The 55,418-nt window shown below is 66.1% G+C and carries 51 protein-coding genes and 2 pseudogenes (2 of these 53 only partly in view); 27 read left to right on the forward strand and 26 right to left on the reverse strand.

The window, feature by feature from the left end:
* The 3 genes from ACO2Q5_RS14920 to ACO2Q5_RS14930 all read right to left on the reverse strand — a co-directional run.
* Positions 1 to 593 carry the 5' portion of a TAXI family TRAP transporter solute-binding subunit gene (locus ACO2Q5_RS14920; protein ID WP_423292420.1) on the reverse strand. The gene continues 394 nt to the left of window position 1, outside the view, so only the first 593 of its 987 coding nucleotides appear in the window; it begins with the start codon at positions 591 to 593; its stop codon lies beyond the left edge, outside the window.
* A gap of 90 nt (positions 594 to 683) precedes the next feature.
* A complete protein-coding gene (gene metC / locus ACO2Q5_RS14925; RefSeq protein WP_423292422.1) occupies positions 684 to 1,865 on the reverse strand; it encodes a cystathionine beta-lyase in 1,182 nt (393 codons plus the stop codon).
* 240 nt (positions 1,866 to 2,105) lie between these two features.
* On the reverse strand, positions 2,106 to 3,080 hold the full coding sequence (locus ACO2Q5_RS14930; protein WP_423292424.1) for a quinone oxidoreductase family protein: 975 nt from the start codon (positions 3,078 to 3,080) through the stop codon (positions 2,106 to 2,108).
* 165 nt (positions 3,081 to 3,245) lie between these two features.
* Between ACO2Q5_RS14930 and ACO2Q5_RS14935 the strand changes: the two genes are divergently transcribed.
* The gene (locus ACO2Q5_RS14935; protein WP_423292426.1) at positions 3,246 to 3,638 is read left to right on the forward strand and encodes a carboxymuconolactone decarboxylase family protein; all 393 of its coding nucleotides are present in this window, start codon (positions 3,246 to 3,248) and stop codon (positions 3,636 to 3,638) included.
* A gap of 78 nt (positions 3,639 to 3,716) precedes the next feature.
* Here the strand turns inward: ACO2Q5_RS14935 and ACO2Q5_RS14940 are convergent, their stop codons facing one another.
* The 3 genes from ACO2Q5_RS14940 to ACO2Q5_RS14950 form a co-directional block, all read right to left on the reverse strand.
* Positions 3,717 to 6,854, reverse strand: coding sequence for an efflux RND transporter permease subunit (locus tag ACO2Q5_RS14940; RefSeq protein ID WP_423292428.1), 3,138 nt, complete (start codon positions 6,852 to 6,854; stop codon positions 3,717 to 3,719).
* A 1-nt stretch (position 6,855) separates the two neighbouring features.
* Positions 6,856 to 8,082 (reverse strand): efflux RND transporter periplasmic adaptor subunit, encoded by a 1,227-nt coding sequence (locus ACO2Q5_RS14945; protein ID WP_423292430.1) that lies wholly within the window; start codon positions 8,080 to 8,082, stop codon positions 6,856 to 6,858.
* Between the two features lie 131 nt (positions 8,083 to 8,213).
* On the reverse strand, positions 8,214 to 9,377 hold the full coding sequence (locus tag ACO2Q5_RS14950) for an RNA polymerase sigma-54 factor (RefSeq protein ID WP_423292432.1): 1,164 nt from the start codon (positions 9,375 to 9,377) through the stop codon (positions 8,214 to 8,216).
* A gap of 96 nt (positions 9,378 to 9,473) precedes the next feature.
* Here ACO2Q5_RS14950 and ACO2Q5_RS14955 point away from each other — a divergent pair, with 96 nt between their 5' ends.
* The 4 genes from ACO2Q5_RS14955 (at position 9,474) to ACO2Q5_RS14970 (ending at position 15,716) form a co-directional block, all read left to right on the forward strand.
* Positions 9,474 to 10,862, forward strand: coding sequence for a sigma-54-dependent transcriptional regulator (locus ACO2Q5_RS14955; RefSeq protein WP_423292434.1), 1,389 nt, complete (start codon positions 9,474 to 9,476; stop codon positions 10,860 to 10,862).
* The gene (locus ACO2Q5_RS14960) at positions 10,855 to 12,864 is read left to right on the forward strand and encodes a sensor histidine kinase (RefSeq protein ID WP_423292436.1); all 2,010 of its coding nucleotides are present in this window, start codon (positions 10,855 to 10,857) and stop codon (positions 12,862 to 12,864) included. The genes ACO2Q5_RS14955 and ACO2Q5_RS14960 overlap by 8 nt, the downstream gene beginning before the upstream one ends.
* Before the next feature lie 259 nt (positions 12,865 to 13,123).
* A complete protein-coding gene (locus ACO2Q5_RS14965) occupies positions 13,124 to 14,776 on the forward strand; it encodes an OFA family MFS transporter (protein ID WP_423292438.1) in 1,653 nt (550 codons plus the stop codon).
* Positions 14,777 to 14,834: 58 nt separating this feature from the next.
* Complete coding sequence (locus ACO2Q5_RS14970; RefSeq protein WP_423292440.1) at positions 14,835 to 15,716, forward strand: LysR family transcriptional regulator; 882 nt, start codon at positions 14,835 to 14,837, stop codon at positions 15,714 to 15,716.
* Positions 15,717 to 15,736: 20 nt separating this feature from the next.
* On the opposite strand, the gene ACO2Q5_RS14975 is transcribed toward ACO2Q5_RS14970, so the two are convergent.
* Positions 15,737 to 17,044 carry an NtaA/DmoA family FMN-dependent monooxygenase gene (locus ACO2Q5_RS14975; protein WP_423292442.1) on the reverse strand — a complete coding sequence of 436 codons (1,308 nt, stop codon included), beginning with the start codon at positions 17,042 to 17,044 and terminating at the stop codon, positions 15,737 to 15,739.
* A 71-nt stretch (positions 17,045 to 17,115) separates the two neighbouring features.
* Positions 17,116 to 19,197: a TonB-dependent receptor gene (locus ACO2Q5_RS14980; RefSeq protein ID WP_423292444.1), complete on the reverse strand. Its 2,082-nt coding sequence runs from the start codon at positions 19,195 to 19,197 to the stop codon at positions 17,116 to 17,118.
* A gap of 175 nt (positions 19,198 to 19,372) precedes the next feature.
* Between ACO2Q5_RS14980 and ACO2Q5_RS14985 the strand changes: the two genes are divergently transcribed.
* Positions 19,373 to 20,170 (forward strand): IclR family transcriptional regulator, encoded by a 798-nt coding sequence (locus ACO2Q5_RS14985; protein ID WP_423292446.1) that lies wholly within the window; start codon positions 19,373 to 19,375, stop codon positions 20,168 to 20,170.
* Here the strand turns inward: ACO2Q5_RS14985 and ACO2Q5_RS14990 are convergent.
* Positions 20,167 to 20,964, reverse strand: coding sequence for an ABC transporter ATP-binding protein (locus tag ACO2Q5_RS14990; protein ID WP_423292448.1), 798 nt, complete (start codon positions 20,962 to 20,964; stop codon positions 20,167 to 20,169). The genes ACO2Q5_RS14985 and ACO2Q5_RS14990 overlap by 4 nt on opposite strands.
* A 151-nt stretch (positions 20,965 to 21,115) precedes the next feature.
* On the opposite strand from ACO2Q5_RS14990, the gene ACO2Q5_RS14995 reads away from it, so the two are divergent.
* From ACO2Q5_RS14995 to scpB (ACO2Q5_RS15015), 5 genes are all read left to right on the forward strand, one after another.
* Entirely contained in the window at positions 21,116 to 21,982 is an 867-nt protein-coding gene (locus ACO2Q5_RS14995; RefSeq protein WP_423292450.1) for a siderophore-interacting protein, read from the forward strand.
* Positions 21,983 to 21,994: 12 nt separating this feature from the next.
* Entirely contained in the window at positions 21,995 to 22,930 is a 936-nt protein-coding gene (gene fepB / locus ACO2Q5_RS15000) for a Fe2+-enterobactin ABC transporter substrate-binding protein (protein WP_423292452.1), read from the forward strand.
* Entirely contained in the window at positions 22,927 to 23,925 is a 999-nt protein-coding gene (locus ACO2Q5_RS15005; protein ID WP_423292454.1) for a FecCD family ABC transporter permease, read from the forward strand. Before fepB ends, ACO2Q5_RS15005 begins: the two co-directional genes overlap by 4 nt.
* Positions 23,922 to 24,944 (forward strand): FecCD family ABC transporter permease, encoded by a 1,023-nt coding sequence (locus ACO2Q5_RS15010; RefSeq protein ID WP_423292456.1) that lies wholly within the window; start codon positions 23,922 to 23,924, stop codon positions 24,942 to 24,944. The genes ACO2Q5_RS15005 and ACO2Q5_RS15010 overlap by 4 nt, the downstream gene beginning before the upstream one ends.
* 156 nt (positions 24,945 to 25,100) lie before the next feature.
* Positions 25,101 to 25,733, forward strand: a complete 633-nt coding sequence (gene scpB / locus ACO2Q5_RS15015) for an SMC-Scp complex subunit ScpB (RefSeq protein WP_423292458.1) — start codon at positions 25,101 to 25,103, stop codon at positions 25,731 to 25,733.
* A gap of 39 nt (positions 25,734 to 25,772) precedes the next feature.
* On the opposite strand, the gene repC is transcribed toward scpB (ACO2Q5_RS15015), so the two are convergent.
* The 3 genes from repC to repA all read right to left on the reverse strand — a co-directional run bounded on the left by repC (position 25,773) and on the right by repA (position 29,235).
* Positions 25,773 to 26,957, reverse strand: a complete 1,185-nt coding sequence (gene repC, locus ACO2Q5_RS15020; protein WP_423292460.1) for a plasmid replication protein RepC — start codon at positions 26,955 to 26,957, stop codon at positions 25,773 to 25,775.
* Positions 26,958 to 27,137: 180 nt separating this feature from the next.
* A complete protein-coding gene (gene repB, locus ACO2Q5_RS15025; RefSeq protein WP_423292462.1) occupies positions 27,138 to 28,058 on the reverse strand; it encodes a plasmid partitioning protein RepB in 921 nt (306 codons plus the stop codon).
* 1 nt (position 28,059) lies between these two features.
* A complete protein-coding gene (gene repA, locus ACO2Q5_RS15030; protein WP_423292593.1) occupies positions 28,060 to 29,235 on the reverse strand; it encodes a plasmid partitioning protein RepA in 1,176 nt (391 codons plus the stop codon).
* 217 nt (positions 29,236 to 29,452) lie between these two features.
* On the opposite strand from repA, the gene ACO2Q5_RS15035 reads away from it, so the two are divergent.
* The gene (locus ACO2Q5_RS15035) at positions 29,453 to 29,695 is read left to right on the forward strand and encodes a type II toxin-antitoxin system Phd/YefM family antitoxin (protein WP_423292464.1); all 243 of its coding nucleotides are present in this window, start codon (positions 29,453 to 29,455) and stop codon (positions 29,693 to 29,695) included.
* Positions 29,696 to 30,100 (forward strand): type II toxin-antitoxin system VapC family toxin, encoded by a 405-nt coding sequence (locus ACO2Q5_RS15040; RefSeq protein WP_423292466.1) that lies wholly within the window; start codon positions 29,696 to 29,698, stop codon positions 30,098 to 30,100.
* On the opposite strand, the gene ACO2Q5_RS15045 is transcribed toward ACO2Q5_RS15040, so the two are convergent.
* From ACO2Q5_RS15045 to ACO2Q5_RS15055, 3 genes are read right to left on the reverse strand one after another with little or no spacing between them, the layout of a single operon-like run.
* A complete protein-coding gene (locus tag ACO2Q5_RS15045) occupies positions 30,097 to 31,140 on the reverse strand; it encodes a site-specific integrase (RefSeq protein WP_423292468.1) in 1,044 nt (347 codons plus the stop codon). The two genes, ACO2Q5_RS15040 and ACO2Q5_RS15045, sit on opposite strands and share 4 nt — an antisense overlap.
* On the reverse strand, positions 31,133 to 31,489 hold the full coding sequence (locus ACO2Q5_RS15050) for a type II toxin-antitoxin system RelE/ParE family toxin (RefSeq protein ID WP_423292470.1): 357 nt from the start codon (positions 31,487 to 31,489) through the stop codon (positions 31,133 to 31,135). The genes ACO2Q5_RS15045 and ACO2Q5_RS15050 overlap by 8 nt, the downstream gene beginning before the upstream one ends.
* On the reverse strand, positions 31,486 to 31,758 hold the full coding sequence (locus ACO2Q5_RS15055) for a ribbon-helix-helix domain-containing protein (RefSeq protein ID WP_423292472.1): 273 nt from the start codon (positions 31,756 to 31,758) through the stop codon (positions 31,486 to 31,488). The genes ACO2Q5_RS15050 and ACO2Q5_RS15055 overlap by 4 nt, the downstream gene beginning before the upstream one ends.
* A 263-nt stretch (positions 31,759 to 32,021) precedes the next feature.
* Between ACO2Q5_RS15055 and ACO2Q5_RS15060 the strand changes: the two genes are divergently transcribed.
* The 4 genes and pseudogenes from ACO2Q5_RS15060 (at position 32,022) to ACO2Q5_RS15075 (ending at position 34,911) form a co-directional block, all read left to right on the forward strand.
* Positions 32,022 to 32,939, forward strand: a complete 918-nt coding sequence (locus tag ACO2Q5_RS15060) for a DUF1403 family protein (RefSeq protein WP_423292474.1) — start codon at positions 32,022 to 32,024, stop codon at positions 32,937 to 32,939.
* A gap of 2 nt (positions 32,940 to 32,941) precedes the next feature.
* On the forward strand, positions 32,942 to 33,571 hold the full coding sequence (gene scpB, locus ACO2Q5_RS15065; protein ID WP_423292476.1) for an SMC-Scp complex subunit ScpB: 630 nt from the start codon (positions 32,942 to 32,944) through the stop codon (positions 33,569 to 33,571).
* Positions 33,572 to 34,148: 577 nt separating this feature from the next.
* Positions 34,149 to 34,781, forward strand: a pseudogene (locus tag ACO2Q5_RS15070) (IS5 family transposase); the annotation flags it as partial.
* A complete protein-coding gene (locus ACO2Q5_RS15075; protein WP_423292478.1) occupies positions 34,732 to 34,911 on the forward strand; it encodes a type II toxin-antitoxin system RelE/ParE family toxin in 180 nt (59 codons plus the stop codon). The pseudogene ACO2Q5_RS15070 and the gene ACO2Q5_RS15075, both read left to right, overlap by 50 nt.
* Before the next feature lie 100 nt (positions 34,912 to 35,011).
* On the opposite strand, the gene ACO2Q5_RS15080 is transcribed toward ACO2Q5_RS15075, so the two are convergent.
* From ACO2Q5_RS15080 to ACO2Q5_RS15090, 3 genes and pseudogenes are all read right to left on the reverse strand, one after another.
* On the reverse strand, positions 35,012 to 35,452 hold the full coding sequence (locus ACO2Q5_RS15080) for a type II toxin-antitoxin system VapC family toxin (RefSeq protein ID WP_423292480.1): 441 nt from the start codon (positions 35,450 to 35,452) through the stop codon (positions 35,012 to 35,014).
* Positions 35,452 to 35,706 (reverse strand): type II toxin-antitoxin system Phd/YefM family antitoxin, encoded by a 255-nt coding sequence (locus ACO2Q5_RS15085; RefSeq protein WP_423292482.1) that lies wholly within the window; start codon positions 35,704 to 35,706, stop codon positions 35,452 to 35,454. The genes ACO2Q5_RS15080 and ACO2Q5_RS15085 overlap by 1 nt, the downstream gene beginning before the upstream one ends.
* Positions 35,707 to 35,797: 91 nt before the next feature.
* Positions 35,798 to 36,253: pseudogene (locus tag ACO2Q5_RS15090) on the reverse strand (DUF2493 domain-containing protein); the annotation flags it as partial.
* A 103-nt stretch (positions 36,254 to 36,356) separates the two neighbouring features.
* Here ACO2Q5_RS15090 and ACO2Q5_RS15095 point away from each other — a divergent pair.
* The 9 genes from ACO2Q5_RS15095 (at position 36,357) to ACO2Q5_RS15135 (ending at position 46,387) form a co-directional block, all read left to right on the forward strand.
* Positions 36,357 to 37,076, forward strand: a complete 720-nt coding sequence (locus tag ACO2Q5_RS15095; protein WP_423292484.1) for a carbohydrate ABC transporter permease — start codon at positions 36,357 to 36,359, stop codon at positions 37,074 to 37,076.
* Positions 37,076 to 37,909, forward strand: a complete 834-nt coding sequence (locus ACO2Q5_RS15100) for a carbohydrate ABC transporter permease (protein WP_423292486.1) — start codon at positions 37,076 to 37,078, stop codon at positions 37,907 to 37,909. The genes ACO2Q5_RS15095 and ACO2Q5_RS15100 overlap by 1 nt, the downstream gene beginning before the upstream one ends.
* 52 nt (positions 37,910 to 37,961) lie before the next feature.
* Positions 37,962 to 38,849 (forward strand): sugar phosphate isomerase/epimerase family protein, encoded by an 888-nt coding sequence (locus ACO2Q5_RS15105; protein ID WP_423292488.1) that lies wholly within the window; start codon positions 37,962 to 37,964, stop codon positions 38,847 to 38,849.
* Positions 38,849 to 39,847 (forward strand): Gfo/Idh/MocA family protein, encoded by a 999-nt coding sequence (locus tag ACO2Q5_RS15110; RefSeq protein WP_423292490.1) that lies wholly within the window; start codon positions 38,849 to 38,851, stop codon positions 39,845 to 39,847. The genes ACO2Q5_RS15105 and ACO2Q5_RS15110 overlap by 1 nt, the downstream gene beginning before the upstream one ends.
* 59 nt (positions 39,848 to 39,906) lie before the next feature.
* Positions 39,907 to 41,013, forward strand: a complete 1,107-nt coding sequence (locus ACO2Q5_RS15115) for a mannitol dehydrogenase family protein (RefSeq protein WP_423292492.1) — start codon at positions 39,907 to 39,909, stop codon at positions 41,011 to 41,013.
* Entirely contained in the window at positions 41,010 to 42,512 is a 1,503-nt protein-coding gene (locus tag ACO2Q5_RS15120; RefSeq protein ID WP_423292494.1) for a UxaA family hydrolase, read from the forward strand. Before ACO2Q5_RS15115 ends, ACO2Q5_RS15120 begins: the two co-directional genes overlap by 4 nt.
* A 265-nt stretch (positions 42,513 to 42,777) precedes the next feature.
* Positions 42,778 to 43,254: an NUDIX hydrolase gene (locus ACO2Q5_RS15125; protein WP_423292496.1), complete on the forward strand. Its 477-nt coding sequence runs from the start codon at positions 42,778 to 42,780 to the stop codon at positions 43,252 to 43,254.
* 27 nt (positions 43,255 to 43,281) lie between these two features.
* Positions 43,282 to 44,793: an inorganic phosphate transporter gene (locus ACO2Q5_RS15130; protein ID WP_423292498.1), complete on the forward strand. Its 1,512-nt coding sequence runs from the start codon at positions 43,282 to 43,284 to the stop codon at positions 44,791 to 44,793.
* A gap of 172 nt (positions 44,794 to 44,965) precedes the next feature.
* Positions 44,966 to 46,387, forward strand: a complete 1,422-nt coding sequence (locus tag ACO2Q5_RS15135; protein WP_423292500.1) for an alanine/glycine:cation symporter family protein — start codon at positions 44,966 to 44,968, stop codon at positions 46,385 to 46,387.
* 131 nt (positions 46,388 to 46,518) lie between these two features.
* Here ACO2Q5_RS15135 and ACO2Q5_RS15140 read toward each other — a convergent pair whose 3' ends face one another.
* From ACO2Q5_RS15140 to ACO2Q5_RS15170, 7 genes are all read right to left on the reverse strand, one after another.
* Complete coding sequence (locus tag ACO2Q5_RS15140; protein ID WP_423292502.1) at positions 46,519 to 47,052, reverse strand: chromate transporter; 534 nt, start codon at positions 47,050 to 47,052, stop codon at positions 46,519 to 46,521.
* A complete protein-coding gene (locus ACO2Q5_RS15145) occupies positions 47,049 to 47,594 on the reverse strand; it encodes a chromate transporter (protein WP_423292504.1) in 546 nt (181 codons plus the stop codon). The genes ACO2Q5_RS15140 and ACO2Q5_RS15145 overlap by 4 nt, the downstream gene beginning before the upstream one ends.
* Positions 47,578 to 49,200, reverse strand: a complete 1,623-nt coding sequence (locus ACO2Q5_RS15150; RefSeq protein WP_423292506.1) for an ABC transporter ATP-binding protein — start codon at positions 49,198 to 49,200, stop codon at positions 47,578 to 47,580. Before ACO2Q5_RS15150 ends, ACO2Q5_RS15145 begins: the two co-directional genes overlap by 17 nt.
* 4 nt (positions 49,201 to 49,204) lie before the next feature.
* A complete protein-coding gene (locus ACO2Q5_RS15155) occupies positions 49,205 to 50,113 on the reverse strand; it encodes an ABC transporter permease (RefSeq protein WP_423292508.1) in 909 nt (302 codons plus the stop codon).
* Positions 50,106 to 51,023, reverse strand: a complete 918-nt coding sequence (locus ACO2Q5_RS15160; protein WP_423292510.1) for an ABC transporter permease — start codon at positions 51,021 to 51,023, stop codon at positions 50,106 to 50,108. Before ACO2Q5_RS15160 ends, ACO2Q5_RS15155 begins: the two co-directional genes overlap by 8 nt.
* A gap of 64 nt (positions 51,024 to 51,087) precedes the next feature.
* Entirely contained in the window at positions 51,088 to 52,605 is a 1,518-nt protein-coding gene (locus tag ACO2Q5_RS15165) for an ABC transporter substrate-binding protein (RefSeq protein WP_423292512.1), read from the reverse strand.
* 62 nt (positions 52,606 to 52,667) lie between these two features.
* Positions 52,668 to 53,303, reverse strand: a complete 636-nt coding sequence (locus ACO2Q5_RS15170; RefSeq protein ID WP_423292514.1) for an RraA family protein — start codon at positions 53,301 to 53,303, stop codon at positions 52,668 to 52,670.
* Positions 53,304 to 53,417: 114 nt separating this feature from the next.
* Here ACO2Q5_RS15170 and ACO2Q5_RS15175 point away from each other — a divergent pair, with 114 nt between their 5' ends.
* Positions 53,418 to 54,299, forward strand: a complete 882-nt coding sequence (locus tag ACO2Q5_RS15175) for a LysR family transcriptional regulator (RefSeq protein ID WP_423292516.1) — start codon at positions 53,418 to 53,420, stop codon at positions 54,297 to 54,299.
* A 173-nt stretch (positions 54,300 to 54,472) separates the two neighbouring features.
* On the opposite strand, the gene ACO2Q5_RS15180 is transcribed toward ACO2Q5_RS15175, so the two are convergent.
* Positions 54,473 to 55,418, reverse strand: the 3' portion of a protein-coding gene (locus tag ACO2Q5_RS15180) for a DUF4166 domain-containing protein (RefSeq protein WP_423292518.1). Its footprint extends 680 nt past the window's final position; the window shows 946 of its 1,626 coding nt (coding positions 681-1,626); the start codon falls outside the window, past its right edge — the gene reads right to left on this strand; the stop codon is at positions 54,473 to 54,475.

Consider the following 55,418-nt stretch of genomic DNA (forward strand, 5'->3'; position numbering starts at 1 on the left):
CCGAAGATCACGTTGATCTGGTTGTCGTCAAAGGCGGAAACCAGCTGCGTATAGGTGCCGTTGATCACGGCGCCGCCGCCGGCCGAAACCTTCTCGGCGCTGTTGTCATAGAAGGCCAGCGCGCGCTGCAGCGTCAGCTCTTCCGAGGTGGCCTTGGGCGAGGTGCCCACCTTCACCGCCGGATCGGCCAGAATCTCGCCCAGGGTGCGGGTCTCGGCAGCATCCACGATGATATGGAATTCGGCCGGCGCCCAGGTGCCGCCCATCGAGGTCAGGCCGACATGCGCCTTGGTATAGGGTTCCTCCCCCTTGGCCGCGGCGGCGGCCAGAAAGTCGATGCCCATGCCCATCTGGCTGATCCCGCCATCCAGCATGGTCGGGTTGTCACGCCCGCCGCCCGGCACCACGCGGATCGCGATATCGGGGTTCTTTTCCATGATGATGTTCGACAGGCCGGTCACGATGGTGAACCAGCTGCCCCCGGTCGAGCCCGAGGCCCATTCCAGGTTGGTCGTCTCTGCCATGGCGGCGGAACCCGCCATCACGCCAAGGCCAAGCGCAAGGCCCTGAAGGGATCTGGAGAAAAGCGTCATTCGTCTACCTTTCCTGTTGGCGTCCCGTCGGGCGGGTACGGTCGTATCGGTGAAGTCGTGAGTGGGGCAGTCTTGAAAAAACAGGTCGTCTCAGGCGCCGAAAGCCTGTGTCAGGGCCTGCGCCAGATCGGCGCGCAGGTCTTCGGGATCTTCCAGCCCGGCATGCAGCCGCACCAGCTGGCGCGGTTCGTCCCAGCGGGTGGCGGTGCGGGCATGGGCGGGGTCGCCGGGCAGGACAAGGCTTTCGAACCCGCCCCAGGAGAAACCCAGCCCGAACAGCCGCAGGCTGTCGGCAAAGCGGACGGCCACGGCGCGGTCCGTCGTGTCCAGAAGGACCGAGAACAGGCCCGAGGCACCACGGAAATCGCGGGCAAAGATCGCATGATCGGGATGTGACGGCAGGCCGGGGTGCAACACGCGGGCGATGCCCGCCTGCCCCTCCAGCCAGCGGGCAAGGTCAAGCCCGGTCGCATGGTGCTGCTTCAGCCGCGCCGCCAGCGTGCGCAGTCCGCGCGCGCCCAGATAGACTGCATCGGGCGACACGGCATAGCCCATCCAGTTCGCCGCCTCGCGCAGCGGCTGATGCAGGGCCGCATCAGCGACCGACACGGTGCCCAGCATCGCATCGGAATGGCCGACGATATATTTCGTCGCCGCCTGCACCACGATGTCGATCCCCAGCTCCAGCGGGCGGCAAAAATAGCCGGTGGCCCAGGTGTTGTCGCAGACGGTGATGATCCCCCTGCCCCGCGCCAGCGCGGCGATGGCCGGAAGGTCCTGCACCTCGAACGTCAGCGAGCCGGGGCTTTCCAGATAGATCATCCGGGTGGTGTCGCGGATCAGCGGCGCCAGATCGGCGCGCGGATCAACATATTCCACCTCAACCCCGTTCCGGCGGATAAAGGCGTTCAGGCTGGTCCGGGTGGGTTCATAGACCGTATCGGCCACCAGCACATGATCGCCCGGCTTGAGGAACGCCACCAGCGGCAGAACGCAGGCGGCCAGACCCGAAGGCGTGGCCACCGTGGCCACGGCCCCTTCCAGAGCAGAAACCGAATCCTCGAAGGCAAAGGTATCCGGCGTGCCGAAGCGGCCATAGAACACCGTGCCCTTGGCGAACCGTTTGCCCTTGGCGGCGTCCAGATCAGCCACCGTCTCGAACAGGATGGTCGAGGCGCGGTGCACCGGCACATTCACCGGGCCGGTTTCCCCCGCGCGGCCCGAATGGATCAGCACGGTGTCAACGGCAGTCTGGGAAGGATCAAGGGTCATGGCGATTTCCAACCGGTCGATGGAATTAGCATGCGATGATCATTTTTGGTATGCAATTTATATTTTTGTCATACACGAAGATCGAAGGCTTTGTGCTGGAATTCCGGGCAGCCGCAGCGCGGGCGTTCCAAATTCGCGGGCGCCGGGGGAATTCCCTCCGCATGATCCGGGCGAATCTGCCGGGCGGATGCGCGCCCGGACGGCCCGGCAGAGGGTTTCCGCCGGGCCGCAGCGATGGCCTCAGGCCAGAAGCACGATCTGACCGGTGGTGCGGCGCGCCTCAAGGTCCTCATGCGCGCGGGCTGCCTCGCGCAGCGGGTAGGTGTGGTTCACCTGCGCGGTGATGATTCCCTTGCGCATCGCCGCGAACAGATTTTCCGCCGTGGCCAGCAGATCGGCGCGGTCGGCGATATAGGGGAAGACCTGCGGCCGCGACAGCGCCACGCATTTCGGCGCCAGCACGGCGATGTTCACCGGCGGCACCGCGCCAGAGGCATTGCCGAAGCTGACCAGATGCCCGAACTTCGCCACCGCGGCCAGCGAGGCATCGAACGTGTCCTTGCCCACGCCGTCATAGATCTTCTGCGCGCCCTTGCCCCCGGTGATTTCCATCACACGGGCGGCAATGTCCTCGCTGCGGCTGTCGATGATATGATCCGCCCCGGCCGCGCGCGCCAGCTCCGCCTTCTCAGTCGATCCCACGGTGCCGATCACCGTGCAGCCCATGGCCTTGGCCCAGGCACACAGCAACAGCCCCACGCCCCCCGCCGCCGCATGAACCAGAATGGTATCTCCGGCCACCGCGGGGGCTGTCTTGTGCAGCAGCCGCTCGGCCGTCATGCCCTTCAGCATCAGCGCGGCGGCATCCTGATCGGCAATGTCATCGGGCAGCGGCACCAACCGTTCCGCCGGCATGTTGCGACGCTCGGCATAGGCGCCGGGGGCGGTGGTCACATAGGCCACGCGCTGGCCCACGGCCAGATCGGCGACGCCCGGGCCGATGGCCTCGACCACGCCCGCGGCCTCCATCCCCGGGGTGCCGGGCAGCGTCATCAGCGGATAGGCCCCCTTGCGCACGTAGATGTCGATGAAGTTCACTCCGATCGCGGTATGGCGCAGGGTCACCTGCCCTTCGGCCGGGGCGGGCAGATCGACCGCCGTCCATTCCATGACTTCGGGGCCGCCTGTGGTATGCTGGATGATGCTGTAGGACACGCAGGGCTCTCCTCTATGGCGCGCGCAGGGGATGGGGGCAGGATGCAGGCGCTGCGGCACCGATGCGGCAGCGGGTCAATATTGCATGCCATATTGACACATGGAATGCAATGAAACAGGCTCGCCCCCAAGCCTGCCACCGTGACAAGGTCAAAGGAGGACAATATGAGCCGACCCCAACCGATCGAATACAAGGACGCCTCGCCCGAGGTGAAGGCCGTCTTCGACGACATCATGCAGTCGCGCGGGCTGAAGGATGTGAACAACTTCTGGAAGCTTCTGGCCAATGACCCGAAGGGTCTGAAGCGGACCTGGGAAAGCGTCAAGGAGGTCATGGCCCCCGGCGCGCTGGATCCGGTGGTCAAGGAGATGGTCTATCTCGCCGTTTCGGTCACCAACAACTGCGGCTATTGCATCGCCAGCCATACGGCCGCGGCACAGAAGGCCGGCATGACGCCCGAGATGTTCGGAGAGCTGATGGGCGTCGTCGGCATGGCGAATGAGACGAACCGGCTGGTGAACGGCTACCGCGTCCAGATCGACCCGCAGTTCGAATAGGGGCCCGCGCGCCGGCGCAATCCGGCAGACCGCAGGTTTTCGCGCCGCCCCGGCTGCCACCGGGGCGGCGTCCGACATTCAGGGCGCCCGTCCGCCCGCCGCCTCAGCCGCCTCGTGATCCTCGGGCGACTTCGGCAGGAACCGCGCCACCCGGCGCGAAAATCCGTCCAGATAGGTCAGGATCACCGGCACCACCACCAGCGTCAGCAGCGTGGACGAGATCAGCCCCCCGATCACCGCATGAGCCATGGGCGCATTCTGGCTGCTGCCCTGATGCAGGTTCAGCGCCAGCGGCAGCATGCCCAGAATCATCGCCAGCGTGGTCATGATGATGGGGCGGAACCGCACCTCGCCCGCATGCAGCAGCGCGTCGTACAGGTTCGCCCCGTCACGCACCTGATGGTTCGCATTGTCCACCAAGAGGATCGCGTTCTTCACCACAAGGCCCATCAGCATGATGAAACCGATCATCGACATCATGTTCAGGGTGGACCCGCCCGCCAGCAGCCCCAGCACCACCCCCACCAGCGACAGGGGCAGCGACATCATGATCGCAAGAGGCTGCACGAAGCTGCCGAACTGCGAGGCCAGCACCAGATAGATGAAGATCACCGCCATCAGAAGCGCCGAGGCCGCCGCCGCGCCGGAATTGGCCAGTTCCTCGGCATCGCCGCCCAGCCCGAAGCGATAGCCTTCGGGCAGCACCATATCGGTGGTGATCCGGCTGACCTGGGCAAAGACATCGGCCGGGGCATCAGGCGACAGGTTCGCGTCGATGGTCACGCGGCGGTCCAGATCCTCGCGCAGGATTTCGGCCGGGCCGAAGATGCGCGTCACCTCGGCCACCTGATCCAGCCGCACCATCTCGCCCCCGTCGGGGCTGACGGCAATGGGCAGGTTGCCGATGGCGCTGATCTGGCTGCGTGCCGCCTTGTCCAGCCGCACCACCACATCATAGGTCTTGCTGTCCGGCGCGGTCCATTTCGCCACCGTGTCGCCGCTGGTCATCGCGGTCAGGGCCGCGCTGATCTGCCGGGCCGAAATGCCCATCTCGCTGGCGCGCTGGCTGTCCACCCGGATGCCCACCACCGGCTGCGCCGCCTTCAGGGACGAGGCGATATCCTCCAGCCCGCCGATCCGCGACAGCCGCTCGGCCACCTGATCGCCGATCCGCGACAGCGTGGTCACATCCTCGCCGAAGACCACCACCTGCACGGGCTTTGCCCCCGCGCCAAAGCCGTCATCGGCGCTGACCACCAGCTCCAGCCCGGGCAGGCCCTGCAGATCCTGCCGGGCCCGCGCGGCGAACCCCTCGGCCGAAAGGCTGCGCGCGTCCAGCGGCACCAGCGTCACCGTGACGGACGCCTCGTTCGACACGCCCGATCCGACACTGCCGCCGCCGATGGTGACATAGGTCGTGGCCACTTCGGGTCGGGCGCGCAGGATCGCCTCCACCTGCGCCGCGCGCGCCGCGGTATAATCCAGCGACGATCCGGTTTCCGTCTTCAGCCCCACCACCACCTTGCCGTTGTCCTGCGCGGGCAGGAATTCCGCGCCCACCAGCGGGATCAGGAAGAAGCTGCCAAGGAACAGGCCCAAAGCCGCAGAAAGGGTGATGACCCGGTGCCGCAGCGACCAGCGCAGGACGCCCACATAATGCCGGGTCAGCACGGTGAACATCTCGTCGAACCGCGCCACCGCCCGGCCCAAGGGGCCGCGCTTCGCATCCGGCTCTGCCGCCGGGTCATACCAGACGCTGGACAGCATCGGATCCAGCGTAAACGCCACGAAAAGCGAGATCAGCACCGCGACCGAGACGGTCAGCCCGAACTGCAGGAAGAACCGGCCCATGATGCCTTCCATGAAGGCCACGGGCAGGAACACCGCCACGATCGAAAGCGTGGTGGCCAGCACGGCCAGCCCGATCTCCTGCGTCCCCTCGATCGCGGCGCGCAGGTGGCCCTTGCCCATATGCAGATGGCGCATGATGTTTTCCCGCACCACGATGGCATCGTCGATCAGGATGCCCACCGACAAGGACAGCGCCATCAGCGTCATGATGTTCAGCGTGAACCCCATGAAGAACAGCGCGATCATGGTGCCGATGATGGAAATCGGCAGGGTCAGCCCGGTGATGATGGTGGACCGCCACGAATTCAGGAACAGGAACACGATCACCACCGACAGGACCGCCCCTTCGGCCAGCATGTTCTGCACCGCCTCGACCGAATCCTCGACCGCGGTGGCATCATTGGCGATCACCTCGATGCTGACATCCGCGGGCAGGACACCGCCGGTCAGCGCCGCGGCGGCGGCGATCACGTCGCGCGCCACCTGCACCGTGTTCGACCCCTGCACCTTCATCACATCCACGGCCAGCGCGCGTTCGCCGTTCAGGAAGGCCAGGCTCGTGGCCTCGGCCGCGCCTTCGGCCACGTCCGCCACATCGGCCAGATAGACCGGCTCTCCGCCCTGCCGGGTCACGATGATGCGGCGGAAATCGGCGATCCCGGCCAGCCGCCCCTTGATCTGGATCGACTGTTCGGTCGCGCCTTCGGTGATGGCGCCGGCGGGCAGGTCCACACTGTTGGCCGCAATGGCCGCCGTCACCTCAGCCATCGACACCCCGTGCGAGGCCAGCCGGTCCGGGTCCACCGTCACGCCGATCTGCGTGGGCAGCCCGCCCACCACGGTGACACTGCCCACCCCCGCCACATTGCGCAGCCGGTTCAGCACCCGGTCCTCGGTCAGCCGCGTCAGCTCGTCCAGCGGGCGGCTGGCCGAGCTGATCGCCAGCGAGATCACCGGGCTGGAGGACGGGTCGAACCGCAGAAGCGTGGGCTTGCCCGCGGCATCGGGCAGGCCCGCCTCCACCCCGGCCAGCTTGTCGCGCACATCGTTCATCGCATCGGCCGAGGCGACTTCCAGCCGGAACTGCAGCACGACCAGCGCCTGCCCCGCCTGCGCGGTGGACTGGATCTTGTCGATGCCGCTGATCGTGGCCATCGCATCCTCGATGGGCTTCACGATGTCGTTTTCCACCGCCTCGGGCGAGGCGCCCTCATAGGCCACCACCACGGCGACAACGGGAATATCGACATTGGGCATCTGCTCGACCGGCAGCCGCTGCCAGGAATAGACCCCGAAGACCATGATCGCGATCATGATCATCGTGGCAAAGACCGGCTGGCTGACGCTGATCCGGGTCAGGAACATGTCACTGCGTCTCCGTCACGCGGACGGCCATGCCCGCATCCAGATCCGGCAACCGGCCCGAGACGATCCGGTCCCCCGGCGCAAGCCCGGAGGTGATGCCGATGACCGTCTCCCCCTCCCACAGCCGGCCCGGCTCCACCGCCTGCCGCACCAGAACGCCGCCGTCGATCTTCAGGACATAGGGGCCTTCGGCATCCTGGCGCAGGCTGCCCGCCGGAATGCCGATCGCCGCCTCGCCGATCTCCAGCACGATATCGCCCGAGGCGAACATGCCGCCGCGCAAAATGCCTTCGGGGTTTTCCACCACCACCACGACAGGCGTGTTGCGGCTGCCCGAAATCGTGGTCGGGCTGATGCCTTCGACATGGCCCTGAAAGCTGCGCCCGGCCAGCCCCTCGATGGTAAAGGTCACGGTCTGCCCCGGTTCCAGCCGGATGCTGCTGGCCACCGGCACATTGGCGCGCACCACCATGGTGGACAAATCGGCCAGCTGGAACAGCGCGGTCCCGGCGCCGACACTCTGGCCCGGCTCCACCTCGCGCGCGGCGATGATGCCGTCAAAGGCCGCCGTCACCGTGGCATCGCGCAGCGCCACCTCGGCCGCGGCCACCACCGCCTCCTGCACCGCAAGATTCGCGCGCTGCACATCCAGATTGCTGCGCGCCGTCTCCAGCGCGGCCGAGGCGGACACGCCCCGGTCGGCCAGTTCCTCGGACCGCAGCGCCTGGGTCTCGGCCAGGGCCAGCTGCGCCCGGCTGGCCTCCAGCGTGGCCTTCTGCTGCTCCAGCTGGATACGCAGCGCCGCCGCCTCGATCTGCAAGAGCAGGTCGCCCTGCGTCACCCGGTCGCCCAGCCGGACCGTCACCGTCTCGACCGTCCCTGCCACCTTGCTGTTGATCTGGATCTGCATCCGCGGCTGCAGCGTGCCCGTCACCTGCAGCGTGTCGCGCAGCGTGCCGCGGGTCACCTCGGTCACGTCCAGCGGATGCAAGAGCAGCTCTCCCCCTTCGGTGGCCGCGCCTTCGGGCGCCTGCGCCACCTGCTCGCCGCCGCGCCCGCCCAGCCACAGCGCCCCCGCACCCAACAGGACCAGAACGACCACCGGCCACAGCCAGCGCCGCCAGACCGGGCGCGGACCCGCCGCCTCGCGCCGCAGGTCACGCGGGGTCTTGGCCCAGTCGGGTTTGCCCGGCGCGGGCGAAGGGGCGGAAGTCCTGGACGATGTCATGAAGGCCCCTCTCGTTATGGTCACGCGCGGCCCGGAGACGAACACCGGGACCCTGCCGAAGATGCGGCTCCGGCGGCGCTGTGCAACCCCTTGCGCAACCCGCCGCAGCGATCGGCAAGGTTGCGCCGGTTTCAGCCAAGCGCAAGGCCCGCGCGATATTTGGCCACCGTCCGCCGCGCCACCGGCAGACCCTCGGCCGCCAGCACCCGCGCCAGCGCCGCATCGCTTTGCGCAGGCCCCCGCAGCAGCGCCGCCAGCCGCGCCCGCACCGCCGCGGCCGCAGGCCCGCCGTCGCGCACCGGCCGCGCCGTCAGCGCCCGCAATCGCAGCGTGCCGCGCGGCGTCTCGGCCGTCAGCCCGGAGAGAATACGGTTCACCGTCGCCCGGCTGAGCCCCGTCTGCGCCGCCACCATGGCCGAGGTCAGGGCCGCAGGCACATCCGTTCCACCCGACAGAAAGGCCCCCTGCCCCGCCGCCAGCACCTCCGCCACCGACAGGATGCCCGCGTTGCGCCGCGCCACTGCCGCCAGCATCCGCCGCGCAGCCCGGCGGTCGCCACCCGCAGGCGCAAGCTCGGCCCGGGGGGCCGCCGGATGCAGCTCTGCCTGCCAGCGCCCGTCCCGCAGGGCGATCCGCAGATCGGGCGGCAGCACCGGCACCGGCCCGGCAAAGCGCAGCCCCGGCTTCGGATCATAGCCGCGCAGCCGCCGCACCGCCGCCAGAACCGCCCCCGGGTCCAGCCCGGCCGCCGCGGCGACCCCCGCCGCATCGCCCGCCGCCAGCCGCGGCAGATCCTCCAGAACCGCCGTCATCGCCGCATCCAGCTGCCCCGCCGCCTGTGCCTGCGCCCGCAGGCATCCGGCCAGATCGCGCGCGAAAAGCCCCGGCGGGTCGATGGCGGCCAGCTGCGCCAGCACCGCCTCCACCTCGGCCGGGGGCAGGCCCCATCCCGCGGCCAGCTGCGCCGGCGGTTCCGACAGCCATCCCGTCGGCTCCAGCGCGCCGGCCAGAAGCCGCGCCACCGCCGCCGCCCGGGGCGACAGCCGCAGCAACCCGATCTCGCGCAGCACATGCGCCAGAAGCCCCCCCTCCGGAGCGGCCACACCGTCGGGATCGTGCAAGGACAGCGCGGACCATTGCCCCGCGGGCGGGATCAGCCGCAGCGCGGGATTTTCTGCCGCAGCCACCGCCAGCTGCGCCGCCAAACCGTCATTGGCCAGCGCCAGCAACGCCAGCACCTGCACCGCCGCGGGCCTCACACCCGGGGCCACCCTCGGTTCCGTGCGGATCGCCATTTCTGCCCGCCTCCCTTCGGCCAAGACTTGCCTGACCGCGCCGGGGATGCAAGGTTGCCCGGGGGGAGCAGCCTGCATCGGGCCGCAGGAGGATGAATGACCGCAGCAGCCAGGACAGCCGAGCCTGCCGCGCAGAAATTGCCTGCAAGCGATTTCGGACCCGCGCTGGCGCAGGCCGCCATCCTTGTCGTCGATGACGAACCCGGCATGCGCCATTTCCTGCAGCGGGTGCTGGGCGGGCGCTGCCGCACGCTGGAAGTGGCCTCCAGCACCGCCGAGGCGGGCGGGAAACTGGCCGCCGGGCATTTCGATGTGGTCATCCTCGACAACATCATGCAGGGCAAGCGCGGGGTGGACTGGCTGGCCGAACAGCGCGCCTCGGGCTTCTTTCCGCCCGCGATCCTGATCACCGCCTATGCCGATCTGGAAACCGCCATCCAGGCGCTGCAGGCCGGGGCGTCGGATTTCGTGCTGAAACCCTTCCGGTCGAACCAGATCCTGAACGCCGTCGCCCGCTGTCTGGAACGGGTCCGGCTGGAGCGGGAAAACCATGTCCTGCGCCATGAGCTGAAGGCCCATGCCGACCATATCCTGCTGCGCGACCGGCTGATCGGCGCCTCTGCCGCGATCGAGGCGATCCGCGATACCATCGCCCGGGTGGCGCCGCTGCCCTCCACCGTGCTGCTGACCGGCCCGTCTGGCAGCGGCAAGGAGGTGGCGGCCCGGATGATCCATCAGCTTTCGGACCGGGCCGAACGCCCCTTCGTGCCGGTGAACTGCGCCGCCATCCCGCATGACATGGTCGAGACAGAGTTGTTCGGCCATCTGAAGGGCGCCTTCACCGGCGCCGTGCAGACCCGCGACGGGCTGTTCCTGCATGCCCGCGGCGGCACGCTGTTTCTGGACGAGATCGGCGAACTTCCCCTGCCCGTTCAGGCGAAACTTCTGCGCGTGATCGAGGACCGCCGTGTCCGCCCGCTGGGTTCGGAACGCGAGGTGCCGGTGGATGTGCGCCTTCTCTGCGCCACCAATGCCGATCTGGACCGTGCCGTGGCCGAAGGCCGGTTCCGCGCCGATCTTCTATATCGCATCAATGTCCTGACGCTGGATATGCCGCCCCTGTGTGAACGCGGCAGCGATGTGCAGGATCTGGCCGATCTGTTCATGCAGAAACTCTCGGTCCAGCTGGGGATGCCGCCGGTCCCCATCGACGGGGCCGTGCGCGCCGGACTGCAGGCCTATCGCTGGCCCGGCAATGTGCGCGAGCTGCGCAACCTGATCGAACGCGCGCTGATCCTTGGCCGCTTTCCGCCCGACTTCAGCGCCACATCCGCGCAGCTGCCCCCCGTCACGCTGGCCGAGATCGAGCGGCAGGCCATCCTGACCACGCTGGACGCCACCGGCGGCGACCGCGAGGCCGCGGCGCTGCGGCTTGGCATCTCGCGCAAGACGATCGACCGGCGGCTGTCGGGCGGGCATGGCTGATCCCGCCAGCGGGCCTGCGGTCGCCCGTGCCCCTGCCCGCGCGCGATCTGTCCGGCACCGGCTTCTGGCCATCGCGCTTCTGCCAACCTTGGTGATCCTGCCGCTGTTCCTTGGCATCACCGTCCTGCGCTGGTCGGCCAAGTTCGACCAGCTTCTCATCACCAAGGTTGGCAGCGACCTGACCGTCGCCCGCCAGTATCTCGCCCGCATCCTTGAAGGCACCGGCGAACGGGTCACCGCGCTTGGCGGATCGGTGGAATTTGCCACCACCGCCGATCCTGCCGCACTTCTGGACCGCAAGCGGGCCGAGATGGGGCTGGATTTCCTCTATATCCTCGGTCCCGACGGGCGCGTCACCGCCGCCAGTCCGCCGGGCGCCCGGCCCCCCGGCACCGATGGGCTGACCCGGGCCGCGCTTCAGGGCCGGGGCGGCACCGCTATCGACATCTTTCCCAATGCCGCGCTGGCGGCGCTGTCTCCGGCTCTGGCGGAACGCGCGCGGCTGCCGCTGGTCGAAACCCGCAATGCCACGCCCACCGACCGCACCACCGAAGACCGCGGCATGGTCATCCACACCGCCACCCCGGTCGCCCTGCCCGGCGGCAGCACCGGCGCGCTGGTGGGGGGCATCCTGCTGAACCAGAACCTTGTCTTCATCGACACGATCAATGATCTGGTCTACCGCACCGGCAGCCTGCCCGAAGGCAGCCAGGGCACCGCCACGCTGTTTCTGGACGATGTGCGCATCTCGACCAATGTCCGCCTGTTCGAGGGACGCCGCGCCCTTGGCACCCGCGTCTCGGCCGAGGTGCGGGGCCGGGTGCTGGGCGAAGGCACCACATGGCTGGACCGCGCCTTCGTGGTGAACGACTGGTATATCTCGGCCTATGAACCCGTCACCGACAGCAGCGGCGCGCGGGTGGGCATGCTGTATGTCGGTTTCACCGAAGCCCCCTTCGCCGCCGCCAAACAGCAGACCTTCTGGCTGATCGGGCTGGCCTTCGTCGCGGTCACCGCCGTATCGGTGCCGGTCTTCCTTCGCTGGGCCCGCGGGGTCTTCCGCCCGCTGGAGCGGGTGACCGGCACGCTGGCACAGGTCGAGGGCGGCAATCTGGGCGCCCGCACCGGGGTGACCCGCGGCGCCGATGAAATCGGCCGCGTCGCCGTCCATCTGGACCACCTGCTGGACCAGCTGCAGGAACGCGACCGCGAGCTGCGGGCCTGGAACGAGGATCTGTCCGCCCGGGTCGAGGCCCGCACCGCCGACCTCCGCCGTGCCAATCTGGAGCTGGAGGCCGCGACGAAACAGCTGATCCTGTCGGAAAAGCTGGCCGCCGTGGGCGAGATCACCGCCGGCGTCGCGCATGAGATCAACAATCCCGTCGCCGTCATCCAGGGCAATCTGGACCTGTTGCGGGAGATCATGGGCGACCGCGCAACCGAGGCGGCAACCGAATTCCGCCTGCTGGACGAACAGGTGCACCGCATCAGCCTGATCGTCAGCCGGTTGCTGCAATTCGCCCGGCCCGAGGAATATGCCGGCTGGGCCGAACGCACCGACACCCGCGCCGCCGTGGCCGATTGCCTGCCCCTTGTCCGCCACCTGCTGACCCGCGGCGGGGTAGAGCTGCGGCAGGATCTGCAAAGCGACCGGCCCGTGCTGATGAACCGGACCGAGCTGCAGCAGGTGCTGATCAACCTGATCGTGAACGCCATCCATGCCATGCCCGAGGGCGGGACGATCACCATCGCCTCGGCCGATGATGACCGCGGCGCCACCCCCGGCGTGCGGATCACCGTGGCCGATACCGGCACCGGCATGGATGCCGCCACGCTGGCCCGCATTTTCGAACCGTTCTTCACCACAAGACCCGATGGCGGCACCGGGCTGGGCCTTGCCGTCTGCCGCACCCTGATCGACCGGCAGGGCGGCGAAATCTCGGCCCAAAGCACACCCGGTCACGGCACCCGCTTCACCCTGTGGCTGCCCGAAGCGGCCTGATCCCCCTGCCCCGGTCGGCGCGCATCGCGGACATTCTGTCCGCCCCCTGCGACAATCTGTCCCGCGGACGCGCGGGTCATCCCGTCAATCCATAGGAAAAACCGATCTTCGGCGGCACCCGGCCAGCTGGCACGATCTGCGCATATCCCTTTCCCGAGGGAGGAGCCTGTGCTGCCACATCCCGCGGGCCACGGCACGCGCGGGCGGCCGGGCGCAACCTTCCTTGTGACCGCCCCGTCGAGGGCAAGGGAGGGACCGTATGACGACTGCCACCGAAGGATATGCCGGGGGATCTCCCGGCCTTCTGGACCGCGAAAGGATCATCGCGAAACCCGGCTTCAACCGCTGGCTGGTGCCGCCCGCGGCGCTGGCCATCCACCTCTGCATCGGCATGGCCTATGGCTTTTCGGTGTTCTGGCTGCCGCTGACCGCCGCCATCCCCGGCGAGGTGACCGAGGCCTGCAAGGCCATGGGCCTCGGCTCGGCGCTGTTCAGCACCGAATGCAACTGGCGCATGGCCGATCTGGGCTGGATCTACACGCTGTTCTTCGTGCTTCTGGGCTGCTCCGCCGCCATCTGGGGCGGCTGGCTGGAGCGGGTGGGTCCGCGCAAGGCGGGCTTCGTCTCGGCCTGCTGCTGGTGCGGCGGCATCGCCATCGGGGCGATCGGCGTCTACACCCACCAGCTCTGGATCATGTGGCTGGGGTTGGGTGTCATCGGCGGCATCGGTCTGGGTCTGGGCTATATCTCGCCCGTCTCGACCCTGATCAAATGGTTCCCCGACCGCCGCGGCATGGCCACCGGCATGGCGATCATGGGCTTCGGCGGCGGTGCCATGGTGGGCTCTCCTCTGGCGCAGCAGCTGATGCAGCATTTCGCCACCGACACCAGCCCCGGCGTGTGGCAGACCTTCCTTGTCATGGCCATCCTCTACCTCTGCTTCATGATGGGCGGCGCCTTCGGCTATCGCATCCCGCCCGCCGGCTGGCGCCCCGAAGGCTGGACGCCCCCGCCGCCCAGCAAGAACACCATGATCACCCAGCATCACGTCCACCTGCGCGACGCCCACAAGACAAAGCAGTTCTGGCTGATCTGGATCGTCCTCTGCATGAACGTCTCGGCCGGAATCGGCATCCTTGGCGCCGCCTCGCCGCTCTTGCAGGAAATCTTCGGCGGGCGTCTGCTGGGCCTGCCCGAGCTGAGCTTTTCCGATCTGAATGCCGACCAGAAGCTGGCGATCGCCGGCATCGCCGCGGGCTTCACCTCGCTTCTGTCGCTGTTCAATATCATCGGCCGGTTCTTCTGGGCGTCGATGTCGGACAAGCTGGGCCGCAAGAACACCTATTTCGTGTTCTTCATCCTGGGCATCGTGCTTTACGCCTCGGCGCCCACCTTCGCGCAAATGGGCAGCCAGCTGCTCTTCGTTGCGGCCTTCTGTATCATCCTGTCGATGTATGGTGGCGGCTTTGCCACGATCCCGGCCTATCTGGCCGACATCTTCGGCACCCAGTTCGTCGGCGCGATCCATGGCCGGCTGCTGACGGCATGGGCCACCGCGGGCATCCTTGGCCCGGTCGTCGTGAACTACATCCGCCAGTATCAGGTGGACCGCGGCCTGTCGGGCGCCGATGCCTATACCGTCACCATCTATGTCCTTTGCGGCATGCTGGTGGTGGGCCTCATCGCCAATGCCCTTGTCCGCCCGCTGGACCAGAAATGGTTCATGAGCGCGGAAGAAGTCGCCGCCCTTCAGGCCCGCACCGCCGCGACCGCCGCCACGGTGCAATACGGCTCCTACGGGATCGACAAGGGCCGGTTCGACCTGCCCGCCGCTCTGGCCTGGGCTGTGGTGGCAATCCCGGTCCTCTGGGGCGCGTGGTTCACCCTGGTGAAAACCGCCGCGATGTTCTGAGCCGCCCCCGCCGCGCCCCTGTCAAAAGGGGGCGCGGCGCCATGCCCGGGACAATCCCATGATCGACAAGCTGGAAATGTTCGTCGAACTGGCGCGGGCGCGCCATTTCGGCCGGGCCTCGCTGGCGGTTGGGGTGACACAGCCCACGCTGTCTTCGGCCATCATGCAACTGGAAGACACGCTTGGCGTGCCGCTGGTGCTGCGCGGATCGCGCTTTCAGGGCCTGACCCCGGAAGGCGAAGCCGTGCTGATCCGCGCCCGCGCCATTCTGGCCGAGGTGCGCGCCCTGAAGGACGAGGCACGCTCGTCCCGGCAGAACCTGTCCGGGCGCATCCGTCTGGGGGTGATCCCGACCGCGCTTCCCATGGTGGCAGAGCTGGTGGCGCCGCTGACCGCCCGGCATCCGGGGATCACCGTCACCATCCTCTCGCGCTCCGCGGCCGAAATTGCCGCCGGGATCGACCGTTTCGATCTGGATGCCGGGATCACCTATGCCGAAACCGTCCCGCCGCGCCACACCGCCGTGCCGCTTTATGACGAACGTCTGTGCCTGCTGATGTCGGCCGGGCATCCGCTGGCACAGACGGGCCGTGCGGGCTGGTCCGACATCGCGGATTTCCCGCTCTGCCTTCTGTCCGGAGAGATGCAGAACCGCCGCATCGTGGAAGAGCGGCTGCTGGCCGCCGGGGTCCGCGCGCAGCCACAGGTCGATTCCAATTCCATCCTTGCAATCATCGGCCATGTCCGCACCGGGAAATGGCTGTCGGTGGTGCCGGAACGGCTGGTCCGCACCCTGCTGGACGATACGCTGCGCATGCGCCCCCTGCCCGGCCCCGGCACCCCGGTCATTCTGGTCGCCGCCGCCCGCGAACCCCGCGCCGCCCCGGTTCAGGCCCTTCTGGCCGAGGCGCGGCGCAGCACGCTGGCCCGGGCGGGCTGAACGCTCGATCTTCGGTCAGATCAATCCTCGGTCAGATGGTGCAGGAAGGTATCTCCGCTGTAATCCTTCCGGAACAGCCCCGCTTCGGCCAGACGCGGCACCAGTTCCCCCAACGTCAGCTCCAGCGACCGGACCGATCCGCCCGGCACCGCAATGAAACCGTCAATGGCCCCCGCCTCGAACCAGCGGGTGATCTCCTCCGCCGCATCCTCCACCGTGCCGACGATCTGCCAGTGGATCGAGGCCAGGATCTCCGGCCGCGCCAGCAGCTCGCCCAGTTGCGGCGCCTCCCGCTCGACAATGCGGCGGATCGTGTCGCAATGCGCAGGGCTGCGGGCCGAGACAAAGCCCGCCGGCAGATCGGCCGCCGTCAGCCGCCGGTCATCGGGCCAGCCTTTCAGATCGACGCCAAGCGCCTCGGTCACCCGCGCCAGCCGCTGGTCGCGCGTCACCCGGACGTGATTGGCCTGAAACAGCGCCTGCGCCTCTTCCCGCGTGTCGCCCAGATACAGGCTCAGCCCCGGCAGAAGCCGCAGATCGCGCGGCTGTCGGCGATGCGCCAGCGCCCGCGCGCTCAGCTGTGCCCGCATGCTCCGCGCGCTGTCGATGTCCTGCGTCAGGCCGAAGACCATATCCGCAATCCGGCCCGCGAAATCCACCCCCGCCGCCGACCCGCCCGCCTGCATCAGCGGCAGCCGCGGGCCCGGATATTCCGGCAGGTTCATCGGCCCCTTGACCGCGAAATAGGCGCCGCGGTGGTCGATCGGCAGGATCAGGTCAGTGTCGGCATAACGGCCCGAGGCCCGGTCCACCACCAGCGCCTCTGCCGGAAAGCTGGCCCACAGCGCCCGCACCACATCGGCGAATTCATTCGCCCTTGCATAACGCGCCTCGGCCCCCGGCATGTCCGTCATCGAGAAATTCTCGTGCCCCTGCAGCGCGGTCACCACATTCCACCCTGCCCTCCCCTGCGACAGCCAATGCAGCGACATCAGCTGCCGCGCCACCAGATAGGGCTCGCCAAACGTCGTGGAGATCGTGGTCAGAAGACCGATCTTCCGCGTCCTGTGCATCAGCGCCGTGATCAGCAGCATCGGGTCCAGACTGGAAAATCCGAACGATTGCTCCATAACCGGCAGCGGCAGGAAACTGGCGTCGGGCCGGAAGACAAAATCCAGATGCGCCGCCTCGGCCCGGCAGGCCACATCGGCGGCCAGCTCCAGCCCATAAAGCCCCTCGATCCCGCTGCCTTCGGCCCGCCAGCCCTCGTTGGCCAGCCATGTGGGGGCCAGCGACATGCCGATGCACAGTTTCGGTCGGAGCTTCATCGCCCTGCCTGTCCTTTCCGTAAAGCGGCCGGCCCCGCTACCGGAACAGGCCGTCGTCATGCTTCGCCGCCTCAGAACGTGCCGCGGATGCCGATGCCCACCATCCGGGGCGAGGTCATGCTGCCCTGCGTGAAGACCACATCGCCCCGTGCGGGTTCCAGAAGCACGGGTGTGCGTTCATCAAACAGGTTGTTCACATAACCGTAAAGCTCCAGCCCGTCGCGGATGCGGTAGCTGGCATTCAGATCGGCCAGGGCATAGCCGTCGATGGCATAGATCGGCGTATTGGCCGAGTTGGAATAGTATCCGTCCACATAGCGAACCTGCCCGCCCACCGTCAGGCTGTCGGTGATGGCCCAGTTCGCCCCAAGGCTGAACATCTTGCCGGGCGAGCGCTGGAATTCGTTGCCTTCATATTCCGGATAGGCGGAAATCTCGTCGAACTTCGTCTTCAGCAGACCCGCGCTTCCCCGCAGGGTAAGGGCATCGGACGGCTGATATTCCGCCGAAAGCTCCAGCCCGTAGGAATGCGCCTTTTCCGCATTGAAGGTGCGCACATAGGTCACCCCGCCGATCGGCTGCGAGATGCTGTGCTGCGCATCGGTGTAATCCATGTAGAACAGGTTGCCCGTCAGCCGCAGCCGGTCCTCCAGCAGGGTTGCCCGGGTGAACAGTTCATAATTCCAGACGGTTTCCGCATCGAACGCGCTCCAGGTCTTGGAGCCCGTGAAGTCGAGCGAGCTGCCGCCGGGGTTGTAGCCCTTGCTGACCATGGCGCCGAAGGTCCATTCCTCCGTCGCCGCATAGGCGATGCTGACTTTCGGCAGCACCTCTTCAAAGACCCGGTCGAAATCAAGATCGCTGCTGGCGAACAGGGGCGATACATCGCCCGCACGGCGGATATGGTCGCGGTGATAGCGCAGGCCGCCCGTCAGCGTCCATTGCGCATCCGGGCGCCAGTTCAGTTCGGCATAGACGCCAAGATTGTTCTTGCGGTCTTCAAAGGTCGATATCCCGCCCTGGTTCAGCACCTCGTCCTGATGGGTGTAGGCGACATACAGGCCCGCGACGCCGCTGAACGTGTCCTCTTCGGTGCCGAAGGTCAGCTTCGTCTCGTTCGACCAGTTGTCCTGCGTCACATCGGCATCGCCCGCCGTCGCCAACCCGACCCGCCGGTCGATGTCGGATTTCGAGAACTGAGTCTTCGTATTGAACACCAGCCCGTTGCCCAGATCGTAATCCACGTCCAGAATTCCCGTCTGCGTGGTCTGGTCCCAGCCCGGCATGAACATGGTGATCGAGTTCAGATCCTCATAGGGCGGCCCTGCCCCCTCGGCGCTTGGCCGGATCATGTCGCTGTGGCTGTAGGTGAACTTCACCTCCAGCCCGTCAATGTCCGAAGGTAGCCACAGCAGCTTAACCCGCCCGTTCAGCGACCGGAAATCCTGCCCGATGGAATTCTGCCGGAAACTCGTGCCGATATAGTCGATGAACGTGTCCCGCGCGCTGTAATCCAGTGCGACACGGGCGGCCAGCTGATCGGTGATCGGCCCCGACCACATGACCGAGGCGCGGCGCTGCCCGTAATTGCCGAATTCCAGCCGGTAGGCGCCCTCGCGCTCAAAGGTCGGGTCCTTGGTATTGACCACGATGGCCCCCGCAATCGCATTCGCCCCCTGCGAGGTGGTCTGCGGCCCGCGGAACACCTCGACCGTGGCGACATCCCAGGTCGAGGTCGCGCCGAAATACAGCTCGTTGTAGTTCAGGTAATGGCCGTCAAGGTTGATCGTGCCCCGCGGCACCGCCCCCGCAAAGAACGAGCTTGCGCCGGTATGCGCGCCCTGCATGTCCTGCCCGCGGATGATCGGCGCGCTGACATTGTCGGCGTAAAGCACATTGGCCGTGCCCGCCAGAACCGTGTGGATATCGTCCTTGCCCGGCTTTTCGCGGGCCAGCTCCTCATCCCCGATGACAGATACGGACGAGGCGGTCCGCATCAGATCCCGCGCGATCTTTTCGCCGGTGATGATGATGCGGCCCAGAAAGGTGGTGCCCTCCGCCGTCTGCGCCCCGGCCGGCAAGGCGGCCATGGCGGCAATGATCGAAATCAGGCTGGCGGTCCGCGCCAGCCGTCCCCGCTGAATCTCACGCATGATGTGTTCCCGCTGTGATGTGTCACGGCTGGCCGGGAACACCCTGCTGGCTGCATATCGTCCGCATTGCATGACGCATTCCGCATGTCAATCACGCCCGGGTGAAGGGACTTTACCTTTCCGCGGCCGGGACACTACTGTCACACCCGGACCCGAGGCCAAGGAGACCCAGGCGATGATGGAGTTCGAGATGATCCTCGACGACGATCCGCAGGCCGCGGGGCAGAAGCGCGCGACCACGATCCAGTCGATCTCCATCGCGATGCGTTTCCTGACCATCCTTGCCGCGGCCGAACGCCCCCTGCCCCTGTCCGAACTGGCCCGGCTGTCACGTGCCGGCCGGTCCACCGCGCACCGCTACATGCAAAGCCTGGTCAAGGAGGGTCTGGCCGTGCAGGATCCGGTCAGCAGCCATTATGACCTTGGCCCCGCCGCCCTTGGCATCGGCATTGCCGCCCTGCGCCGGGTCGATGCGGTGGAACTGGCCGGGGCACAAATGAAGCAGCTGGCCGCCAATCAGGCGATGAGCGGCGGCGTCGCCATCTGGACAGACCGCGGGCCCACCCTCGTGCGCTGGTATCGCAGCGCGCTGTTCGGCATCTCTCCGGTCAGTCTGGGCGATGTGCTGCCGATCGACAACACTGCCTGCGGGTTGGTGTTTCAGTCCCACCTGCCCAAGGCCCAGGTCGAGGCCGCTCGCCGCATCCAGCCGCCGCATTTCCGCGGCACTCCGCCCGGCCGCGCCGTCACCGACCGTATCCGCAGCGAGGCCTGGGCCGAGATGACCAGCCATCTGCTGCCCGATGTGACCGGACAGGCCGCCCCCGTTCTGGACGCGCAGGGCGAACTGGTCTGCGTGGTGACAACCGTCACCGATCTGGGTCGACTGCACCGGCCCGAAGATCGCCTCGCCCTGCAAGAGGTGTCCCGCGTGATCAACCGCGCCACCGGCGGCATCTCAGCCTTCGGCTAGGCCGGATCGGCCTCCGGCCGGCCCCGCGGTACAACCATCGGTCGCCCCGTCACCGGATCGGGCATCACCAGCGCCTCCAGCCCGAAGACCCGCGCCATCAGCGCCTCGGTCACGATCTGATCGGGCGCGCCCTCGGCCAGGATCGCCCCGTCGCGCATCGCCACCAGATGGGTCGCATAGCGGAAGGCCAGGTTCAGCTCATGCAGGACCGCCACCACCGTGCGCCCCTGCCGGTTCAGCCGCGACAGAAGCTCCAGCAGATCCACCTGATGCACGATGTCCAGCCAGGTCGTCGGCTCGTCCAGCAACAGGATCGGCGTCTCCTGCGCCAGCGCCATCGCGATCCAGACCCGTTGTCGCTGCCCGCCTGACAGATCCGCCACCCGCCGCCCGGCCAGTGCCGCGGTGCCGGTGGCCTCCAGCGCAGCCTCCACCGCCGCGGCATCCTCCGGGGACCATTGCCGCAGAAAGCTCTGATGCGGAAAGCGCCCCCGCGCCACCAGATCGGCCACGGTGATGCCATCCGGCGCCGCAGGCGATTGCGGCAAAAGACCCAGCCGCCGCGCCACCTCCCGGGTGGGAAGCTCGGAAATCGCGCGGCCGTCCAGCACGACCTGCCCTGCCGCAGGAGGCAACAGCCGCGCCAGCGCCCGCAGCAGCGTGGACTTGCCGCAGGCATTCGGCCCGACGATGGCGGTGAACGATCCGTCGGGAATCGTCAGCGACAGCCCCTGCAGGATCGTCTGCGCGTCATATCGCAGGGTGATCCCTCTGGCCTGCAGGCGGTCCGGCATGGGCGGCTCTCCTTTGACAGCAGGCCCTGTGTATTGCATTGCGGAATGCGCTCTGCAATATGGCCACAGCCAGCGCCCGATCCGGGGCCGCAGCCATCTTCCCCCAGATCTGCCAGATGCGGGCCTCCGCGGGGGCCCGGGAAAGGATGCCATGGCCCGGCCCCAAAGCGAAAGCGTCGAAGACAGGAACGACCTTCTGTCGCAGGACGACCATATGCGAGAGATGGAGCGGCTGACCCTGACGGTCACCGCCATCGCCCGGCCCGCGCCTTCGGTCGCGCGCGTCACCGGCCGGATCGTGACCCACCAGCCCGAGGCCTGGGCCCAGCCCAATGTCGCCGTCCGGATCGAGGTGGAATGCCCTCCCGGCGAACGCCCCATCTCGCGCGTCTATACCATCCGCAGCTTCGATGCCCTGACCGGTCTGGCCGAGATCGACTTTGTGCTGCATGAAGATGACAGCCCCGCCATGCGCTGGCTTTCTGCGGCCCGGCCCGGCACGCAGGTCTTCATGACCGGCCCGCGCCAGCATTTCGTACCAGCCCACCTGCCCGACCGCCGTGCCGCGGTGCTGGCCGATGAGACCGCCCTCCCCGCCGTTCATGCCATCCTGACGGCATGGCCTTCGGGCGCACCCGGCACGGTCTGGGTGGAAACCGGCGATGCCGCCGCCTTTGCCGAATTGCCAAAGGTCAACGGCGTGGACCTCCACCTGCTGTCGCGCCGCCCCGATCAACCGCCGGGCAGCACCGGCCGCCTGTTCGCCACCGCCCGCGCCGCTCTTTCGAATCCTGCGGGCTGGACCCTCTGGGCCGCAGGCGAACGGCAGGAGATGCGCGACATCCGCAGCCATTTCCGCGCCGCAGGCATGGCGCGCGACGATCTGCGCGTCTTTGGCTACTGGAAGCGCGGCGCCAGCAGCAGCGACCTCGACCGGATCCGGCTGAGCGAATACGAGGCCCTGCGTGCCGCGGGTGGCCGGCTGGAACAGTTCCGCGACGAAGACCTGCCGATCTGAGGAAGACCGCCGATGTTTCTCCGTCTCTCCCTCCCCCTGCTCCTTATCGCCCCCCTGACCGCCGCGGCCGAGGACTGGCCCCGTACCATAGCGCAGCCCGGGGGCGACCTCGTGCTGCAGGCGCCGCCACAGCGCATCGTCTCCACCTCCCCCAGCCTGACCGGCATCCTCCTTGCCATCGACGCGCCGGTCATCGCGACCGCCGCCGCCGTGACCGGACCGTTGACAGATGACAACGGCTTCTTCCGGCAATGGGCGGAAATTGCCCATGCGCGCGGGGTCGAGGTGCTTTATCCCAACCTCGCCTTCGATATCGAAGCGCTGGTAATCGCGGAACCAGACCTCGTCATCGTCTCGGCCACCGGGGGTGACAGCGCCCTGCCCTTCGTGGCGGAACTGCAGGCGCAGGACATGCCGGTGATGGTGCTGGACTATTCCACCGACAGTTGGGAGGAGCTGGCCGCCCGGCTGGGCCATGCCACCGGGCATGAGGAAGACGTGGCCCGCGTGACGCAAGATTTCGCGGAACGGGCCGCCCGCGCGAAAGCAACCTTCACCCGCCCCGACGGCACAGTCAGCATCGTCTCCTACAATTTCGCCGGGACCTATGCCGTCAGCCGGCCCTCCAGCGCGCAGGCGAAGGTTCTGGCCGATCTGGGCTTCACCGTCACGGGCCTTCCGCCCGCGCTGGAGGGCCAGATCGTCCGCCCCGGAGATTTTGACTTCATCTCGCATGAGGTTCTGCCGGCTGCCATTGCCGGAGACAGCGTTTTCCTCCTGAACGGCACCCCAGAGACTGTGGCGGCCTTCCGCGCTGATCCGGTGCTGGCCAACCTGCCCGCCGTGCGCGAAGGCAGAGTCTATCCGCTGGGCCCCACCTCGTTCCGGGTGGACTACTATTCGGGGCTGGAGATCATCCGCACCCTCGCCCCCTATTTCACCAAATGACCGGCGCGCGGCTTGGCTGGGCTGTGGGGCTGCCCGCCCTTGCCGCCCTGATGCTGGCCAGCCTGATGATCGGCGCGCGCACCGTGCCGCCCGCTCAGGTCTGGGCCGCACTGACCGCCTTTGACCCCACAAACGACCTGCATCTTGTGCTGCGCGAATTGCGCCTGCCCCGCAGCCTTCTGGCACTGCTGGCCGGGGCCGCCTTCGGCATTGCGGGTGGCGTGATGCAAGCTGTCACCCGGAACCCGCTGGCCGAGCCGGGGCTTCTGGGGGTGAACGCCGGGGCCGCGGTGGCGGTGGTTCTGGGCGCCGCTGTTCTGGGCCTGACAACAATGGCGCAATATGTCTGGTTCGGCTTTCTGGGCGCCGGTCTGGCCGGGGCCGCGGTCTTCCTGCTGGGCCGCGCGCATCAGAGTGGCACAGACCCGGTCCGACTGGTGCTGGCCGGTGTCGGTCTGTCTGTGGTTCTGGGCGCGCTGGCCAGCCTGATGATCTTGAACGGCGGGCTGGAGGTGCTGGACATTTTCCGCAACTGGGGGGCAGGGGCTCTGGACGGGCGCGGGCTGGTGGTTCTGCTGCCGCTGTCCCTCGCGCTTCTGGCCGGGGGCGGGCTGGCGCTGGCGCTTTCCCCGGCGCTGAATGCGCTGGCTCTGGGGGCCGAGATAGGGCAGGGGCTTGGTCTTCGGCCCGGGCGGATCTGGGCCATGGCCTGTCTTGCCGTCATGGTGCTGGCCGGAGCAGCAACCGCGGCGGCGGGTCCCATCGGCTTTGCCGGGCTAGTGGCGCCGCACCTGGCCCGCGCGCTGACCGGGCCGGACAACCGCCGCCTCCTGCCGCTGTCGGGGTTGTTCGCCGCGATCCTGCTGCTTTCGGCGGACATCATCGGCCGCGTCGTCGCTGTCCCGCAGGAGGTGCCAGCCGGCATCGTCACCGCATTGCTGGGCGGGCCGTTCTTCGTCCATGTGGTGCGGCGGCACCGGATGGTGCAGCTGTGATCCCCGCAGGCCAGCGTCTCACCCGGATCGGGAAGGTCTCGATCCTCTGGCGGCCACGTTCGGTGGCCGTGGGTCTGATCCTGCTAGCGCTTTGCCTTGTGGTCGCCATGGCGCTGCTGGCCACCGGCACCGCGAGCCTTACCCCCGGGCAGGTGCTGGGTGGGCTGACGGGGCAGGGCGATGATCTGACACTGACCCGGGTGATCCGCCGCATCCGCCTGCCACGGATGCTGACCGCGGCGCTGGTGGGCGCGGCGCTTGGCATGTCGGGCGCGGTCTTCCAATCGCTGTCGCGCAATGCGCTTGGCTCGCCCGATGTGATCGGCTTCACCACCGGGGCGGCAACGGGTGCCATCGTGCAGATCATCCTGTTCGATGCCGGGGCAGCGGGGATTGCCGCCGCCGCCGTTGCCGCAGGGCTGCTGACCGCGGTTCTGGTCCTGATGCTCGCGCGCCGCGGTGGCGGCTATCGGCTGATCCTTGTGGGCATCGGCACCGGTGCAGTGTTGACAGCTGTCAACACGTTGCTGATGACCATGGGCGATCTGGAACGCGCCATGTCCGCGCATATCTGGCTGGCCGGATCACTGTCCGCGCGGAACTGGACCCATGTGACGCTGGCCGCCTCCGGGCTGCTGGTGTTTGCCCCGGTCATTCTGGCCCATGCCCGACGGCTGTCGCTGCTGGAAATGGGGACGGATACCGCACAGCAACTTGGGGTGGCCAGCGGGCGGGCGCAGCTGATGCTGGTCCTCGCCGGGGTCGGGCTGGCCTCGGTCGCCACCGCAGCAACCGGACCGATTGCCTTTGTCGCACTCGCCGCGCCACAGCTGGCCCGTCGCCTGACCCGGTCCCCCGCCGTGCCGGTGGTGACGGGGGCAGGGATGGGGGCGCTTCTTCTGATGCTGGCCGATCTTGTCAGCCAGCGCGCGCCCCTGGGGATGTCGCTGCCCATCGGGGTGATGACCGCGCTTCTGGGTGGGGCTTATCTCCTGCTGCTTCTGGCAGGCCGCCGCTAGTCGCGGCCTTCCCCCCGACCCCGCAGCTTGTTAGGTTCGACCGATGCTGAACCCGACCCTCGCGCAAGAATTCTCATGGCCGTTGCAAAGCGACGGCTATGGCCTTGCTGCCCTTGGCACCAGAGCTGCGCCTGCCTTATGCCCGGCCCTATGGACATGACCGAGCAACCCTTCGACACCGATCTGGCCGAACTTGCCCCTGCGGATCGTTGGCGGATCTGGATGGCCCGTGCCGAAGCCGTGCTGTTTGCCAGCGCGGAACCCGTGGATCGCACCATACTTGTCCGCGTCCTTGGCCCGTCATGCCCGATTGACCTTGTGATCGAAGATATCGCAGCTGCCCTGTCGGACCGCCCCTATGAGATTGCCCGCGTCGCAGGCGGATGGCAGATGCGCAGCCGTGCCGCCTTTGCCCAGACGATCCGCACCGCCCGGGGCGAAACCGGACCGGACCGCAGCCTGAACCCGCGTGAGGCGCTTGTGCTGGCCTCCATCGCCTATCTGCAACCCGTGACCCGCGCCGCCATCGGACGGCTGACCGGACGCGAAGTCGGGCGCGATCTGATCGGGCGTCTGCACCGCAGCGGCCTGATCGCGCGTGGCCCCCGCAGTCCCGAGCCGGGCGCGCCCTACACCTATGTCACCACGCCGGCCTTCCTGGCGCTTTTCGGACTGAACGCGCTGCGCGATCTGCCCGATCTGGAGGCGCTTCAGGACGCAGGTCTTCTGGCGCCCGAGCCGCCGGGGCTGGATGCGCTGCCGCTTGCCCCCGAAGACCCGGAAGAGTGAGAAGGGCAGGGGGGCCCCACGGTTGACAGCTGTCAACGGTCAAGCCGGGGTCCCATTCTCAACCCGCAGCAGCGCCATGACCATCGGACCGGGTGAAAATGCGCCTTCCTCGGCCTTGCGGGCCAGCGCCCGCAGATAGCCGCCGGGTTTCTGGATCCGGTCAAAACTTTGCAGGATACAGGCCACCGCAATCGCTGCCACAGCGGGTGTCATCCTGTGCTGCGCTTCCTCCCAGGCATCGGCGCTGATCCCGATCATACCGCGGACGAAAGCCGCCGCAGCGATCAGATCCCGCCAGTCATGGATGCCATGCGGGGCGTAACCTCTGATTTCGGGACAGGCACGCAGGACCAGATAGAGCGGTAGCTTCGGATCGGCTTCACCCTCCGGTTCCGGGACCACGGGTTCCGCCCTTGCGTTTTCTTTGCAAGGTTCAGAATCGATATAAGTTTTGGTTGAATATTGTATATGCCGCTCAAATTCGCCGTCATTGCCGTCCAATCTTTCTGTTTTATGCGGTTGCAGAGCCTTATTGACCCGTTCGGCAAGACCGGACACCTGGGCATCCAGCACCTGGAGTGCGGTCATGTCCAGCTTGCGGCGCAGCTGGCGTTTGGTCAGCACGACAGCATCGGCCAAAGCATCCCAGTTGCCCGGAAGCTCCTCCACCGCATAGGCCACCAGCTTTTCGCAATCGCGCAGGCGAAGGACGATGCTTTCACGCAGACGGCGCAGGCGTTCGGCCGAGAGCCGCGCCAGCCGTGCCGCCTCTGCGATTTCCTCTGCCCGCCGGGCGAGGGGGGCCAGGTCGAAGCCAAAGGCCCGGTCCAGCCCCTCTCCCCAGCCCTGCACGGCGTAACGCTTGCCATTGGGGCTGTCGTGGCGCAGCAGCATGCCCGCACCGACCAGCGCCGCCAGATGACGGCGCAGCGTGCTTTCGGCCATGCCATGGGCGCGCTGCGACAGGGCCGCATTCGACGGGAAGACGATCACCGGGCTGTCGCCGGCAATCTCGGCCTCGCGGTGGAAGGAAACCAGTGCGGCCAGAACAGTCAGATCGCGGTCGGTCAGGCCAAAGGCAAGCCGCGCCTGACCCAGATCGCGCAGAACCGTCCATTTGTCGGCAGGCGCGCAATCGCTCTCAGTTCCGGCCCGCGCCTGCGCGGCCAGAAGCCCGGCCGTAACCGGCCGCCGCCCGAAGGGCGTCGTGGAAATGTGCTGCATTAGGGTTTCACGGGAACACAAAATCCAGTCCCGCCGAATCGACGAGTTGACAGGAGTCAACGAAAGCCGTTAAGTTCGAGGTGCTAGATCGACCAACGGCCCTTCGGAATGTTCATCGTTCCGGGGGGCTTTCTTTTTGTGGTGCCTTTGTGCCTCCTTGTTGGTTGGGTTTCGGGGTGTTCACTCTTCGGTTTCGATCAGGAACTGCAGGTGCAGAGCCGAAATATTCCGGATCAACCAGTCGTCAAAGCCTTTCGCCACCCCGCGCTGCAACGTCAGGACGGTGGTGTCGCCCTTGCGCAGCGCATGGCCAAGACCCGCAATCGCCAAGACCTCTTCCTCGGGGGCAGGGGGCTTGGGGCGGGGCTGGGCCAGTTTGCGGAAGACCGACTCGAATCTTTCGTCCGAGGTTTCGCCGCGGGCCAGGGCCGGCAAAGTGTCGGGATCGCGGTCGCGCAGACGCTCCACCAGAGCAAGCCAGCGGTCGCGCCCGATCGAAGGCGCGGCCCCGATCGCCTGCAAAAGCGGCAGCGGCACGCCATCGGCCACGGTCAGCATCCGGCTGATCACGGTCTTGTCCACGGCCAGCGCATCGCAGATCACCGCACGGTCAAAACCCATGTCACGCATCTGGCGGGCGAAATTCGCCTTTTCGACAAAGGACAGATCCTTGCGCAGCGCGTTTTCCTGCCCCTGCGCGATCATCAGGTCGCGGTCGGTCAGGTCGCGCAGCATGGCCTTGACCGGCAGACCCGCCAGCCGCAAAGCCGCCACCCGCCGGCGGCCGTAGACCACCTCATACCGGCCCTCGGTCACCGGGGAATGCCGCAGGAGGACGGGCACCTGCTGGCCGTAGACACGCATCGATTCCGCCAGCGCAGAGACACCTTCGGCATCGTCGTCCAGCCGGTCCTGCAGCCCCGCACTGTCGATCAGATCGGCCGGGATCTCCAGCACCGAGCGGCTTCTGAGATCGGCAATCGACTGGCCCACGGCGCCGATGGCCCCCTTGGTCATCCGCGGCGGCGGGGCAGGGGGGCGGGCCACATCAGGCTCTGTGCTGGCGGAAAGCAGTCCTTTCAGCAAATCCTTGCGTGCCATGTCAGCGCCCCCATGCCGTCTGGATCAGGCCCTCGATCTCGGCATTGACGGCGTTCAGGCTTTCCAGCGCACGCTCATAGGTCTGCCGGGTGAAGGCGGACCGCTCCACCTCATAAAGGGTCTGTTTGGTGATACCCGCATCCGAGATTGCGGTGGATTTCAGCGCGGGATGGTTCAGCACATGATCCCCGAACATCGAGCGCATGAAGGAAACCATCTGGTTCTGCGGCCCGTCGCCGGGTTCGTAGCGGGTGACCAGATAGCGCAGCCAGTCATAGGACATGTCGCCCCCCGCATCGGCGACCACCCCCAGAAGGTTAGAGGTCATCAGCAGGAACTGGCACATCGACATGACATCGAGCATCTGCGGATGAACCGTCACCAACACCGCGGTCGCGGCGGAAAGCGCGCTCATCGTCAGGAACCCCAGCTGCGGCGGGCAGTCGATCACCACCACGTCATAGCGGGATTCCACCTCGGCCAGACGCTCGGAAATTCTGGTGAAGAACATCTCTCCCGTGCGCGCGGCCAGCACGCGCGGGGTGTCATGTTCAAACTCCATCAGATCCAGATTGCCGGGAATCAGGTCCAGGTTGGTGAAATAGGTCTCCTGGATCACATCGGCCACCGGCACCGGATCGTCGTAGCGAATCGCATCATACAGCGTGCCGCCGTCGGGCAGGTCGAATTCGGGCTGGAACCCGTGCAGCGCGGAAAAGCTGGCCTGCGGGTCAAGGTCGATGCCCAGAACGCGGTAACCGTCCAGCGCCAGCTTCTGCGCCAGATGGGCGGCTGTGGTGGTCTTGCCCGACCCGCCCTTGAAATTGATGACGGTGATGACCTGCAGATGATCGCCCTCACGCCGGCCGGGAAGGTAGGTTCCGGGCGATTTCGCGCCTTTTTCCAACATCCGGCGCAGCCCCATGATGTCTTCGGGCGTGTAATAGCGCCGCCCGCCGGTGCGGGTTTCGGGCTGCGGGCCGCGGCCTTCAAGACTGAGCTTGCGCAGATAGGCGTCCTTCACACCCAGAAGATCGGCCACCTCGCCACTGGTGAACTTGCGCAGTACGCGCCGCGCATTGGGCGGGAACAGCTGTTCCCGATGCGCCTGAAGCCGTTCTGACAACCGCGCCGCATGGTCGCCAACCAGCCGGTCAATCCGATCCTGAACCATCATCTCTGCCCCGCGGCGGTTGCGCATGTTACGCTTCCAACCGTCTTATTCTGTTCTTAGCGTATATATCTGCCGCGAAGGCGGGGATTCGGGCAAGAGAAATCTTCAACATCTGGTATCAGGGGGGTGCCATAGCACAAGCGTCCACTAGCCGGGCTTGACGGATGGCAGGGCAGGGGCCATCTTGCTAGCCAGACAGCTAGCCAGATGAGGCGTTCCAATGTGGACCCTGCAGGATGCGAAGAACAGATTCTCTGCCGTGGTCGAGGCCGCGCTTTCGGGCCGCCCGCAAGAGGTGACGCGCCGCGGCAAGCCCGCGGTCGTTGTGCTGTCGGCCGAAGATTACCGCAGCCTCGTGGCACGGGCCGGCGGGCCGCAGGGCAGCTTTGCAGATCATCTGCTGGCCTTTCCCGGTGCCGATCTGCCGCGCGCGAAGGTGCGGCCGCGGGATGTGGCGTTCTGAATGTATCTGCTTGATACCAATGTGATCTCCGCCGTGCGCCGTCCCGACCGCGCACCGCAGGTGGCGGCATGGCTGCAGGGCAGGCCGCAGGATCAGCTGTTCCTGAGCGTCATCACCCTGGGTGAAATTGAGCGCGGGATCCGGGCACAGGACAGGCTGAACCCGGTCTTCGCGGCCGATCTGCGGGCATGGATGGACCGGACGCTGCGGCTGTTTTCCGACCGGCTGCTGCCCTTCGGCGCGGATGAGGCACGGATCTGGGGCCGGTTGTCGCAGGATATCGGTCATGACGGGGCCGATCTGATGATCGCGGCCACGGCGCTGGCGCGGGATGCGGTGGTGGTCACCGGCAATGTGGATGATTTCCGCCCCACCGGCGTGCGGATCGAGAATCCGTTCCGCTAAAGCCCTGCGGCTTTTGTGAGGTTGACGCGGAACCTGTCTCTGCGGCGCTGATACCTGCGGGTCATTTCGGCGCTGGCATGGCCGAGCTGCTTCTGGACATGGCGTTCGTCGACCTCGGCGCTGCTGGCAAGGCCCGCGCGGAGGGAATGGCCGGAGAAGAGGGCAGGGCGGTCACCCTCGGGCCGGTCGCCGCGCAGCCCGGCGGCCAGGGCCGCGCGCTTGACCAGACGCGCGATTTCGCGGTCATTGAGCCGCATCGGCCCGGGTTCCCGGCCCTGTCCGGTGATGCGGCGGAACAGCGGGCCGGTGCCGATGCGGGCGAATTTCAGCCAAGTCTCCAGCGCCGCCACCGGGCAGGTCGCGGGCGAGGAGCCGCGGCCGATCTCCACCTCGCGCCAGCCGGTCTTGCCGCGCAGGGTGACAAGAAGGCCCCCGGGCAGAACCTCAATCCAGCCGCGCCCGTCTTCGGTCTGATCACGGCCCGCGTCGAGGCCTGTGATCTCGGACCGCCTGAGCCCGCCGGCAAAGCCGATCAGCAGCATGGCCCGGTCGCGCAGGCCGCGCAGGGTTCCGCGGTCGCAGGTCTCCAGCATGGCCAGCAGATCCTCCGGCAGGATCGCCTCTTTCTGACGCGGCGGGGCGGCATGGCTGTTGCGGATGCCGGCGAGAACGGTGGCGATGTGTCGGTCGCGCCGGTCCAGGGTCAGGCCGCGCTGTGCATAGGCCCGGACCAGCGCCGAGAGCCGCCGCTCAATGGTCGAGACGGCATTCTTCCGCCCGCCGACCGATGTCGCGCCGCTGGCACAGGCGGTGATGTAGAGGCCGACGATCTGCGGATCGGGCGCGAGGGCATCCAGCCCCTCACGCCGGCACCATCCGGCAAAATGCTTCCAGTCGGCAGCATAGGCCTTGCGGGTATTGGCGGAACTCGCCGCCTCGGCATAGCCCCGCGCCCGCTCGGCCAGATCCCGCAGGGCAAGGGGCTGGTGGTCGGACGGGGCAGGGGAGGGGGGTAAGGTTCCGGTTGGGTCACTAGCCATGGCGTGGCTCCAGCAGTCGGATCAACATCCGCCGGTGCTGCTCCTGCGCACCGAAGAACACCGCCAGAACTCGGATCAACCCTGCCTCGTCGTCCGTGATGAACCAGAAGCTGGCCTTTCCAAGGGTCAATTGCCGCAATCCCGGCAGCAGATCATCGTGCCGGGTGCCGCGATGCGGGGCGGTTGCGATCCGCTGCGTGTCATCGAATATCTCGATCAGGCGCTGCGCGGCCCGCTCTGTCGCCTCGGCCGGGCTGTCGCCGAACGACAGGTAGCTCTCGATCAGATGGTCGCGGATCAAGGCAAAGTCGCGCTCGGCCGCCGAAGCGAACTCGATGCGCCAGGTCATTGCGCGGTCGTGTCGTCAGGCCGGGCTGCGGCAAGGGCACCGACACGGCGGCGCATCTCGTCGGTGCTGACGAAGGGCCCGGCAAGGCGCTCCTCCAACAGGGCCTTCAACGCGGCCCGTTCCAGCCGCTCGTCCTCGGCCTTCTGACGCAACAGATCCAGCCCATGCTGCACCACCGCACTGACCGAGGCGAAGCGCCCGTCCTGTACCTGCGCACGGGCGAAGGCGTGATGTTCGTCGCTGAGCGAGATCGAGGATTTCACGGTCATGGCGGGATTCCTTGCTTACAACACGGTATGACTGGGTGGCATTTCCGTCAAGACTGCCTTCCGAAATACCGCACGCAGCAGGCCTCTCTGCGGCCTTCCAGGCGCGATTTCCGGCTGCTTTGGCGGTCAGACTGTGCATTTCTCTATAAAAGAACATAACATCCGATAATGCAAACTTATCGGATGTTATTTAGAAATGACAGGCGCGGCGGATAAATAACATAGATCTGGCATAAAGCGCCGGTAACTGCTAGTGTTCCGGCATGTCCCGTGCCCCGAAACCGCTCCCGACGTTCCCAAACCCTCCGGCCCTGCCGCGATGGATCCGGCAGGCCGTGGGTCGCGAAGATGCTGAAACAGTGATGTTTTCTGCCGGGGCAGCCCTCGCCTTGCTCGATCCAATCGCCCGGTCCGAGGATCCGGTCGGCATCCTCTGGCGCAAGCGGCTGGCGCTCTCCGCGGCCGCAGCGGTTTCGCAGCAGGAAGGACGCCGGGAAGGCGAAGCGCAGCTGCGTGATGCTCTCGCTCTGCGCAAACCCGGCGATGATCCCGGCCCCGCCGGGCGGATGCTGCTTGGCTGGCGTGCCTTGGGCGAGGCGCGGGCGCTGCGCTCGGCCGACTGGCCCGCGCGCTTGCCCGGCTTCTTCGATCTGCCACACGAACCGACCTCAGAGATCTTGCACGACATCGGCCCGCGCCTTGTCGGTCGCACGCCGCCGCTGCGCTTTGCCGCTGAAGCCGGGCGGGAGGTTCTCACCCCAGGCCCGAGCTATCGTGGCCTCGCACTCTGGCTGACCGATGCGCTGCTGGCCCTGGCGCTCGGCTGGGACCGCCCGGTGCCGCTCCTTGCCGCGCATCTGCCGCGCGCGGCCTTCCGGCTGGAGGGTGAGGCCTGGCTTGCGGCCTGTGCTGCGGCCTGGGGCAGGGGGGCAATTGCCGCCTTCGATCTTCACGTCGACCTGACCCGCCGCGCCACTGCTCTGCGCGCGGCAAATCTGCGGCGGCCTGGAAAGGATACGGCCGCCATCTTCGCCGCGCTGCTGACCGAGGATGCGCTGGCGGCCCAGGCGGGCGCCGAGGCCAGCGACCGCGCCGCCCGGCGGCTGTTCGACCGGCTGACGTCCCTCGGGCTGGTGCGCGAACTGACCGGGCGGCCAACCTTCCGGCTCTACGGGTTGTGACGATGACGCAGACATCCTCCGAACCCTTGGACACCGAACTCGCCGACCTGCCGCCGGCCCTGCGCTGGCGCGAATGGATGGCGCGGGTCGAAGCGGTGCTGTTTGCTGCGTCCGGTCCGGTCGGCCGCGACGTATTGGCCCGCGTGATGGGCCAGGATTGTGCGCTTGATCTGCTGATCGGGGATATTTCCGCCGAATTGGCGGGGCGTCCCTACGAGATCGCGCGCCTTGCGGGCGGCTGGCAGTTCCGGACCAGACCAGAGCATGCCGCCGCGATCCGCACGGCCCGTCAGGAGGGCGATGCCACGCGCGACCTGACCCGCAATGAGGCGCTGGTCCTGACCATCATCGCCTATATGCAGCCGGTGACCCGCGGCGCGATCGCGCGCCTGACCGGCCGCGAGGTCAGCCGCGACCTGATCGCCCGCCTGCACCGGCAGGCCCTGATCGCCCGCGGCCCGCGCAGCCCCGAACCCGGCGCGCCCTACACCTATGTCACCACGCCGGGGTTTCTGGCGCAGTTCGGCCTGGAAACGCTGCGAGATCTGCCCGACATCGAGGCGTTGGAAGACGCCGGGCTGCTGAAGCCTGCGACGGAGATCACGCTGGATCTGCCTATTGTGGCGGAATAGTGCACCGAGTTCTCGACAGTCAGGGTCATCAAGGCTCGCGCTGGCAGACTGCCATAGCGATTTCCGCAAAGATCGGCGGTGTGCCCGAAGCCCTGAACTACCGGGACAATGAGATCGAGGTCGACAGCGGCAAGCGCGCTGCTATCCCGACCGGAATGACTGAAAAATGAAGGCTCTGGCCCGGCTGTCCGACCGTGTTCGGCGGCAGGTGGGGCTACAGCATAGTACGTGAGCTTTTTGGCTGGCGAGCGAGCCACAGCATCAGGGCGTCGCCCCTGATGACCTGGAACGGGTTGGCCGTGATCACCAACCGGCCGGCGGCGGCGGCCACGTGTGTCAATACCTGTCCATTCCTTAGACTAGTGCTTTGGTGTGAGGGGCACGCAGCCTTCGAACGATCACGTACGCATCTGAGCAGTACTCATTTGATCTTCTGACCGGTTGTCGGTCAATTGGATTGACAGCGCTTGTACAAGGCCTGATGGTGGCAAGCCACTGGCAAAGGCATGGTACCGGCTCTGTTGCACAAATCGCCTGAGGGATTCATCTTGAGAATCCAGCATGGTAGCTGGGCGGCATGAGCAGACCTACGCCTCCTGCCTACAAGACCCGGAACTGGCCCGCCTATAACGAGGCGCTCAAGCGCCGTGGCTCGCTGACGATCTGGTTCGATCCCGCCATGATCTGGGAGGCCGCGCCGACCGGCAAGCGTGGGCGGCAACCCGACTACAGCGACGCCGCGATCCAGACCTGTCTAACGATGAAGGTGCTGTTCGGGATGGCGCTGCGCCAGACGACCGGCTTCATCGAGAGCCTGCTACGGCTGATCGGCCTCAACTGGGCAGTGCCGGACTTCAGTACGCTCAGCCGCCGCCAGCAGTCCTTGAAGGTGAACATCCCCTACCGCGGCTCGGATGGTCCGCTCCACCTGCTGGTCGACAGCACCGGCATCAAGGTCGAGGGCGAAGGAGAATGGAACGCCCGCAAGCACGGTGGCGCCAAGCGGCGCGTCTGGCGCAAGATCCATATCGGGATCGACGAGAAATCCCTTGAAATTCGGGCCGCCGAGTTCACCACCAGCGACATCGGTGATGCCCCCATGCTGCCCGAGCTGTTAGACCAGATCCCGCTTGAACAAGAGATCGCCAGCGTCACCGCCGATGGTGGCCGAATTTCCCGAAGCTTGGCCGATTGTCCCACGCTACGAGGCTGAGGGCATCCGCCGCCGAGTGCATGGACGCTACCTGATCTTCTATCGGATACAGGGAGAAAGTGTGTCAGTCCTTCATGTCCTGAACGGTGCGATGGATTTCGAACCAGTTCTGTTCCCGACCGGGTGAAGGCGACGGTCAGGACGCCCCGTTTGCGGCTTCGACAGAGCTGTTGGAACAAGGCGCTTTGCGACCGATCCTCGCTCTGTGACATCGGCTAACGAAAACCTCAAAGGGCCGACGTGGTCCCTGATGCCAGCCACGGGTTCAGCAGCGTCACACCCGTCGCGGCGAAGTCGCTGATATTGCGCGTAACCACCGTAAAGCCGTGGACCAGGGCAGTCGCCGCAATCAGGGCGTCGCGGTCAGAGCGGGGATCGGGCACATGAAGCCCGGCGCAGCGAAGTGCGACGGCCTTGTCGACGGCGAGCACGCGGTCTTTGAATTCCACCAGAACACGTTCATCCAACCAGCGCCGCAACACCGCGCCCTGTACCGAATCCCGACGCTCGACCCGTCGCACACCGATTTCCAGTTCCATGACGGTGATCGCCGAGATGAACAGCTGGTTTGCATCCTGCGCCACAAGCCAGGACAGCACATTCGGATCTGCCCGCCCGTCCCCGGTGCGCCGCAGTTCCGAGATGACATTCGTGTCGAGAACGAACATCAGGAAAGATCGGCGGGCTTCGCGCCAATAGCCGCCTTCGGCGGCTCGAAGTCGATTTCGGAGAGCCCCGTCATGGACAGAGCATCAAGGATGCTGCGCCGCTGGCCGCTGAGTTTCTGATAATCGGCATAGCTCATGAGCACATGGGCCGGCCGCCCTCTGTCGGTGATGAAGACCGGGCCTTCCAAGGTCGCCCGCTTGGCGCGCCCGAGATCCTGATTCAACTCGCGGCTGGTGATCGTATGTATCGTCATCTTCGCCTCCACCCCGAAAATGTGGCTACGTTGCTACATTGCACTTCGCGAAGAAAAGTCAAGGGTCGTGTGTGGGTCAGGGAGTGGCGCTTTACGCGCCACCTTTTCCCATCCGGTAAACCGGGATGCCCATCTTGCGGGCCTTGTCGGCCAGGTTTTCCTGGATGCCGGTGCCGGGGAAGATGATGACACCGATCGGCAGGCAATCGAGCATCTGATCATTGCGCTTGAAGGGCGCGGCCTTGGCATGTTTGGTCCAGTCCGGCTTGAAGGCGACCTGCGGGACCTTGCGGTTGCTGGCCCAGGTGGCTGCGATGCGCTCGGCGCCCTTCGGGCTGCCACCATGCATGAGCACCATGTCCGGATGTTTGGCGTGGATCTGATCGAGGCGATCCCAGATGGTGCGGTGATCGGTGGTATCGCCGCCCGAGAAGGCAACCTTCGGCCCCGGCGGCACCAGCATTTCGGTCTCGGCGATCTTCTTGGCGGCGATGAAATCGCGGCTGTCGATCATGGCCGCCGTCAGATGACGATGATTGGTGCGTGAGGGACGGATCACGAAAGCCGGAAACCGATATTTGAGAACCTTGCTTGTCATCGGAGCGACAGCTGTCGTCGGCTTCTCGCGACGATCAACCGAGGGGCCATTGATGAGCTGGGTGAGAAAGCTCCTGCAGGCGAAATCGGCACGCCTGACAACGGTGGCCTTGGCCAACAAGATGGCGCGGATCCCCGCGCAGGCCTTGCTGGGGCTGGTGACGGCGCTGCTGTTGAACCAGAGCTTCCCTTGGCGGCCGGTGGCGCGCGCGCTGATCATCATTCCATGGGCGCTGCCCTCGGTGGTGATCGCGCTGATGTGGGCCTGGATCTACGATTCCAACTACGGAATCCTGAATGACCTGCTTCTCCGGATCGGCATTCTTGAAACCTCGATCCCCTGGCTGGCGAACCCCGATACCGCGCTTTACGCGATCATCCTGACGCTGACCTGGCAGGGCTTTCCCTTCTTTGCCGTGATGATCCTTGCCGGGCTGCAATCCATCCCGCGCAGCTATTACGAAGCCGCCTCGCTGGACGGAGCCTCACCCCTGCGCCAGTTCTGGCACATCACCTTGCCCGGCATTTCGGGGGTGTTGTTCACCGCTGTGTTGCTGCGCACGATCTGGGTGGCGAATTCGATGGACGTCATCTTCGTGATGACCGGCGGCGGCCCCGGCTATTCCACCTATACCCTGCCGCTCTACTCGTTCCTCGAAGCGCGGACCAACCTGAACTACGGCTATGGCTCGGCGCTGGCGATGACCTTCACGCTGATGCTGCTGGGGCTGGTCGTGGTCTACATGAAGCGTTCGGCAAAGGCGGTGCGATAATGGCTCTGGGCAAGAAATCCCTGTCGAACCGGCTCTTGACGGTCGATCTGCCGATGGCGCTGATCCTCGCCTTCACGCTGGGGCCGTATCTGTGGATGCTGCTGACCTCGCTGACGGCCGAGGACAAGCTCTTCACCCGCGGCCCGACCGTCTTCGACATGGTGACCAGCAATTACGAGCGGCTGTTTGCCAATGTGGGCTTTGCCCGCAACATGCTGGACAGTTTCATCATCGCGGCGGGAACCGTGGTCGTGGGTCTGGCCCTGTCGGTGACGGCGGCCTACAGCTTTTCGCGCTTTGAGTTCCGGTTCAAAAAGGCGCTGCTGATGCAGTTCCTGCTGATCAACATGTTCCCGCTGGTGCTGCTGATCCTGCCCTTGTTCGTGCTGATGCGCCAGCTGGGCCTGCTGGACACCCATTTCGCGCTGATCGTGGCGAATTCGACCATCGCCATTCCCTTCTCGGTCTGGATGATGACCAGCTATATCAATGGCATCCCCAAATCGCTGGACGAGGCGGCGATGACCGATGGCTGCTCGCGCCTGCAGGCCATGCGCAAGGTGATCCTGCCGCTCTGCGCGCCGGGGATCATTGCGACCGGCATCTACATCTTCATCACCGCCTGGAACGAATATCTCTACGCACTGACTTTGGGCGGCCAGAACGTCCGCCCGATCACCGTCGCCGTGCAGACGATGATCGGCGAATATCAGGTGCAATGGGGCCTGCTGACCGCTGGCGGCATCGTCGGCGCGCTGCCCGCCACCATCCTCTTCCTGATCGTGCAACGTCGCCTTGTCGGCGGGCTGACCCAGGGTGCCGTAAAGGGCTGAACCAATCCGGCTGTCGCCGCCAAATGCGACAGTCTCAATCCGAGGAACTATCGTGAAAAATCCGATCGGCATCATCTCGATGCAATATATCCGGCCCTTCACCAATGCGGCATTGCCCTATCTGAAGAAGACGCGCGAGCTTGGCTTTGACTTCATCGAGCTTCTGGTGCCCGAACCCGAAGACGATCTGGACCCCGCCGAAGTCCGCCGCATCTGCGAGGGCGAAGGTCTCGGCATCGTGCTGGCGGCGCGGGTCAACCTGCAACGCTCCATCGCCAGCGAGGATGCGGCGAACCGCAAGGGCGGCGTCGACTACCTGAAATTCTGTGTCGAGGCGGCGGACAAGGTCGGCGCAACGATCATCGGCGGCCCGCTGTATGGCGAACCGCTTGTCTTCGCCGGACGTCCGCCGTTTTCCTGGAGCGCCGAGCAGATCGCCACCCGTGCGCAGCGCACCATCGACGGGCTGGCCGAGGTGGCGCCGATTGCCGCTGCGGCCGGCAAGGTCTTTGCCTTTGAATCGCTGAACCGGTTCGAGACCGACATTGCCAATACAACCTCGCAGGCCATCGCTGTCGTGGATGCGGTGAACTCACCCGGTCTGGGCGTCATGCTCGACACCTTCCACATGAATATGGAAGAACGCTCGATCCCCGATGCGATCCGCGCGGCGGGCAGCCGTCTGGTGCATTTTCAGGCCAATGAGAACCATCGCGGCTTCCCGGGCACCGGCAACATGGACTGGACCGCGATCTGCCGGGCGCTGCATCAGGTGGGCTACGCCGGCCCCGTCTCGCTGGAGCCGTTCCGGCGCGAGGATGACCGCGTGGGCCTGCCCATCGCCCATTGGCGCGCCCCGCATGAGAACGAGGATGACAAACTGCGTGCGGGTCTGGGCCTGATCCGCTCGGCGCTGGCTCTGGCAGAGGTGACCCACTGATGACGATCAAGATTGGCTGGATCGGCTGCGGCCGTCACGCAACCTGGATGCTGATGCCGCAACTGGCGCGCAGCGGGTTCGAGATCGCGGCGGTCTGTGACCGCGACGGGGCGGCGGCGCAGAATGCCGCACGCCAGTTCGGGGCGAAGCAGGTCTTCTCGGACTATGAGGAGATGATCGCCAGCGCCGATATCGACGCCGTCGGCATGGCGGTCGGCCCAGAAATTCATTACCGCGCCACGCTGGCGGCGATCAAACGCGGCATCCCGGTCTTCATGGAAAAGCCGCCCGCCGCGACCGCCGCCCAAGCCAAGGATCTGCTGGACGCCTCGGAAGCCGCCAAGGTGCCGGTGACCGTGGGCTTCATGAAGCGCTATTCCACCGGCAACAAGATCGCCAAGAACATCCTGGATGGCGGAGAGTTCGGACAGGTGCTGGGCATCCACGGCAGCTATATGACCGCGCCGACCTATTTCACCGGCGAGGTGGATTACACCGGCTTCTACCTGCATCACTGCGTCCATTACATGGATCTGATCACCTGGTTCGCCGGATCGGAATTCGCGGATGTCCGGCTGCGCAAGAACGTGCCCGAAAAGGGCAAGATGCTGATCCACATGAACTTTGAATGCCAGAACGGTGTGATCGGCAACATTATCATGGGCACCGTGCAGTCGCGCGGCACGCCGATGGAATATGTGCAGATCATGGGCGACCACAACCGGGTCGAGGTGGAGAACGTGATCAACGTGGCCTGGCACCGCAACCCGCCCTTCAAGGCCGAGGATCCGAAAGCCGTGCTGGATCCCGGCTGCGACTCTCTGGTCTGGACGCCGAACTTCACGGCTGCCGCGAATGAGGATCACAAGGGCTATCACGCGCTGCTGCTGGATGTGGCGGCGACGATCCGCGGCGAAAGCGATGCCGCGCCGCAGATCCGCGATGGCTGGCTGGCCATGCAGCGGCTGGAAAAGATGATCGCGCTGATCGAGGGCTGAGGCCTTTCAACTTGCCCCCGCGCGCCGGATCGTGCGCGGGGATCATGCCGGGAAATCCCATGCAGACCCCCATCCTTCAGTTCGGCACCAGCCGCTTCTTGCAGGCCCATGCCCTGGCCTATCTGCAATCGGGCACCCCGCTGTCTGGCCCACCCATCGTGACTGTGGTGCAGTCCAGCGGCGATGCCTCGCGTCGCGGGCGTCTGGATGCCTTGGCCGCCCCGGGCGGCTATCCGGTGCGGGTGCGCGGGCTAGAAGGCGGCATCCCGGTCGAGCGGGAAGAGCAGGTCTGCGTGGTCCAGCGCGGGCTGGTCTATGATGGCGACTATCCCGAAGTGCAGCGGATCTTCTGCCATGAGGCGCGCTGGATCATCTCGAACACCGCCGACAAGGGGTTCGACCCACAGCCTGCCGATACCTTGCCGGGGCCCGATCCGGCGCAAAGCTATCCGGCCAAACTGTTCCACCTGATGCAGGCCCGTCATCTCGCGGGCGGCGGCCCGCTGATCCTGCTGCCCACGGAATTGCAGGCCCGCAATGGCGACAAGCTGCGGGCCCGTGTGCTGCAAATTGCCGAAGGGCAGGGGGCAGATCCCGGGCTGATGCAGGCGCTCAACGCGCATATATGGGCCAATTCCTTGGTCGACCGGATCGTGTCCGAGGAAATCAGGCCCGCCGGGGCGGTGGCCGAACCCTATGGCCTTTGGGCCATCGAAGATCAGCCGGGACTGGAATTGCCTGTCAGCCATCCCGCGATCCGGGTAGTGGCCGATCTGGAACCCTATGAGCGGTTGAAGCTGCATATCCTGAACCTGGGCCATACCACGCTGGTCGATCTTTGGCAGCGGGCCGGGCGGCCGGTGCCCTTTGTCCGTCAGGCCATGGCGGGTGACCTTCGTGCCCAACTGATTGGCATTCTGCGGGATGAGGTTGTGCCCGGCTTTTCCGCACGCGGCATGGGCGATCAGGCGGCGGAGTATCTGGCCGTCACGCTCGACCGTTTCGACAATCCCTTCATTGACCATCGCCTGTCGGACATTGCCCAGAACCATGCGGCCAAGGCCGATCACCGCATCGGCGCCTTCCTGACCTGGGCCGGGCTGACGCCCGCCACTGCGCCCCGCCTGCACCAGATCAGCCAAAGCGCAAAGGACATCGCGCCATGAGCCAGAACCCTCCCGCGGCCCTTCTGCTGGGCGACAGTGACACCATCGGCATCGCCTTGCGCACTCTGCCCGCAGGTGAGGTGCATCTGGGTGTGAAGCTCACTGCGGAGATTCCCGCCGGGCACAAGTTTGCCCTGCGCGATCATGCGCCCGGTGAGACAATCCTCAAATACGGACAGGCCATGGGCGAGGCCAGCGCGGCCATTCGCGCGGGGGACCATGTTCACAGCCACAATGCCGGGATGGGGCCGCATGGTCTGGGGCCGGCGCAAAGCAGGGGTCAACTGCCCCCCGCGCCCGAGCGGCGCAGTTTCAACGGCATCCTGCGGCAGGATGGCCGGATCGCCACGCGCAACTTCATCGGCATCATCGCTTCGGTGAACTGCTCCTCGACCGTTTGCAATGCCATCGCACGCGCCGCGAATGAGCGGTTGCTGCCGCTCTATCCGAATGTCGATGGTTTTGTTCCCATCGTGCATGACCAAGGCTGCGGCATCGCCACGGGCGGCATCGGGTTCGAACTGCTGGTACGGGTGCTGAAAGGCTACCGCGATCACGTCAATTTCGGCGGCGTGATGCTGGTCGGGCTTGGGTGTGAGGTCAACCAGCTGACGCTGTACAAGCGCGACGACTGGACGCGCGCGCGTCATGCCAGCTTCAACATTCAGGAAGTCGGCGGATCGCGCGCCGCCGTGGCCCGGGCGCTGGAGATCCTGACCCCGATTGCCGAAGCCGCGAACCGCGATGTGCGGCAGATGCAACCGGTTTCCGGCATCACTTTGGGGATGCAATGCGGTGGGTCGGACGGGTTTTCCGGCATCACCGCCAATCCGGCGCTTGGCGTGGCCTCGGATCTTCTGGTGGCGGCGGGCGGCACCTCGATCCTGTCGGAAACGCCGGAAATCTACGGGGCTGAGCATCTGCTGATCGCGCGGGCCAGTGAGGCGGATGGCGAAAAGCTGCGCGGCATGATCCGCTGGTGGGAAGAGTATACGCAGGACAACGGGGCCAGCCTCGACAACAATCCAAGCCCCGGCAACAAGCGCGGCGGCATCACCACCATCCTTGAAAAATCACTGGGGGCGGTGGCCAAGGGCGGTCGCGCCCCGCTGGCCGGGGTCTATCACTATGCCGAACGGATCGGCACGCCAGGCTTTGTCTATATGGACAGCCCCGGCTATGACCCGGTCGCGGCCACCGGGCAGGTCGCGGCGGGGGCGAACCTCATCGCCTTTACCACCGGGCGCGGATCGTGCTTTGGCGCGCACCCCGCGCCTTCGCTGAAGCTGGCCTCGAACTCGGCGCTGTGGCGGTCGATGGAGGAGGACATGGACCTTGACTGCGGCAAGATCGTGGAGGGCCGGATTTCCCTCCCCGAGATGGGGGTCGAAATCTACAACAAGCTGCTCGACACTGCCTCGGGTGCGCAGAGCAAGTCAGAACTGTTCGGCTATGGCGATGCTGAATTCGTGCCGTGGAGGATCGGCGCGGTGCTTTGATGCTGTGTCTGATTAGCGACAGGACGCATTGATTTCATGACCCTGCGCCAATGCAGCTGGCCCCCGGAGGCCCGCTGAGATCGCCGGTGCCAGACCGACCGGTCATGACCAGTCGCCTCCAAAGGCAAAGCCCGTCGCAGTTTTTCTGGCCCGGGCCGGCCAGATACTCCCGTCCAAAGGTCGTTTTGTAACAGAAAGATGACATCCGCTCTCGATTGCTGGCGCCTGCGATGTTAGGGCTGAGGCTGATCGGGAATGTGAAAGAATGTTACAAAAGCTCTGGACGGACTTCCTCTCACTCTTGGTGCGGCGCCCCTCGCGCTTTCAGGTGGCGGCGTTGTGCTGGCGCGAGGCGGGGCAGGGGATCGAGATCCTGCTGATCTCCTCGCGCACGACGAAGCGCTGGATCCTGCCGAAGGGCTGGCCGAAATCCGGGCAGGACGCCGCCGGAACCGCGCTTGAAGAGGCTTGGGAGGAGGCGGGCATCCGCATCGAAGGCCCGCCGCCAGCCAAGATCGGCCATTACACCTATCACAAACGGCTGGAGGGCGATGTGCCGGCGCATACGGTAGTGGATGTCTATGCGATCCACGCCGACCGTCTGCTCGACAGCTATCCCGAGGCGGGAGAGCGCGACCGGAAATGGTTCCCGCCGGATCAGGCGGCCGATCTTGTGCAGGAACCGGATCTCGCATCCCTCCTGCGCCAGGCCCCCGGCCTGATCACCGCCCATTCTTCCTGATACAGCCCGACCTCTGGACCCCATCCCATGACTGACCTGAACGACCCGCGCCTGCGCGATCAGCCCGAGCCGGGCTGGCAGATCCTGGACCGCGACCTCAACCGGATTTCGCGGGTGGAGCTGGCGACCACCTATGTCTCGCAGCCCTTGGTCGCGGTGGGGATCGCGCTGGTCTTCGTGGCGCTGGCGGCTTTGTGGGGCGGGCTGATCACCGGGGGTGGGTCGGGCAGTCTGGTGATCGTCGTCGCTTCGGCCTTCGCGGCCTATCTGGCGCTGAACATCGGTGCGAATGACGTGGCCAACAACATGGGCCCGGCGGTAGGGGCGAATGCGCTGACCATGTCCGGCGCCCTGATCGTCGCTGCCATCTGCGAGACGGCGGGCGCGCTGATCGCGGGGGGCGATGTGGTGGACACGATCGCCAGCGGCATCGTCAGCCCGGCAAGCCTTGCAGACGATTCCGTCTTCGTGACCGCGATGATGGCGGCGCTTTTGTCTTCGGCCCTGTGGCTGAACCTCGCCACCTGGCTGGGGGCCCCGGTCTCAACCACCCATGCCATCGTCGGCGGGGTTGCGGGGGCGGGGATCATGGCGGCAGGCTTCGGGGCGGTGGATTGGCCCGGCATGTCGCGCATTGCGCTCAGCTGGATCGTCTCGCCCGTGCTGGGCGGTGCAATGGCCGCCGGGGCGCTGTGGGTGGTGCATCGGCTGATCATCGACCGCGACGACAAGATCGCCGCCGCGCGGGTCTGGGTGCCGGTGCTGATCGCGGTGATGAGCTGGGCCTTCGCGACCTATCTGGCGCTGAAAGGGTTGAAGCATCTGTTTGACGTCACCCTGGGCCAGTCGGTGCTGATCGGCAGCGCCTGCGCCATCCTCGCCTATGCCGCCGCGCACCCCTATATCCGCAACCGCGCGCAGGGGCTGGAGAACCGCAACAAGTCGCTGAAAGTGCTGTTCCAGCTGCCGCTGGTCCTTTCGGCCGCACTGATGAGCTTTGCCCATGGTGCCAATGACGTGTCGAACGCCATCGGGCCGCTGGCCGCCATCGCCTCCACCCTGGGACCTGCGGGGGAAGGCGGCCAGATCGCCGTGCCGCATTGGGTGATGGTGATCGGCGCCTTCGGCATCTCTCTGGGTCTGATGCTGTTCGGGCCACGTCTGATCCGCATGGTGGGCGTTCAGATCACCAAGCTGAACGCGATGCGGGCCTATTGCGTGGCGCTGTCGGCCGCGGTCACCGTCATCGCGGCCAGCTGGCTGGGCCTTCCCGTCAGCTCCACCCATATCGCCATTGGCGGCATCTTCGGCGTGGGCTTCTTCCGCGAGGCGGTCGAGGCACGCCGGATGCGGCAGATGGCGGGTGCCATCACCCTGCCCGACATGGCGGTCGAGGAGCGCCAGCGCCGCAAGCTGGTCCGCCGCTCGCATTTCATGACCATCGTCGCGGCCTGGATCATCACCGTGCCCGCCACCGCGACAGTCGCGGGCCTGCTGTTCCTTTTGCTGGGACGCCTGCAGGATGTTGCGATCAACTAGGCCGCCCTGACAGCCACCACCGGGACAGCCCGGCGGCCAGCAATTGGGACGGCCCTTAACAGGGGTCATCCCATTGTCCTGCAACGACCCGCTGGAGAAGAATTTTCTGGCCTCGCGCAAACTAGCGTTTACCGTAACAGATCTGTGAATTCCAACAGTGAAGGTCTGGGGCATGACGACGATCATCGGTTTCCTGAACACTGTCTTCTGGGGCTATGTGCTGATCTACGGGCTGATCGCGGTGGGGATCTATTTCACCATCCGGTTGCGATTCCAGCAGGTGCTGCATTTCGGCGAAATGATCCGTTCGATCACCGCCGCACCGGCCAGCGACCGGCAGGGGATCTCGCCGTTTCAGGCGCTTTGCACCAGCCTCGCCTCGCGGGTCGGCACCGGCAACATCGCGGGCGTCGCGGTGGCGCTGGTCCTGGGCGGGCCGGGGGCGATCTTCTGGATGTGGATCGTGGCCTTTGTCGGCATGGCCACGGCCTATGCGGAATCGACTCTGGCGCAGCTTTACAAGACGAAGGACGAAACCGATGCCTCGGCGGTCTATCGCGGTGGGCCGGCCTTTTACATCGCGAAGGGGCTGGGGATGCCCTGGCTGGGCGCGGTGTTCTCGGTCTGTCTGATCCTGTCCTTCGGGCTGGTGTTCAACGCGGTTCAGGCGAATTCCATCGCGGATGCCATGCAGGGCGCCTTCGGCCTGCCCAAGATCGCCACCGGGCTTGGTCTGGCCGTGCTGACCGCCGTGGTGATCTTCGGCGGTATCCGCCAGATCGCGCAGGTCGCAGAATATGTCGTGCCCTTCATGGCCGGAATCTATCTGCTGGTCGCGATCATCGTCGTCATCCTGAACATCACCGAAGTGCCCGCGATGCTGTGGCACATCATCGGCAACGCCTTTGGCTTCGCCGAGGCGGCGGGCGGTGTGGCCGGAGGCGTCGCGGCGGCGATGCTGAACGGCGTCAAGCGCGGCCTCTTCTCGAACGAGGCGGGCATGGGATCCGCACCCAATATCGCGGCCGCCGCAACGCCGAACCCGCATCACCCGTCCAGCCAGGGCTTCGTGCAGGCCTTCGGCGTGTTCATCGACACGATCCTCGTCTGCACGGCAACCGCGCTGATGATCCTGCTGTCGGGTGTCTATGCTCCGGGGGGCGAGCTGACCGGCACCCAGCTGACCCAATCGGCCTTGGCCGACCATATCGGCAGCGTCGGTCCGATCTTCGTGGCGGTGGCGATCTTCTTCTTTGCCTTCACCTCGATCATCGGGAACTACGCCTATTCCGAAATGGCGCTGTCCTTCCTGGGCATCGGCAACAAGACCGGGCTGATGGTGCTGCGCTGCCTTGTGCTGGTCATGGTGGTCTGGGGCGCGCTGCAGGCGGTGGCGACGGTGTTTGACCTTGCCGATGCGTCGATGGGGCTGATGGCGACGATCAACCTGATCGCGATCCTTGCGCTTTCCGGCACGGTGGTGGCGTTGACCCGCAACTACTTCGAACAGCGCAAGGCAGGGCTGACCCCGAAGTTCCGCGCGGTCGAACATCCCGCGATCAGCAAAGGGGTCGATCACCAGATCTGGGATTGATGGCAAACGGGCCCCGCGCCGGAGGGCGTTACCCTTCGGCGCGGGGCCGATTGCAGCTGGCGACTGACGTCATACACGCCTGAGATTGCGCCACGGTATAGATGGCCAGCACGACTGTTGCTGCCCATCCGTCAACCCAGCAGCTGATGGTGGATGACACCGAGACTTGCCCCGAGGAGTAAAACCGAAAGGATGCCGGTTTTCGGCCGCAGCTCCAGCATCAGCAGCACCACGAGCGCGACGGCGGGGGCGAGCCAGCCGCCCCCGGCCACCCGGAACAGCGACATCACCCCCGCCGCGACAAGGCCGATGCCCACCGGCGCCAGCCCGCGTTGTAGGATCTGATACCAGCGGCTTTGCCGGTGCCCGTTCGACCAGCGGTAGACCGTGTAACACAGCAGGGTGGACGGCGCGTAGATCGCCAGCGATGCCACAAGCGCGCCCCAGAACCCGGCGACATGCCAGCCGATCAGGGTGGACAGCGTGGTGCCGGGACCGGGAGCCACCCGGGTCACGGCGAAGGCGTGCAGGAACTCCTGCGCGGTCATCCAGCCATGCTGGCGCACGGCGATCACCTCCAGCTGCGCAATGATTGCCGTGCCGCCACCGAAGGACACCAGCGACAGGGGCACCATCTCGCGCAGAAGGTCCAGAAGCGCGTTCATGGCACTTCTCGTGCGGCGATCAGGATGCTGACCGGCGCGATCAGCGCCACCGCGGCAAGAACGGACAGCTGCGCGACGGCGACGGCACACAGGACCGCCAGACAGACCAGCACCTGCCACGGCGTCCGGCGGAACCGCGCAAAGCCGCGCCAGCAGATTTGCAGCAAAAGGCCCAAGGCGGCATAGGCCAGCCCGGCCAGCGCAGCCTCCACCCACGGGGCGGTTGCCACGCGGTCCAGCACCTCGGCCAACACCACGACCGAAACGACCGGCGGCAGGATGAACCCAAGGGTGCAGACAAGCGCCGCCCGGGGCCCGCCCAGACGCTCGCCCAGACAGGCCACCAGATTGACCACATTCGCCCCCGGCATGATCTGCGCCAGCGTCAGCGTGGCGGCGAAATCATCCTCGGACACCCAGCCGGTGTTGACCACGAATTCACGGTAAAGCCAGCCGGACAACCCGCCGCCAAAGCTGAGGCTGCCGATCTTCAGGCAGGTCAGCAACAGGCGCGCCAAAGTGGGGTCAGGCCGCCCGTCCAAGCCCGCCCCCGCTGGCCGCCAGCAGCGCCTTTGTATAATCATGCTGCGGACGGTCGAACACCGCCTCCACCGGTCCCTGCTCGACGATCTGCCCGCGATACATCACCAGAACCGAGGTGGCGAAGTCGCGCACCAGCGCCAGATCATGGGCGACGAAGATGTAGGACAGGCCATGGTTGCGGCGCAGATCCTTCAGCAGATCAATCACCTGCGCCTGAATCGAGACATCCAGCGCCGAGACAGCTTCATCACAGACGATCAGTTCGGGCTTCAGGGCCAGCGCGCGGGCAATGGCGATACGCTGGCGCTGTCCGCCCGAGAACTGATGCGGGTGGCGGTCGGCATGGTCTGGGTTCAGGCCGACCTGTTCCAGCAATTCCTCCACCCGGCCCCGCCATTGGCTGCGGGGCAGAACGCCGTGATGGATCGCCCAGGGCTCGGCGATGATCTGGCCCACTTTCATCCGGGGGTTCAGCGAGGCCGTCGGATCCTGAAACACGAATTGCACCCGGCGCCGCAGGGCAAGCTCATCAGCCTCGGACAGCCCTTGGGTGGGCTTTCCGTCATAGCGGATCGTCCCGGTGGTGGGGGCGTCCAGCCCAAGGATCATCCGCGCAAGGGTGGATTTGCCCGAACCGGATTCGCCCACAACGCCCAGCGTCTCCCCCCGCGCCATAGTAAAGCTGGCACCATCCACCGCGCGGACCGGGGCCGCGCCCTTCAGCGACAGGAACCCGCGCGACGGGCTGCCATAGACCCGGCTGACATCGCGCACCTCCAGAAGCGGGGCACCCGCAACCCCCGGGGCCGCGGAAAACCCGTGGCGTCCGGGAATGGAGGAGACCAGCCGCCGCGTATAGTCATGCTGCGGATCGGCCAGCACCTGCCGCGCCGGGCCGCGCTCCACGATCCGCCCCTGCTGCATGACCACCATCTGATCCGCCACCCGTTCGACCACCGACAAATCATGGGTGATCAGCACCATGGCCATGCCGTCTTCGGTCTGGATTTCCTTCAGCAAGTCCAGAACCCGCGCCTGCACCGTCACATCCAGCGCCGAGGTCGGCTCATCGGCGATCAGAAGCTGCGGCTTCAGCGCGATGGCCGAGGCGATCATGATCCGCTGGCGCTGCCCGCCGGAAAACTGATGCGGATAATCATGCTTGCGCCGCGCCGCGTCCGGGATGCCGACGCGGGTCAGCAATTCCTCCACCCGCTTGTCGGCGGTGTCCGGGTCGATACCATGCACCCGCATCGTCTCGGAGATCTGGCGGCCGATGGAATAGACCGGGTTCAGCGCGGCCAGCGGATCCTGAAAGATCATCGAGATCTGCTTGCCGTTCACCTGCCTGCGGGTCTCGGCATCCGCCGTCAGCAGATCGCGCCCCGCGAACAGGATTTCCCCCTGTGAGATCACGGCGGGCGGCGTCTCGATCAGGTTCATCACGGCAGAGGCGCTGACCGATTTGCCCGATCCGCTTTCGCCAAGGATGGCAAGCGTTTCGCCGGGGGACACGTCCCAGCTGACATCCTCCACAGCACGGACCACACCGGCGCGCGAGGGGAACTGGATCGACAGATTGCGGACGGAAAGAAGGGGGGCCATGGGCTTACCTCGCTTCGGTTTCAAGGCGCCACCGTTCGACCGGGTCGGTCACGATGCGCAGCCAGTTGGTCAGAAGGTTCAGCGACATGGCGACCAGCATTATCGCCAGCCCCGGCCAGAAGGCCAGCCACCATGCCGAACCCAGATAGTTGCGGCCATCGGCCACCATCAGGCCCCAAGTCACCTCGGGCGGCTGGATGCCGATGCCCAGAAACGACAGGCCCGATTCCACCAGCATCACGAAGGCCATCTCCAGCGCGGCCAGATTGATGATGGTGGGCAGGATCATCGGCGCGATGTGCAAGAGCAGGATGCGGTTCGTCTTGGCCCCCATGGCGCGGGCGGCGGTCACGAACATGCGGCTTTTCAGCTCCAGCACCTCGGCCCGGACGGTGCGCATGAAGATCGGGATGCGCGAGATGGCAAGGACGAGGATGACGTTCGTGACGCCCGGCTCGAAGACGAAGAGGACGATGACCGCCAGGAGCATGGACGGAAAGGACATGATCGCATCGGCCAGCCGCAGAAGCACCGCCCCGATCCAGCCGCCGCGATAGCCCGCGACCAGCCCCAGAAAGCCGCCAACGACCAGCGACAGCATCACAGCGGAACCGGCGATCAGCAGCGTATTCTGGCTGGCCACCACGATCCGCGCCAGAAGGCTGCGGCCAAGCGCATCGCCGCCAAGGATGAACATCCATCCCGCCTCCAGCGAGAAGGGGGGCATGTTGCGGCCCTTCAGGTTCAGGGCGCGGGCCTGTTCCGCCAGAAGCCAAGGCCCGAAAATCGCGCAGATGAGCACCAGCGTCAGGAAAACCGCCGCCGCCAGGGCGAACTTGTCGCGGAGCAGAGAGGACAGGACAATCCGCAGGGTCGAACGCGGGCGCGGAGGCGCAAGGGACACGTCAGCCATGACGGATCCGAGGGTCGATGAGCGCATAGGACAAATCCACCAGAATGTTGAGGATGAAGACGGCCAGCGCCGAGACAAGGATCGCCGCCTGAATGACCGCGAAATCGCGCAGCAGGACGGAATCGATCATCAGCTTGCCGATGCCGGGAAAGCCGAAGACGGTCTCGACGATCACCGCGCCGTTCAGGATGCCCGCCGCCTGATCGGAGGCGACGGTGATCACCGGCAAAAGCGAATTGCGCAGGGCATGGACAAAGATGATCGACCGCGCCTTCACGCCCTTGGCCTTGGCCGCCTTGACATAGACAGAAGACAGCGCGGTCATCATCGAGGTGCGCATGACCTGCACCAGCACCCCCGCCGGGCGCAGGGTCAGCACCGCCACCGGCAGGATCCAGTGCTTCCACGTCCCGGTGCCCGAAGTCGGCAGCACGCCCAGAGTGACCGCGAAGACGATGACACCGACGATGGCCACCCAGAAATTCGGCGTGCTGGCGCCGATCAGGGAAATCAGGCTGGCCAGCCGGTCGAAGAGACCGCCGGGCCGCCATGCGGCCAGCGCGCCGGTCACGATGGCAATCAGCAGCACCAGCGGCATGGTGACGGCGGCCAGCGCCAGCGTGGTCGGGAAAGCCTCCAGCACGACATCCAGCGCCGGGCGAGAAAAGCGCAGGCTCTCGCCCAGATTGCCCTGCAGGATGCCGCCAAGGAAGTTCACGAACTGGGTCCAGATCGGATCATTGAACCCGTGCAGCGCGTTATAGGCGTCGATCTGCTCCTGCGTTGCCTCGGGCGGCAGGTAAAGCGCGGCGGGCGAGCCGGTCAGCCGGGCGATGAAGAAGACCAGCATCACCAGAAAGACCAGTGAGATCACGCTTTGCAGCGATCGGCCGAAAATGAAACGTCCCAAGGCATCCTCCTCCGGTGCATCGGTCGAAAGGTGCGCCGGGCCAAAACGGCCCGGCGCGAAGGGCTTACTTGCCGGTCAGCTTGATCTGGGCCAGCTGGAGTTCGACTGCATTGGCGATGGTGGGGGTGAAATCCACCCGCGGCCCGATCCGCATGTAATTGACCATGTGGAACAGCGGCACATCCGACACGATGTCCTGATAAATCTTGCGGAAGACCTCATGATAGGCCGCCGCGCGGTCGTCACCGGACAGGGTGGCCGCGGTTTCGATCTGCGCATCCAGTTCGGGATCGTGCAGCTCGCTTTGGCGGCCGTTGGAGTGATACTTGAAGTAGACGGTAAAGGCCGCATCGCCCGAGTTATTGTCGTGCATCGTCAGGAAGATGTTCGGACGGCGCGCGGGGTCGAAGGGTTTGTTCGCCACCTCCAGCCATTGCGACATCTCCAGCGTTTCGATGTTCACGTTCAGGCCCACGGCGCGCAGCATCTCGCCCACGGCCTCGACAAATTCATTGCTGTTGGCGAACATCGCCGGACGGCCGATCAGCCGCATTTCGGTATCGACCGGCACACCATCGGCGCGGGCCTCTTCCAGAAGGCGCATCGCCTCTTCGGGGTTATATTCCCACGGGGTCAGGTCCGGGTTCCAGCCAAAGACGTTCGGCCCCACCTGCTGCGTCGCCAGCGTCGCCTGATCCGAGATGATCGTGCCGAGGAAAGCCTGCCGGTCGATGGCCAGATTGATCGCCTTGCGGACACGGATGTCGTTCAGCGGAGGGATATCCACCGACAGGCGGAACATGGCGCTGTCCGAATTGGGATAGACCTTGTCCATCACCGGATCGGTCGCATCCTGCGGCGCGATGGAGAAAGCCAGATCCGCCTCGCCCGTGGCCACCATCGCCGCCACGACCGAGGATTCCGCCCGCCAGACATAGGTGGCCTTGGTGATCGCGGGCGCGTCGCCCCAATAGGCATCGGCGCGGGTGATGACCACCTCCTGCCCCTGCGTCCAGTGGTCGAACTTGTAAGGTCCTGTTCCGATGGGCGTTTCGGTATAGACGCCCTTCGGCGTGTTGGGCGAGGAAATCGCCATCTGCGCCAGAAGCGTGGGCAGGATCGGGCTGGGCTTGGCCGTGGTAAAGCGCACGGTCAGGGGGTCGACGGCTTCCGCCGTGATCTCGACCCCGTCGAAATACTTGGTGCGGGTGATGCAGGTCAGCGCCGGGTCGATGGTGCGTTCCATCGTATAGATGACCGAGGCCGCATCGAAGGGTGCACCGTCGTGGAAAGTCACGCCCGGGCGCAACTTGAACGTCCATTGCGTGGGGCTGTCCTGCACCCAGCTTTCGGCCAGCCGCGGCAGGATCGAGCCGTCCTGATAGTTCAGCTCGACCAGCGTTTCGACGACGTTCTGCTTGATGATCCGCCCGATCACCGACCGGGGCGTCTCACACGGGTCCAGCCGGTCAGGCCCGGCGGGCAGGACGATGGTCACTTCGGTGGCGGCTTCGGCAAAGGCCTGCCCCGAGAACGAGAAGATCGCCGCCGCAGTCGCGGCGAGCAGGGTCTGGTGTCGCATGAGTTCCTCCCTCTGGACGACAATGGGTGTCTGGCGGTCTGCCCGCCAAGATGTTCTGGCGGTCAGCCGGCCTTGCGGCTGCGGGCGTCGATAGCGCCGCGGATTTCCGCGATCTTGGCGCGCTCATGCTCCTCCTTGGCGCGCACGGCGGGCAGGATCTCGGCGGCCCGGGACGGGGACAGCGCGACGATCCCGTCCGCATCGCCCAGAATTAGGTCGCCCGGCATGACGACCATCCCGCCCAGGGCAACCGGCACGTTCAGCACGCCCGGCCCCGTCTTGTAGGGGCCGCGATGGGTGACGGCCTTTGCATAGACCGGCAACGGCAGCCCGCGGATCGCATCCACATCGCGTATCGCCCCGTCGATGGCAAAGCCTGCCAGCCCGCCCGCCATGGCCTTCTGCACGATGATCTCTCCGATCAGCGCATGGGCCACATCTCCTCCGCCATCCACCACCAGCACATCGCCCGGCCGCGCCAGATCCAGCGCCCTGTGGATCGCCAGATTGTCGCCTGCACGGGTGCGGATGGTGAAAGCCGTGCCCACCACCGTCAGCCCCGCGTGATAGGGCAGAAGGCCCACGGCCCCCGGCAGCCGGTCAAGGCAATCGCTGATGATCGAACTGGCCGTGCCGTCATAGGCGCGCAGCAGATCGGCGGGCACCTGCGGTGCCGCGGGGTTTTCCTGAATTGTCATGGTCCCTCCGAAGTGGTGGTCCTCCAACCACTGGGCGGCACAATGCACCTGTTGCGTCCTGTCGAAAAACGATATTAATGCACCTCACCACATTCGTTTTTTTCATCTGTCGTCATGTTCACGATCAAGCAGCTTGAAGCGCTTTACTGGTCCGATCAGCTGGGCAGCTTTCAGGCCGCGGCCGAATATCTGCACGTCACCCAATCCACCATTTCCAAGCGGATTGCCGAGCTGGAAGGCCAGTTCCCCGAACCCCTGTTCCTGCGCGATGGCCGCCAGTCGGTGCTGACCGCCCGGGGCGAGGCAGTGCGCGAGATCGCCTATCGCATGCTGCGGCTGAATGACCAGCTGGTGCAGACGGCACGGGGCCGGGCGCCCTTACCCCTGCGCATTCGTCTGGGGGCGACGGATCTGGTGGCGATGTCGTGGCTGCCGAAGCTGCTGACCGCCATGGCCGAAACCTTCCCCGAGGTCGAGGTGGAGACCGACATCAACCTGACCAACGCGCTGATCGAGGGGCTGACGGAGCGGCGCAACGATTTCGTCATCTGCCCCCGCAGCTCGATGCAACCGCAGTTCATCAACGCGCCTCTGGGCGACATCCCCATGGCGTGGATGTGCAGCCCTGCGCTGATGGCTGGCCGCGCGCGATTGACGATGGAAGAGCTGCTGTCGATGACCCTTCTTGCGCAATCGCCGGGGTCGGTGCTCCGCCCGATGCTCTACAAGATCCTCGAGAACGAGAAGCTGCAGTTCGCGCGAAAGATCAATTGCAACAACATGGGCGCACTGGCCGAGATGGCGGCCAACGGAATGGGCATCACCATGCTTCCCGCAACATTTTTCAGTCACATGGTCCAGGCAGGACGCCTGGTGGAAGTGGCATGCCCGCTGCCCCTGCCTGCGCTGACCTATTATATGACCTATCGCAATGATTATCATCGGGAATTCTACGCCCAGATTGCCGCGCTTTGCGAGGAGATACGCGTCCTTTGAATGGAGCGGGCTGGCCAAGGTCGATCGGGTCAATGTCCAGATGAGCGGCCGCTGCCACTGCGAAGCATGGCTTTCCCACACAGCCCCGGCCGATACCGGACAGGCGTCTCATGCTATCCGGTATGGTCCCTGTTCTTTGGGACGAAATCCGGGGGCAGGTTTGGCGCCGGCAGTTATGGCAACTCTGCCCTGTCCGCATCGGCCCTGCATCCGGCGTCCGCGTCTGCAAGCCATCCGCAATAATGGACGAGCAGCCCTTTGGTTACCGGGGCAAGGATCTTTACGTCGAAGCAAAAGCGGTTGTCGATGACCCGTTCCTGCGCGATCGAGACCGGCAGAAACCAGCGCGGCAGGGGCAGCGGGCCAAGCCGGCCGGAAACCACCGGATAGTGCAGCGCCCCCGCCTCGACCTGCAGGCCGAGATCAAAGGTGAACGGACCAAAGCTTTCGGTCATGCCCCGATCCGACGGCGCAAGATGCGAACGGAAGACACGGGTCCCGAAGCGTCTCCGCCAGGTTTCACCCTTCGTGGTGACGGTTTTGATGACCGCGACATCAACATCCGCGGCTTCCGGCGGAAAGCCGAACAGGCCGGCCAGAAACCGGCTCCAGAGGCCATTGCCGCGCCGGACCGAGGCGCGGCCCCGCCAGTGGCTGACATCGACCGTCTGATGCGATGCCCGGATCGCCTTTGGCAGGCCCTCGAAATCGGCGCCGAGGACACGGGCGAAGAGGGGGATTGCAGCTTCGGTCTGCCGTTCCATGCGCACCCGCAGATCGGACATGGCGGCTTCCGCCTCTTCAAGGGTGACCGCCTCCAGCGCAGGTCGGGCCCCGACCGGCAGCGCGGCGCGGCGCAGCAGGGCGCGCGTGGCAATGGACGGGATGAAGGGGCCATCCCCCTCCTCGGCCAGAAGGCGCCAGAACCGGCGTTCCTGCTCCACGATCACCATGACCGACATGCCCCCGCGCCCGCTGCCGAAAGGTGCCAGCAGATCGGCGGCCAGTTTGAAGCCGCGCACGACCAACGGCGTGACCGGGATCCGGAACCAGCGGCGCAGGGCGGCAAAAGCCGCAAGGCCATAGCGCATCACCGCCAGTTCAAGCCCGGCGCGGAAC

The sequence above is a fragment of the Neotabrizicola sp. VNH66 genome, from assembly GCF_049445895.1.
Classification (GTDB): domain Bacteria; phylum Pseudomonadota; class Alphaproteobacteria; order Rhodobacterales; family Rhodobacteraceae; genus Pseudogemmobacter.

Excerpts from the sequence above, each read along its gene's own strand:
- metC (WP_423292422.1), bottom strand. The coding sequence starts at position 1,865 with ATGACCCTTGATCCTTCCCAGACTGCCGTTGACACCGTGCTGATCCAT.
- ACO2Q5_RS14935 (WP_423292426.1), top strand. The coding sequence starts at position 3,246 with ATGAGCCGACCCCAACCGATCGAATACAAGGACGCCTCGCCCGAGGTG.
- ACO2Q5_RS14940 (WP_423292428.1), bottom strand. The coding sequence starts at position 6,854 with ATGTTCCTGACCCGGATCAGCGTCAGCCAGCCGGTCTTTGCCACGATG.
- ACO2Q5_RS14945 (WP_423292430.1), bottom strand. The coding sequence starts at position 8,082 with ATGACATCGTCCAGGACTTCCGCCCCTTCGCCCGCGCCGGGCAAACCC.
- ACO2Q5_RS14950 (WP_423292432.1), bottom strand. The coding sequence starts at position 9,377 with ATGGCGATCCGCACGGAACCGAGGGTGGCCCCGGGTGTGAGGCCCGCG.
- ACO2Q5_RS14955 (WP_423292434.1), top strand. The coding sequence starts at position 9,474 with ATGACCGCAGCAGCCAGGACAGCCGAGCCTGCCGCGCAGAAATTGCCT.
- ACO2Q5_RS14960 (WP_423292436.1), top strand. The coding sequence starts at position 10,855 with ATGGCTGATCCCGCCAGCGGGCCTGCGGTCGCCCGTGCCCCTGCCCGC.
- ACO2Q5_RS14965 (WP_423292438.1), top strand. The coding sequence starts at position 13,124 with ATGACGACTGCCACCGAAGGATATGCCGGGGGATCTCCCGGCCTTCTG.
- ACO2Q5_RS14970 (WP_423292440.1), top strand. The coding sequence starts at position 14,835 with ATGATCGACAAGCTGGAAATGTTCGTCGAACTGGCGCGGGCGCGCCAT.
- ACO2Q5_RS14975 (WP_423292442.1), bottom strand. The coding sequence starts at position 17,044 with ATGAAGCTCCGACCGAAACTGTGCATCGGCATGTCGCTGGCCCCCACA.
- ACO2Q5_RS14980 (WP_423292444.1), bottom strand. The coding sequence starts at position 19,197 with ATGCGTGAGATTCAGCGGGGACGGCTGGCGCGGACCGCCAGCCTGATT.
- ACO2Q5_RS14985 (WP_423292446.1), top strand. The coding sequence starts at position 19,373 with ATGATGGAGTTCGAGATGATCCTCGACGACGATCCGCAGGCCGCGGGG.
- ACO2Q5_RS14990 (WP_423292448.1), bottom strand. The coding sequence starts at position 20,964 with ATGCCGGACCGCCTGCAGGCCAGAGGGATCACCCTGCGATATGACGCG.
- ACO2Q5_RS14995 (WP_423292450.1), top strand. The coding sequence starts at position 21,116 with ATGGCCCGGCCCCAAAGCGAAAGCGTCGAAGACAGGAACGACCTTCTG.
- fepB (WP_423292452.1), top strand. The coding sequence starts at position 21,995 with ATGTTTCTCCGTCTCTCCCTCCCCCTGCTCCTTATCGCCCCCCTGACC.
- ACO2Q5_RS15005 (WP_423292454.1), top strand. The coding sequence starts at position 22,927 with ATGACCGGCGCGCGGCTTGGCTGGGCTGTGGGGCTGCCCGCCCTTGCC.
- scpB (WP_423292458.1), top strand. The coding sequence starts at position 25,101 with ATGACCGAGCAACCCTTCGACACCGATCTGGCCGAACTTGCCCCTGCG.
- repC (WP_423292460.1), bottom strand. The coding sequence starts at position 26,957 with ATGCAGCACATTTCCACGACGCCCTTCGGGCGGCGGCCGGTTACGGCC.
- repB (WP_423292462.1), bottom strand. The coding sequence starts at position 28,058 with ATGGCACGCAAGGATTTGCTGAAAGGACTGCTTTCCGCCAGCACAGAG.
- repA (WP_423292593.1), bottom strand. The coding sequence starts at position 29,235 with ATGATGGTTCAGGATCGGATTGACCGGCTGGTTGGCGACCATGCGGCG.
- ACO2Q5_RS15035 (WP_423292464.1), top strand. The coding sequence starts at position 29,453 with ATGTGGACCCTGCAGGATGCGAAGAACAGATTCTCTGCCGTGGTCGAG.
- ACO2Q5_RS15040 (WP_423292466.1), top strand. The coding sequence starts at position 29,696 with ATGTATCTGCTTGATACCAATGTGATCTCCGCCGTGCGCCGTCCCGAC.
- ACO2Q5_RS15045 (WP_423292468.1), bottom strand. The coding sequence starts at position 31,140 with ATGGCTAGTGACCCAACCGGAACCTTACCCCCCTCCCCTGCCCCGTCC.
- ACO2Q5_RS15050 (WP_423292470.1), bottom strand. The coding sequence starts at position 31,489 with ATGACCTGGCGCATCGAGTTCGCTTCGGCGGCCGAGCGCGACTTTGCC.
- ACO2Q5_RS15055 (WP_423292472.1), bottom strand. The coding sequence starts at position 31,758 with ATGACCGTGAAATCCTCGATCTCGCTCAGCGACGAACATCACGCCTTC.
- ACO2Q5_RS15060 (WP_423292474.1), top strand. The coding sequence starts at position 32,022 with ATGTCCCGTGCCCCGAAACCGCTCCCGACGTTCCCAAACCCTCCGGCC.
- scpB (WP_423292476.1), top strand. The coding sequence starts at position 32,942 with ATGACGCAGACATCCTCCGAACCCTTGGACACCGAACTCGCCGACCTG.
- ACO2Q5_RS15075 (WP_423292478.1), top strand. The coding sequence starts at position 34,732 with ATGGTGGCCGAATTTCCCGAAGCTTGGCCGATTGTCCCACGCTACGAG.
- ACO2Q5_RS15080 (WP_423292480.1), bottom strand. The coding sequence starts at position 35,452 with ATGTTCGTTCTCGACACGAATGTCATCTCGGAACTGCGGCGCACCGGG.
- ACO2Q5_RS15085 (WP_423292482.1), bottom strand. The coding sequence starts at position 35,706 with ATGACGATACATACGATCACCAGCCGCGAGTTGAATCAGGATCTCGGG.
- ACO2Q5_RS15095 (WP_423292484.1), top strand. The coding sequence starts at position 36,357 with ATGAGCTGGGTGAGAAAGCTCCTGCAGGCGAAATCGGCACGCCTGACA.
- ACO2Q5_RS15100 (WP_423292486.1), top strand. The coding sequence starts at position 37,076 with ATGGCTCTGGGCAAGAAATCCCTGTCGAACCGGCTCTTGACGGTCGAT.
- ACO2Q5_RS15110 (WP_423292490.1), top strand. The coding sequence starts at position 38,849 with ATGACGATCAAGATTGGCTGGATCGGCTGCGGCCGTCACGCAACCTGG.
- ACO2Q5_RS15115 (WP_423292492.1), top strand. The coding sequence starts at position 39,907 with ATGCAGACCCCCATCCTTCAGTTCGGCACCAGCCGCTTCTTGCAGGCC.
- ACO2Q5_RS15120 (WP_423292494.1), top strand. The coding sequence starts at position 41,010 with ATGAGCCAGAACCCTCCCGCGGCCCTTCTGCTGGGCGACAGTGACACC.
- ACO2Q5_RS15125 (WP_423292496.1), top strand. The coding sequence starts at position 42,778 with ATGTTACAAAAGCTCTGGACGGACTTCCTCTCACTCTTGGTGCGGCGC.
- ACO2Q5_RS15130 (WP_423292498.1), top strand. The coding sequence starts at position 43,282 with ATGACTGACCTGAACGACCCGCGCCTGCGCGATCAGCCCGAGCCGGGC.
- ACO2Q5_RS15135 (WP_423292500.1), top strand. The coding sequence starts at position 44,966 with ATGACGACGATCATCGGTTTCCTGAACACTGTCTTCTGGGGCTATGTG.
- ACO2Q5_RS15140 (WP_423292502.1), bottom strand. The coding sequence starts at position 47,052 with ATGAACGCGCTTCTGGACCTTCTGCGCGAGATGGTGCCCCTGTCGCTG.
- ACO2Q5_RS15150 (WP_423292506.1), bottom strand. The coding sequence starts at position 49,200 with ATGGCCCCCCTTCTTTCCGTCCGCAATCTGTCGATCCAGTTCCCCTCG.
- ACO2Q5_RS15155 (WP_423292508.1), bottom strand. The coding sequence starts at position 50,113 with ATGGCTGACGTGTCCCTTGCGCCTCCGCGCCCGCGTTCGACCCTGCGG.
- ACO2Q5_RS15165 (WP_423292512.1), bottom strand. The coding sequence starts at position 52,605 with ATGCGACACCAGACCCTGCTCGCCGCGACTGCGGCGGCGATCTTCTCG.
- ACO2Q5_RS15170 (WP_423292514.1), bottom strand. The coding sequence starts at position 53,303 with ATGACAATTCAGGAAAACCCCGCGGCACCGCAGGTGCCCGCCGATCTG.
- ACO2Q5_RS15175 (WP_423292516.1), top strand. The coding sequence starts at position 53,418 with ATGTTCACGATCAAGCAGCTTGAAGCGCTTTACTGGTCCGATCAGCTG.